The 50,177-nt window shown below is 61.8% G+C and carries 40 protein-coding genes and 3 tRNA genes; 23 read left to right on the top strand and 20 right to left on the bottom strand.

Annotation, left to right across the window (positions count from 1 at the left end; genetic code table 11):
- A partial coding sequence (locus tag ACQ4WN_RS24335) for an IS1/IS1595 family N-terminal zinc-binding domain-containing protein (RefSeq protein ID WP_436553833.1) occupies positions 1 to 227 on the bottom strand: 227 nt, incomplete at its 3' end.
- Here ACQ4WN_RS24335 and ACQ4WN_RS24330 point away from each other — a divergent pair.
- Positions 218 to 607: a DUF6386 family protein gene (locus tag ACQ4WN_RS24330; protein ID WP_436553835.1), complete on the top strand. Its 390-nt coding sequence runs from the start codon at positions 218 to 220 to the stop codon at positions 605 to 607. The genes ACQ4WN_RS24335 and ACQ4WN_RS24330 overlap by 10 nt on opposite strands.
- A 31-nt stretch (positions 608 to 638) precedes the next feature.
- Here ACQ4WN_RS24330 and ACQ4WN_RS24325 read toward each other — a convergent pair whose 3' ends face one another.
- The gene (locus tag ACQ4WN_RS24325) at positions 639 to 2,426 is read right to left on the bottom strand and encodes a GGDEF domain-containing protein (RefSeq protein ID WP_436553832.1); all 1,788 of its coding nucleotides are present in this window, start codon (positions 2,424 to 2,426) and stop codon (positions 639 to 641) included.
- Between the two features lie 416 nt (positions 2,427 to 2,842).
- Between ACQ4WN_RS24325 and ACQ4WN_RS24320 the strand changes: the two genes are divergently transcribed.
- Positions 2,843 to 5,035: a prolyl oligopeptidase family serine peptidase gene (locus tag ACQ4WN_RS24320; protein ID WP_436553831.1), complete on the top strand. Its 2,193-nt coding sequence runs from the start codon at positions 2,843 to 2,845 to the stop codon at positions 5,033 to 5,035.
- Between the two features lie 15 nt (positions 5,036 to 5,050).
- On the opposite strand, the gene ACQ4WN_RS24315 is transcribed toward ACQ4WN_RS24320, so the two are convergent.
- From ACQ4WN_RS24315 to ACQ4WN_RS24290, 6 genes are all read right to left on the bottom strand, one after another.
- Positions 5,051 to 5,971, bottom strand: coding sequence for an STM4011 family radical SAM protein (locus tag ACQ4WN_RS24315; RefSeq protein ID WP_436553830.1), 921 nt, complete (start codon positions 5,969 to 5,971; stop codon positions 5,051 to 5,053).
- Complete coding sequence (locus tag ACQ4WN_RS24310) at positions 5,965 to 7,344, bottom strand: STM4012 family radical SAM protein (protein WP_436553829.1); 1,380 nt, start codon at positions 7,342 to 7,344, stop codon at positions 5,965 to 5,967. The genes ACQ4WN_RS24315 and ACQ4WN_RS24310 overlap by 7 nt, the downstream gene beginning before the upstream one ends.
- Positions 7,341 to 8,189, bottom strand: coding sequence for an STM4013/SEN3800 family hydrolase (locus ACQ4WN_RS24305; RefSeq protein ID WP_436553828.1), 849 nt, complete (start codon positions 8,187 to 8,189; stop codon positions 7,341 to 7,343). The genes ACQ4WN_RS24310 and ACQ4WN_RS24305 overlap by 4 nt, the downstream gene beginning before the upstream one ends.
- The gene (locus ACQ4WN_RS24300) at positions 8,182 to 9,270 is read right to left on the bottom strand and encodes an STM4014 family protein (protein ID WP_436553827.1); all 1,089 of its coding nucleotides are present in this window, start codon (positions 9,268 to 9,270) and stop codon (positions 8,182 to 8,184) included. Before ACQ4WN_RS24300 ends, ACQ4WN_RS24305 begins: the two co-directional genes overlap by 8 nt.
- A gap of 15 nt (positions 9,271 to 9,285) precedes the next feature.
- The gene (locus tag ACQ4WN_RS24295) at positions 9,286 to 10,212 is read right to left on the bottom strand and encodes an STM4015 family protein (protein ID WP_436553826.1); all 927 of its coding nucleotides are present in this window, start codon (positions 10,210 to 10,212) and stop codon (positions 9,286 to 9,288) included.
- A gap of 243 nt (positions 10,213 to 10,455) precedes the next feature.
- A complete protein-coding gene (locus ACQ4WN_RS24290; protein WP_230538158.1) occupies positions 10,456 to 11,031 on the bottom strand; it encodes a helix-turn-helix domain-containing protein in 576 nt (191 codons plus the stop codon).
- Positions 11,032 to 11,236: 205 nt separating this feature from the next.
- Here ACQ4WN_RS24290 and kbl point away from each other — a divergent pair, with 205 nt between their 5' ends.
- Genes kbl through ACQ4WN_RS24275 form a run of 3 tightly spaced genes read left to right on the top strand, consistent with a single transcriptional unit; the run spans position 11,237 to position 14,908 of the window.
- The gene (kbl, locus tag ACQ4WN_RS24285; protein ID WP_436553825.1) at positions 11,237 to 12,463 is read left to right on the top strand and encodes a glycine C-acetyltransferase; all 1,227 of its coding nucleotides are present in this window, start codon (positions 11,237 to 11,239) and stop codon (positions 12,461 to 12,463) included.
- A 20-nt stretch (positions 12,464 to 12,483) separates the two neighbouring features.
- Positions 12,484 to 13,449, top strand: a complete 966-nt coding sequence (locus tag ACQ4WN_RS24280) for an NAD-dependent epimerase/dehydratase family protein (RefSeq protein WP_436553824.1) — start codon at positions 12,484 to 12,486, stop codon at positions 13,447 to 13,449.
- Positions 13,450 to 13,495: 46 nt separating this feature from the next.
- Positions 13,496 to 14,908, top strand: a complete 1,413-nt coding sequence (locus tag ACQ4WN_RS24275) for an L-serine ammonia-lyase (RefSeq protein WP_436553823.1) — start codon at positions 13,496 to 13,498, stop codon at positions 14,906 to 14,908.
- 73 nt (positions 14,909 to 14,981) lie between these two features.
- Here ACQ4WN_RS24275 and ACQ4WN_RS24270 read toward each other — a convergent pair whose 3' ends face one another.
- Positions 14,982 to 15,722 (bottom strand): AAA family ATPase, encoded by a 741-nt coding sequence (locus ACQ4WN_RS24270; protein WP_436553822.1) that lies wholly within the window; start codon positions 15,720 to 15,722, stop codon positions 14,982 to 14,984.
- A gap of 287 nt (positions 15,723 to 16,009) precedes the next feature.
- Between ACQ4WN_RS24270 and thrC the strand changes: the two genes are divergently transcribed.
- Genes thrC through moaD form a run of 3 tightly spaced genes read left to right on the top strand, consistent with a single transcriptional unit; the run spans position 16,010 to position 18,997 of the window.
- The gene (gene thrC, locus ACQ4WN_RS24265; RefSeq protein ID WP_436553821.1) at positions 16,010 to 17,491 is read left to right on the top strand and encodes a threonine synthase; all 1,482 of its coding nucleotides are present in this window, start codon (positions 16,010 to 16,012) and stop codon (positions 17,489 to 17,491) included.
- Positions 17,492 to 17,505: 14 nt separating this feature from the next.
- Positions 17,506 to 18,732, top strand: a complete 1,227-nt coding sequence (locus ACQ4WN_RS24260; RefSeq protein WP_436553820.1) for a molybdopterin molybdotransferase MoeA — start codon at positions 17,506 to 17,508, stop codon at positions 18,730 to 18,732.
- A gap of 10 nt (positions 18,733 to 18,742) precedes the next feature.
- Positions 18,743 to 18,997, top strand: coding sequence for a molybdopterin converting factor subunit 1 (gene moaD / locus ACQ4WN_RS24255; RefSeq protein ID WP_436553819.1), 255 nt, complete (start codon positions 18,743 to 18,745; stop codon positions 18,995 to 18,997).
- Between the two features lie 48 nt (positions 18,998 to 19,045).
- Here the strand turns inward: moaD and ACQ4WN_RS24250 are convergent, their stop codons facing one another.
- On the bottom strand, positions 19,046 to 19,288 hold the full coding sequence (locus ACQ4WN_RS24250; protein WP_436553818.1) for a hypothetical protein: 243 nt from the start codon (positions 19,286 to 19,288) through the stop codon (positions 19,046 to 19,048).
- Positions 19,289 to 19,443: 155 nt separating this feature from the next.
- Here ACQ4WN_RS24250 and ACQ4WN_RS24245 point away from each other — a divergent pair, with 155 nt between their 5' ends.
- Entirely contained in the window at positions 19,444 to 20,703 is a 1,260-nt protein-coding gene (locus ACQ4WN_RS24245) for a TIGR03862 family flavoprotein (protein WP_436553817.1), read from the top strand.
- On the opposite strand, the gene ACQ4WN_RS24240 is transcribed toward ACQ4WN_RS24245, so the two are convergent.
- The 6 genes from ACQ4WN_RS24240 to hpnC form a co-directional block, all read right to left on the bottom strand.
- Positions 20,680 to 21,486, bottom strand: coding sequence for a head GIN domain-containing protein (locus tag ACQ4WN_RS24240; protein ID WP_436553816.1), 807 nt, complete (start codon positions 21,484 to 21,486; stop codon positions 20,680 to 20,682). The two genes, ACQ4WN_RS24245 and ACQ4WN_RS24240, sit on opposite strands and share 24 nt — an antisense overlap.
- A gap of 10 nt (positions 21,487 to 21,496) precedes the next feature.
- On the bottom strand, positions 21,497 to 22,288 hold the full coding sequence (locus ACQ4WN_RS24235) for a DUF1700 domain-containing protein (protein WP_436553815.1): 792 nt from the start codon (positions 22,286 to 22,288) through the stop codon (positions 21,497 to 21,499).
- 24 nt (positions 22,289 to 22,312) lie between these two features.
- The gene (locus tag ACQ4WN_RS24230) at positions 22,313 to 22,468 is read right to left on the bottom strand and encodes a hypothetical protein (RefSeq protein WP_436553814.1); all 156 of its coding nucleotides are present in this window, start codon (positions 22,466 to 22,468) and stop codon (positions 22,313 to 22,315) included.
- A 130-nt stretch (positions 22,469 to 22,598) separates the two neighbouring features.
- Positions 22,599 to 23,978, bottom strand: a complete 1,380-nt coding sequence (gene hpnE, locus ACQ4WN_RS24225; protein WP_436553813.1) for a hydroxysqualene dehydroxylase HpnE — start codon at positions 23,976 to 23,978, stop codon at positions 22,599 to 22,601.
- The gene (gene hpnD / locus ACQ4WN_RS24220; RefSeq protein WP_436553834.1) at positions 23,971 to 24,804 is read right to left on the bottom strand and encodes a presqualene diphosphate synthase HpnD; all 834 of its coding nucleotides are present in this window, start codon (positions 24,802 to 24,804) and stop codon (positions 23,971 to 23,973) included. Before hpnD ends, hpnE begins: the two co-directional genes overlap by 8 nt.
- 46 nt (positions 24,805 to 24,850) lie before the next feature.
- Positions 24,851 to 25,732, bottom strand: coding sequence for a squalene synthase HpnC (hpnC, locus tag ACQ4WN_RS24215; RefSeq protein ID WP_436553812.1), 882 nt, complete (start codon positions 25,730 to 25,732; stop codon positions 24,851 to 24,853).
- 293 nt (positions 25,733 to 26,025) lie between these two features.
- Between hpnC and ACQ4WN_RS24210 the strand changes: the two genes are divergently transcribed.
- From ACQ4WN_RS24210 to ACQ4WN_RS24200, 3 genes are all read left to right on the top strand, one after another.
- Positions 26,026 to 27,180: an efflux RND transporter periplasmic adaptor subunit gene (locus ACQ4WN_RS24210; protein WP_436553811.1), complete on the top strand. Its 1,155-nt coding sequence runs from the start codon at positions 26,026 to 26,028 to the stop codon at positions 27,178 to 27,180.
- Entirely contained in the window at positions 27,177 to 30,275 is a 3,099-nt protein-coding gene (locus ACQ4WN_RS24205) for an efflux RND transporter permease subunit (RefSeq protein WP_436553810.1), read from the top strand. Before ACQ4WN_RS24210 ends, ACQ4WN_RS24205 begins: the two co-directional genes overlap by 4 nt.
- Positions 30,276 to 30,631: 356 nt before the next feature.
- A tRNA-Leu gene (locus tag ACQ4WN_RS24200) sits at positions 30,632 to 30,714 on the top strand.
- Between the two features lie 46 nt (positions 30,715 to 30,760).
- On the opposite strand, the gene ACQ4WN_RS24195 is transcribed toward ACQ4WN_RS24200, so the two are convergent.
- Positions 30,761 to 31,192, bottom strand: coding sequence for a hypothetical protein (locus ACQ4WN_RS24195; protein WP_436553809.1), 432 nt, complete (start codon positions 31,190 to 31,192; stop codon positions 30,761 to 30,763).
- Positions 31,193 to 31,439: 247 nt separating this feature from the next.
- Here ACQ4WN_RS24195 and tig point away from each other — a divergent pair, with 247 nt between their 5' ends.
- The 8 genes from tig (at position 31,440) to ACQ4WN_RS24155 (ending at position 40,876) form a co-directional block, all read left to right on the top strand.
- Entirely contained in the window at positions 31,440 to 32,780 is a 1,341-nt protein-coding gene (tig, locus tag ACQ4WN_RS24190) for a trigger factor (protein ID WP_436553808.1), read from the top strand.
- A gap of 208 nt (positions 32,781 to 32,988) precedes the next feature.
- Complete coding sequence (gene clpP / locus ACQ4WN_RS24185) at positions 32,989 to 33,606, top strand: ATP-dependent Clp endopeptidase proteolytic subunit ClpP (RefSeq protein ID WP_374106865.1); 618 nt, start codon at positions 32,989 to 32,991, stop codon at positions 33,604 to 33,606.
- A 200-nt stretch (positions 33,607 to 33,806) separates the two neighbouring features.
- The gene (gene clpX / locus ACQ4WN_RS24180) at positions 33,807 to 35,075 is read left to right on the top strand and encodes an ATP-dependent Clp protease ATP-binding subunit ClpX (RefSeq protein ID WP_010398446.1); all 1,269 of its coding nucleotides are present in this window, start codon (positions 33,807 to 33,809) and stop codon (positions 35,073 to 35,075) included.
- 273 nt (positions 35,076 to 35,348) lie between these two features.
- Positions 35,349 to 37,760, top strand: coding sequence for an endopeptidase La (gene lon / locus ACQ4WN_RS24175; protein ID WP_101481169.1), 2,412 nt, complete (start codon positions 35,349 to 35,351; stop codon positions 37,758 to 37,760).
- Between the two features lie 204 nt (positions 37,761 to 37,964).
- Positions 37,965 to 38,237, top strand: a complete 273-nt coding sequence (locus ACQ4WN_RS24170; RefSeq protein WP_010398442.1) for an HU family DNA-binding protein — start codon at positions 37,965 to 37,967, stop codon at positions 38,235 to 38,237.
- 125 nt (positions 38,238 to 38,362) lie between these two features.
- Positions 38,363 to 38,439: transfer RNA gene (locus tag ACQ4WN_RS24165), tRNA-Asp, on the top strand.
- Between the two features lie 17 nt (positions 38,440 to 38,456).
- Positions 38,457 to 38,533 (top strand) — tRNA-Asp (locus ACQ4WN_RS24160).
- Positions 38,534 to 38,953: 420 nt separating this feature from the next.
- The gene (locus ACQ4WN_RS24155) at positions 38,954 to 40,876 is read left to right on the top strand and encodes a SurA N-terminal domain-containing protein (RefSeq protein ID WP_436553807.1); all 1,923 of its coding nucleotides are present in this window, start codon (positions 38,954 to 38,956) and stop codon (positions 40,874 to 40,876) included.
- A gap of 80 nt (positions 40,877 to 40,956) precedes the next feature.
- Here ACQ4WN_RS24155 and ACQ4WN_RS24150 read toward each other — a convergent pair whose 3' ends face one another.
- A complete protein-coding gene (locus ACQ4WN_RS24150) occupies positions 40,957 to 41,532 on the bottom strand; it encodes an arylesterase (RefSeq protein ID WP_436553806.1) in 576 nt (191 codons plus the stop codon).
- Between the two features lie 112 nt (positions 41,533 to 41,644).
- Here ACQ4WN_RS24150 and ACQ4WN_RS24145 point away from each other — a divergent pair, with 112 nt between their 5' ends.
- Positions 41,645 to 42,397, top strand: a complete 753-nt coding sequence (locus ACQ4WN_RS24145) for an ABC transporter ATP-binding protein (protein ID WP_436553805.1) — start codon at positions 41,645 to 41,647, stop codon at positions 42,395 to 42,397.
- 8 nt (positions 42,398 to 42,405) lie between these two features.
- On the opposite strand, the gene ACQ4WN_RS24140 is transcribed toward ACQ4WN_RS24145, so the two are convergent.
- Positions 42,406 to 43,950, bottom strand: coding sequence for an NAD(P)H-hydrate dehydratase (locus ACQ4WN_RS24140; RefSeq protein WP_436553804.1), 1,545 nt, complete (start codon positions 43,948 to 43,950; stop codon positions 42,406 to 42,408).
- Positions 43,951 to 44,082: 132 nt separating this feature from the next.
- On the opposite strand from ACQ4WN_RS24140, the gene ACQ4WN_RS24135 reads away from it, so the two are divergent.
- Entirely contained in the window at positions 44,083 to 47,655 is a 3,573-nt protein-coding gene (locus ACQ4WN_RS24135) for a hydantoinase B/oxoprolinase family protein (protein ID WP_436553803.1), read from the top strand.
- Here the strand turns inward: ACQ4WN_RS24135 and ACQ4WN_RS24130 are convergent.
- Positions 47,637 to 48,590: an AraC family transcriptional regulator gene (locus tag ACQ4WN_RS24130; RefSeq protein ID WP_436553802.1), complete on the bottom strand. Its 954-nt coding sequence runs from the start codon at positions 48,588 to 48,590 to the stop codon at positions 47,637 to 47,639. The two genes, ACQ4WN_RS24135 and ACQ4WN_RS24130, sit on opposite strands and share 19 nt — an antisense overlap.
- A 172-nt stretch (positions 48,591 to 48,762) precedes the next feature.
- On the opposite strand from ACQ4WN_RS24130, the gene ACQ4WN_RS24125 reads away from it, so the two are divergent.
- Positions 48,763 to 49,809 carry an NAD(P)-dependent alcohol dehydrogenase gene (locus ACQ4WN_RS24125; protein WP_436553801.1) on the top strand — a complete coding sequence of 349 codons (1,047 nt, stop codon included), beginning with the start codon at positions 48,763 to 48,765 and terminating at the stop codon, positions 49,807 to 49,809.
- Positions 49,810 to 50,177: the final 368 nt, after the last annotated feature.

Raw genomic sequence — 50,177 nt, 5'->3', positions numbered from 1 at the left:
CAGGCCACACAGCGATAGCGCTGCAGTCCGTGCGCGTGGCCATGCCGGTGAGCATGGCTGCTGTTGCAGGCAGGACAGTGCAAGCGCTGCCGGGCCACGCTTTCGACGAGTGCCACGACGGCGTCCTGCGGCGCTGCCCCGCGCAGCAGGGTGATGCTCGCCAGGCGTTGACGCTGGCTCAGTGCGGTGAACTGGGCGATGAAGGTTTTCCACTGGGCTGGCTGCATGGAAGGCTCCCGTTTGTCTAATATGTACCGTCAGACAGCAGGGCCCCAGGAAAATTCTCGGAATTCCCCTACTTATCGGGGACAGAGCCTTTTTCAACGTGGGTGGCGACGGTGCGTATGACCTGGTCGTGCACGATGAACTTTCCGAGCCGCACGTGAGCGTGCATCTGGCCGTGGTCTCGGGCCGCGTCTTCATCGGTGCCGGGGAAGACGTCACGGGCGGCGGCCTGGAACCGGACACGGCATACGGCGGCCTGTTCGTGGATGTGCCCTTGGGCGGTTGCCGCGTGCAGGCGCGCCGCGATGGCGACCTGATCAGCCTGGCATTCTTGCCCGCTGCGCGCAGCAGCAATGCATTTGGCGACCTCGTGCGTATCTGATCCCCATGCATTTTCTTGCTATTGCCCCTGGCTAGGCATCCATGCGCGCCACGCCCGTGCCTTGCCGCCGGTCCAGGAACAGGCTGTTGCCGTGGATTTTCTTCGCCTGCTTCTTCGCTTCCGCCGCCTGCGTGGCGATCTGATGGTGGGTGTAGTACTGGTGCGCCTCGACCTTGATGACGCCCAGGGATAGGCTGATCAATGAATAAAACACTTTCTTGCCCTGCCGGTCTTCGCTGATGTAGCCGCCCCGTTCGCAGTCGCTTGTGCTGTAATAGGCGAGGATGGCGGCGGCAAACCGCTCCAGCATGGCCTGGCAGCGCGTTTCCCAGTCTTCGCTCTGGAACAGAATCATGAAATCGTCGCCGCCGATGTGGCCGATGAAGTCGCGGTTCGGGTCACAATGGCTGCTGAGGATTTCTCCCGTCAGCTGGATCACGTCGTCACCCTTGCGGTAGCCATACACATCGTTGAAGGGCTTGAAGTGGTCGAGATCGCAGTAGCAGACCCAGAAGCGGCTACCGCTGTGCAGCAGGCGGTCGATATGTTCGTTGATGGGCACGTTGCCCGGCAGTTGCGTCAGCGGATTGGCGTAACGGGCCGCATTGATCTGCATCTGCGTGATTTCGCGCATCAGGTCGTGTCCCGTGCCCATGCCCAGGTAGCGGCCGTGTTCGGTAATGATGAAGCCGTTGAACAGATGGTGGGCATCCGATTGCACCATGGTGTAGCTGAGTTCCTGCAAGCTCGTCTCGTGGTCGGCAACGAGAGGCGTGGCATCCATGAACAGGCTGCACGATTTCTTGCCATACAGTTCGCGCTGGTAGGGGCGGGCGAAGTGGTCGATCATTTCAAAGCGGCTGATCAGGCCCAGCGGCACGCCGTCATCGACGACGGGGATGATCATCAGCTTCGGTTCCTTCAGGAAAATGTCGTACACCTCGTTATTGTTTTTCTCGGGCGAAACGGCCGCCACCTTGTGCAGCAGCTTGCGGATGCTGGCGCCGTTCTTTTCCAGGCTGCTGCGTTGCGGATACACGGCCACGCCGTTGCGCCCCAGCGCCTGCACCACTTCGGCCGGCAGGGCGCGCGCCGGCACCGCGTTGGGACGGCCCAGGTGATAGCCTTGGCCGAAGGCCACGCCCAGGTCGCGCAAGACCAGCAATTCCGTCTGCGCCTCGATGCCTTCGGCAATCACCAGCGTGCCCGATTTTTCCGCGATTTCCTGGATCGAGCGCACGAATTGCAGTTTCACAGGGTCATGATTGATACCCTGGATGAAATGCATGTCGATTTTCACGTATTCAGGGCGCAGTTCCGACCACAGACGCAGGCTGGAAAAGCCTTCGCCCAGGTCGTCGATGGCGATCTGGAAACCCATATTGCGGTAATGCATTACCGCTTCGCGCATCAGCTCGTAATCGTAGGTGGGCTGGTTTTCCGTCAGCTCGATGATGACACGGTCCGGATTGATGCCGATGTGCTCGATGTATTCCAGCGTTTCCCCATGGCGGGCATTGCGCAGCAGCAGGCATTCGGGGCTGACATTGAGAAATAGCTTGCCGGGCAGCTGCAGTTCGGCAAAGCGTTCCAGCACCACTTGCCGGCACAGGTGTTCCACTTCCAGGGTCAGGTCATGCGCGCGCGCCACCTTGAACAGATTCATCGGCGCGTGCAGGGGGCTGTCGGACGGGCCCCGTATCAAGCCTTCGTAGCCGATGATGTCGCCGCTGTGCATGTGGATGATGGGCTGGAACAGCGCGCTGAGCTTGCGGCCCGCCAGGATATCGTGCAAGGCATCCGTACCTTCGATGGACATGGGGGCTGATGGTGGCTTCAGGTAAGCTACATTCGATGGCATCGCGCCAGGCGGCGCGGCGGTGGTGGAAGGGAGGGCGAGAGTGTGCATAGGCGGATGTGGCGGCACGGCCTCTGGGCGGGCCATGAACATCTTGCCTATAGTAAAGAAGATTTATGACAGCTTGATGAAACGTATTAGCTTTTGACAATGTTTCTTTCCTGCCCCTCAGTTTGCCGATTCTCCCCAAAAACGTGATTTACCACGGCGTTTCCTGTGAAAATGGCAAACAAAAAACGGCAAATCGCTCAGATAACTGTGCTTTAAAAGTGGCAATCCGCGCTATGATTTCTCTTGGCGAAAGTCAACATGGGCAGCCGCCACGCGTGTTTGAGCGGCCTGCTTTCCTCGACATCCAACAATGAGACAAACAACCCATGCAATTACGTAGTGCAACCCTCATATTCAGCTTGCTGGCCGCTTTCGGTGGCAATGCCATGGCACAGTCCGCACCAGCATGCCCGGCAGGCGACGGCGCTCCCGTGACGTATCCGCTCAGCAAAAAAGTCGACCAGCAAGACAGCTATTTCGGCACCACCATCGCCGATCCGTACCGCTGGCTGGAAGACGCCAACAGTGCGGAAACGGGCGAATGGGTGGCGGCGCAAAACAAGCTGACGCAGTCTTACCTGGGCACCATCCCCGAGCGCGCCGCGATCAAGCAGCGCCTGACCAAGCTGTGGAACTATGAGCGTTTCTCTACGCCAACGAAGCAGGGCGGCCGCTACTTCTACAGCCGCAACGATGGTTTGCAGAACCAGGCCGTGCTGTACACGGTAAAAAAACTGACGGACGAGCCACGCCTGCTGCTGGACCCGAATACCCTGTCCACCGATGGCACGGTGGCGCTGGCCGGCACCTCGATCAGCCCGAACGGCAAATACCTGGCCTATGCCACGTCCGCTTCCGGTTCCGACTGGAACGAGTGGAAAGTGCGCGATATCGAATCGGGCAAGGATTTGACGGACCACATCAAGTGGGCCAAGTTCTCGGGCGCCTCGTGGACCAAGGACAACAAGGGTTTTTTCTATAGCCGCTATGACGCGCCGAATGAAGCGACCAAGCTGGCTGACATCAATTACTTCCAGAAGTTGTATTTCCACAAAATCGGCACGCCGCAAAGCGACGACGTGCTGGTCTTCGACCGTCCCGACCAGAAGGAATGGGCATTCGGCGGCAGCACCGTCAGCGATGACGGCAATTATTTGATCATCACGGCTACGCAGGGCACGGAACGCAAGAACCGCGTCTTTTACAAGGACTTGCGCCAGAAGAACGCCAAGGTGGTGGGCTTGCTGGAAGCGTTCGACGCATCGTATTCCTTCATCGACAATGACGGCCCCGTGTTCTTCTTCAAGACGGACAACAATGCGCCGAAATCGCGCGTGATCGCCATCGATACGCGCAAAGCTGCGCCGGCCGACTGGAAGGAAATCGTGCCGCAAACCGCGGAAACCCTGGTCGCCGTCAACCTGATCAATAACCAGCTGGTGCTCGATTACCTGAAAGATGCGCAAACGCAAATCAAGATCGTCGACCTGAACGGCAAGCTGGTGCGTGAAGTGGAGCTGCCGGGCATCGGTTCGGCCGGTGGTTTTGCCGGCAAGCGTGGCGACACGGAAACGTTCTACTCGTTTACCAGCTTCACCACGCCAGCGACCATCTACCGCTACGACATGAAATCGGGCAAGAGCAGCGTGTATCGCCAGCCGAAGGTCGATTTCGATCCGAACGCCTTTGAAACGCGCCAGCAATTCTTTACCAGCCGCGACGGCACCAAGGTGCCGATGTTCATCGTCTCGAAAAAAGGCATGAAGCTCGACGGTACGAATCCGACCTATCTGTATGGCTATGGCGGCTTCAACGTATCGCTGACGCCTAGCTTCTCCGTGGCCAATCTTGCCTGGGTGGAAATGGGCGGCGTCTACGTGATGGCCAACCTGCGCGGCGGCGGCGAATACGGCGAAGCCTGGCACCAGGCCGGCACCAAGTTGAACAAGCAAAACGTGTTCGACGATTTTATCGGCGCGGCACAGTGGCTGGTGGACAACAAGGTCACCTCGCCATCGAAACTGGCGATCGGCGGCGGCAGCAATGGCGGCCTGCTGGTGGGCGCGGCCATGACGCAGCGTCCCGACCTGTTTGCCGCGGCCATCCCGCAAGTGGGTGTGCTCGACATGTTGCGTTTCCACAAGTTCACCGTGGGCTGGGGCTGGGTACCTGACTACGGCTCGTCGGACGACGCCGAGCAGTTCAAGGCGCTGGTGAAATACTCGCCGCTGCACAACCTGAAGGCGGGCGGTTGCTATCCGGCCACCATGATCACCACGGCCGACCATGACGACCGCGTCGTGCCTGCCCACAGCTTCAAGTTCGCTGCTGCTGCCCAGGCAGCGCAAGGCGGCCCGGCACCCGTGTTGATCCGCATCGACAGCAAGGCGGGCCATGGCGCCGGCAAGCCGACGACCAAGCAAATCGAAGAAGTGGCAGACCGCTGGGGCTTCCTCAGCCGGTCGTTGAAGATGACGCCGGCAGCACCGGCGGAGCCGGCCAAGGTGGCGGCGCAGTAATCTCGCTGTAACCTTTTAATCCGAAGCAGAAGCCGGGGTCGTACCCTCAGGGTACGACCCCGGTATTTGTATTGGGGTTATCCTCGCCAGCACCCCCTCCCCAAACACCGCCTGAAACGGCAAATCCTTGCGCTGCGCATAGCCGATATAGCAATCGCACTTGAAGCGCGGGCAGGGCTTTTCCTGCAGCATGTCCGCCAGTTCATCCAGATACAGATTCCCCAGCCGCTCGGACACGAAATGGCAGCGCGCCAGTTCGCCGTCGCCATCGACGGACAGCGACGCTTCGCCCGCCAGGCACGGTTTATTGCGCGAGGGGGACGGGCGGCGGTTTTGCGCGAACCACGGGTCGATGGCGTCCAGCCAGGCCAGATCGTCGGGAGCGTAGTAACCGGGGCCACGGCGGTCGTACGCATTCAGCCACAGATAGACGTGCGCGGGCAGGGCTGCGCGCAAGGCGCGGATGGCGTCCAGGTGCTCGGTCATGGCGACGACGCCCACGGAATAGCGCACGCCCATGGCATCCAGGCGCGCGCAGCGTGCGAGAAAGCGGGCAAGTGTCGTCTGGTCCGGGTGGTAGGTGCACCACAGGCCGATCTTTTCCAGCCCGTGCATGTTCTCCAGCCAGCTCAATGGGCCGGACAGGTTCGTCTGTAGCGCTACCTGGCGCACGTGCGGAAAGGCTGCCAGGGTTTGCATGGCCGTGCGATAGTGGCGCCGCACCAGCGCTTCGCCCCAGGGTGTAAACAGCACGCTGATGGCCCGGTCTTGCGCCGCCACCCAGCCGGTAAAACGCGCCACTTCGCGCGCGTCGCGGGCCAGCACGGCGCGGCTGTCGCGCTTTTTGGCAAACGGGCAGTAACCGCAGGCGTAGTTGCAGCTCGATAGCGTGCCGCGGTACAGCAGGGACAGCGTGTCTGTCGGCGTTGTCAGCACGCCTGGCCGCCTTCGGCCATCAGCGCGCGTACCGTGTCGGAGGCCAGCCACGGGCCGATGGTGTCGGCGTAGGCATAGCCACGGTCGTTCAGGCGCAGCAGCGGGCCATCCTCTTGCACCAATTCCAGCGCATGCAGCTCGGCCAGCTGCGGCAAGTCTTCTTCGCAGCGCGTGCCGAAGCGTGCCGTGTAGGCGTCGCGGTCCAGGCCAGGTTCAGTCAGCAGCGACTGGATCACGTAGCGGCGGCGCTGTTCTGCATCGTCGAGCACATAGCCATGTTCGGCCTGCGCGAAGCGTGCTTCATCCAGTGCAAGGTAGTTGTCGATGATGCCGATGGTCTCAGTTCTCGCCACCGCATACTCGCTCGAATAGTGCAGGCGCGAGGTGTAGGATCGGGCGCCCGCGCCCAAGCCCACCATGCCATCGTTCTGGCAGCAGTACGAGGGACCGTTCTGTTCCGGCGCATGGGGTGCGCGGAACATGCGCATCGAGACCTGCTCGTAGCCTTGCGCGCGCAAATGGTCGCGCGCGGCCGCGTACAGGGTCAAACGGCTGTCGCCATCGCGCGCCAGCATGATGGGGTTGAGCGACTCCGCGCCCTGGCGGCGCGCCACCTTGCCGAGACCCGTCTGTTCGCGCACGTAGAGCGGATACAGATAGATTTCCTCGGGCCGGAAAGCCAGCGCGCTGTCGATGGAGGCCAGCAGGCTGGCGACGGTTTGCCCGGCGATGCCGTAGATCAGGTCCAGGTTCAGGGTGGGAAAGCCGGCAGCGCGTATCAGACCGATGGCGTGATGCACGGTGGCGTTTTGCTGGGGACGCGCCAGCGCGCGCATTTCGCCGGCGGCAAAGCTCTGGATGCCCAGACTGACCCGGTCGATGCCGTGCGCGCGGCACACGGCAAGCCGTTCCGCCGTGATGGTTTCGGGCGACGCTTCGATGCCGGCCGGCGTATGTTGCAGGTCGATGCCGAGGATGTCGCGTGCGCCGCACAGCAAGGTGTCCAGCTGCGCCGGCGACAGATAGGTGGGCGTGCCGCCGCCCAGAGCGAAGCGGGCAAAGCGCCGTTCGCCCAGCGCGCCGGCCAGGGCGCGCATCTGTACCAGCACTTGCTGTACATAGCGCTCGACCATCTCGGCGCTGGGCCGGGCCATGGCGAACAGGTTGCAAAAGCCGCAGCGCATCTCGCAAAACGGGATGTGAATGTAGGCGAACAGGGCGGAGCGGTCTTGCCGCGCCCACAGGGGGGCGAGCGGCACCGCTTGCGGCAAGGCGCGGTACGCCGCCTTGTGCGGATACGAATAGGAATACGCCTGGTAGGGCGTGTGGCGCATGCGCTGCGCCAGGGTGCCAGGTTGTTCGGCTGGGTTCACGGTGGGGATTCCTTGGCAGGTGTATCGGTATCGGGGGCGATGAAAAAGTGCGCATACGGCACGTTCCACACGCTGTCGTGGGCCACCCTGTGGCCCCGGTAGCCATCCTCGCCATACGCGCTGCCGTGATCCGAGCAGACGATGGCAAAGGTGGGCGCGCGCGCGGCGCAGGCGGCAAACAGGGGCGTCAGCGCGCTATCCACGTAACGCAGGGCCGCCGCATGGCTTTCAAGGCAGTCGGCGCGGCAGCCGGGCAGGTAGGCGCGGTTCGGCGTATGCAGGGCGGCCACGTTGATGAACAAAAAGGTGCGCTGGTCGCCGTCTGCCAGGCGGGCTATGGCCAGCGCCACCTGTTTTTGCGTCGAGTGGCGGCTGGCCACGCCCATGCCCGCGCTCCAGTGGCTTTCCTGGAACAGCGACGGCAGCACGGTGCCCAGCGCGGTCTGTTTATTAAAGAAACCCACGCCGCCGATGCAGATGGTGCGGTAGCCGCGTGCGGCCAGCGCGGCGGGAAGGTCCGCTTCCTCGAACGCAAACGTGTGCGGCGATGTCGTTTCGCTGCCCGCAAAAGCGCTGGCGAACAGGCGCGGGTGGCGGCCCGGCGCGGCCGGCGTGGGCAAAAAGCCGGCGAAGAAGGCCTGGTGCGCCGCGTAGGTGAACGTGGCGGGCGAGTGGCGCCGTTCCCAGCCACCTGGCGGCAGTAAGCGCCCCAGCACGGGCAGTTCGCCCGCCTCGTACAGCGCTTGCGCCACGTCATAGCGCAGGGTGTCGAGCGTGATGAAGACGATGTCGTGGCTGCCCACGATGGCGTGCATGTCGGGGATGCTCGGTGTGTCTTTAAACATGGGTCAGTTGTGCTGCGTAAGTGTCTGCGCCTTGCCACAGCAGTCCTGGCAACAGGTCGCCGAAGGCATTCGCTTCCAGCACATGGGCCTGGCCCTGGCGCACCACGAGGTCGTAGCCCGTCACGTGGCTGTGGGGGAAGGCGCGCGCGGCCAGGGCGGCGGTTTCCTCCAGTGCCTGCATGTCGGCAGTATTCAGGAGGCCGGCCGCGTCGCCGCGCCGGTTGTCGAGGTGAAGATTGGTCATCATCTGGTCGCCGATGCGCGCCACCCGGTGCGCGGGCTGGCCCGCCACGCTCACGACGCGCAGATCGTAATGGCTGTCGCCGCAGCGCGGCTTGTCCAGCCACGCTTCCGCGTACAGCTGTTGCGCGGCCAGCGCATCGACGAGAGCCGCGATGTCGTGTTCCGCTGCGTAGCGCGCCATGCGCTTGACGTTGAACAAACGTGTCTTGCCGTCCGCCTGCGACACGTTGGCCGAGGTGGTGGCTTGCTGGCGGCCCGTCCTGTTGCGCCGGTAGGCGACGACGCCGGACGCGGATGAGCCGTAGCACGGTTTTAAATACACGCGGTCGAGCTTATGCTCGCGCAGCAGCGCTTGCAAATGCTCGTAGCCATGCACGGGTCCAAGCAAGGCCGGTATGGGAACGCCGTGCGTGGCCAGATGGCGCTGGCAAGCCAGTTTGTCCGTCATGAGGCTGATCTCGGCCGGCGCATTGACCACGCGCGTTTGCGGCAGCTCGGCCAGCTGCGTCGCCAGGCCGGCCATGGCAGCGCTAAAACCGGCAAACCAGGCGTCCATGGCTAGCAGTTCGCCATGTGCGGGCGCGGCGACCAGTGGACGGTCCAGCAGCCGGCAGCCCGCCTGCAGCAACAGCAGGTGGGCGGCGGGATCGTCGCCGGGGGGCTCGATCTTCAACAGGCCGGGATGGCGCAAGGATGCGGGCAGCAGATCCGGCTGCGCCAGCCAGTCGCGCCATTCCAGCACCTGCGCGGGCGGCAGGCGCAGTTGCGCGCGCGCCGCCTGCATCAGGCGCACGCGCTTGCTGCCGGCGGTGGCCAGCAGGGTGAGAGGCGTGGGCAAAGGAGGCAACTCCGCTTATTCGCCCACGGCCACGTAGCGGTAGCTTTCGCCGTCGTCTTCGTCCTCTTCCTGCGGGTCGTCCAGTACCACCTCGAAGGGCAGCTCCTTCAGCTTGGCCTGGTTTTCCGCGGAAATGTAATGGTGCGACAGGTCCAGGCGCTTCAACATGCCCAGCTGCGTGTGATTGAGCACGGCCACGGCCCCCAGTTCGCCGATGGTGCCCAGCGACAGGTCGAGGGTGTCGAGCTGCGCCACCAGCGGTTCTTCCGCCAGCCACACGGCCAGGTCGTCGGCGATTTCCGCGTCGCGCAAGCCCAGGTAGCGCAGGGTCGGCACAGTCAGCTGCGCCAGCACCTTGCGGTACAGCGCCACGTCGCCGGAAAAGCCATAGTCGTCCGTGCCCAGCCACAGTTCCAGGTGTTCCAGCTGCGGCATGCTCGATTGCGCCAGCGCCTCGGCGATCTTTTGATCGAGGCCGCCCGCTTCGATGGTGAACCGACGCAGGTTCTGGTGTGCGAACGGTTCGATGACGAGTTCATTGCCGCCGCGGATGCGCAATTCCAGCAACTGCGGGAAGGCGTCCAGCAGGGGCTTGTAGCTGCCTTGCACGATCCACGAGATTTCGCATTCCTCGTACGTCATGTCGCCAATGAACAGGGCGCGCAAATTGGGCAGCTGCGGCGCGTGGGCGATCAGCGCGGCGATCACTTCGTCGGCGCCCGATTCGTACGGGTCGCCCCACATGCCGAGGATCAGCGCTTCAAGTGTGTTCCTGTCGGCCTTGGCGAGGAAGCCGCCAATCAGCTCCTCCATCTTGCGCTCGTCATCGTATTCGAGCGACAAACGGTAGACGATGTCGGGCGCGGCGTCGAACGGCAGGTCCGGATCGTACTGGACGACTTTCTTGTTGTGGAAGGTGGTGGTGCTGTCGGAAATGGTCATCGCGGGGCTCCGTAAAAACAGTGGATGCCTGGATGCCGCGCGCGGTGTGGCGGAGCTGGGACGAGCCAGGAGGTGCCGCGACGCTCTGCGAAGACATCCAGGCCTGGAAATCTTGTCTATTCTAAAATCTTAGCATGATGGAAGGGGCTTATTGCGCACTGGAGAATGCAGTGCCTGACTTGAACCCCACTGCCGCTGGGGTCGTACCCTGAGGGTACGACCCCAGTTCTTGCCCTTGGGCTATTACCTGTGGATGACCACGAGTAAAGCCTTGCCTTCGGTCTTGCCCAGGTTGCGGATGATATGTGGCTGGTCCGCCGGATAGCGCGCCGTGCCACCATTCTTGACCTTTTTCTTTGCCGTACCTACTTCCAGCTCCAGGTTGCCGTGGATGACAGTCAAATGCTCGGTGGTGCCGGGATCGTGCGGCTGCGACGCCAGTTCGCCGCCCGGCGCCAGGGTCACTTCATACCATTCGTATTTGCCCGCCAGTTCCATCGGCCCCAGGATGCGCAGCACGTAGCCCGCATGGTCGCCGGGCAGGGTGGGGGTTTCGTGGGCATCCGTGATGCGGATGGTTTCCACGGCCTTTTCTGCGCTGGAGAGCAACTCACCGATCTGCACGCCCAGGGCGTTGGCAAGGCGCCACGTGATGGCGATGGTGGGATTGGCTTTTTCGCGCTCGATTTGCGACAGCATGGACTTCGAAACGCCTGCGATGCGCGATAAATCCTCCAGTGTCAGGCCGCGCGCCAGGCGCAGCCGTTGCAGGGTGGCACCCACTTCAGGGGGAGAATTGGTCGAAACGCTGGTTTTCATCGGCAGGTGGCTTGCAAAGTTCAAAAGGCTTGGGTAATATCCACTATATTGAATTTCAGTTCGAAATAGTGGATTTTGAGGAAAAACACGGAAACGTGTAGACTTCAAACAGCGCTTCACGGTACAGCATACTGCGCGCACCGGTCAAGCGGCTGCTTTTCACCTATGGCGGCAGAGACCACCCATACGACACACAAGGATCATCATGAGCGAGCAAGCGAAGAACACCTTTTTCAGCGGTCTGCAACAGAATCTCGATCAACTGCGCCAGCAGGGCTTGTACAAGCCCGAGCGCGTGATCGCCTCGCGCCAGGGCGCTGAAGTGGTGTGCGACGATGGCCGTACCCTGATCAATATGTGTGCGAATAACTACCTGGGCCTGTCCGGCGACCTGCAGACGCAGGAAGCGTCGATTGCCGCCACGCAAAAATACGGCTACGGCCTGTCGTCCGTGCGCTTCATTTGCGGCACGCAAACCGTGCACAAGGAACTGGAACAGGCGATTTCCGCTTTTCTGGGGACCGAGGACACGATTTTGTACGCGGCCGCATTCGACGCCAACGGCGGCGTGTTCGAGCCACTGTTCGATGAAAACGACGCCATCATCTCGGACGCGCTGAACCACGCCTCCATCATCGATGGCATCCGCCTGTGCAAGGCTGGCCGCTACCGCTATGCGCACAATGACATGGCGGACCTGGAAGTGCAGCTGCAAGCGGCGATTGCCGCCGGCAAGCGCCATAAAGTCATCGTCACGGACGGCGTATTCTCGATGGATGGCACGATTGCGCAGCTCGACAAGATCTGCGACCTGGCCGACAAGTATGGCGCGCTGGTGATGATCGACGAATGCCACGCCTCCGGTTTCATGGGCGCGACGGGCCGCGGCACGCACGAACATCACAATGTGATGGGCCGCATCGACATCATCACGGGCACCCTGGGCAAGGCCCTGGGCGGCGCCATGGGCGGCTTTACCTCGGCGCGCAAGGAAGTCATCGACACGCTGCGCCAGAAATCGCGCCCGTACCTGTTCTCGAATACCCTGGCGCCATCGATCGCCGGCGCTTCGCTGTCGGTGCTCGAACGCCTGGCCAAGTCGACGGAACTGCGCGACCGCCTGCATGAAAACACGGCGTTCTTCCGCAGCGAAATCGAACGCATCGGCTTTACCATCAAGCCAGGCACGCATCCGGTGGTTCCCGTGATGCTGTTCGACGCTCCCGTGGCGCAACAATTCGCCGCCCGCCTGTATGAACTGGGCGTGCTGGTGACGGGCTTCTTCTACCCTGTCGTGCCGATGGGCCAGGCGCGCGTGCGCGTGCAGCTGTCGGCCGCCCACACGCGTGAACAGCTGGTGCAAGTGCTGGCCGCCTTCGAGCAGGCCGGCAAGGAACTCGGTCTGCTGACCACTACCACTACTACTAACTAATAAGAATTCAGGAAAATAGCATGGAACGCATCTTAGTCATTGGCGCAAACGGCCAAATCGGTAGTGAGTTGGTGGGCGCGCTGGCGCAGCAGCACGGCGCGGACAACGTCATCGCCAGCGACATCGGCACGAACAACCTGTACCAGGCCAAGCGCTACGCGCAGCTGAACGTGCTGGACAAGGACGGCCTGGCGAAAATCATCGCCGACGAAGGCATCACCCAGGTGTACCAGCTGGCGGCCATGCTGTCGGCCACGGGCGAGGCGGCGCCATTGAAGGCGTGGAGCCTGAACATGGACGGCTTGCTCAATACCCTGGAACTGGCGCGCGAACGGGGCGAGGCAGGCAAGCCATTGCGCATCTTCTGGCCATCGTCGATCGCCGCCTTCGGCCCGAACACGCCGCAAGTGAACACGCCGCAAATGACGGTGATGGACCCGACGTCGATGTACGGCATCAGCAAGCTGGCCGGCGAGCGCCTGTGCGAGTACTACTTCAACAAGTATGGCGTGGACGTGCGCAGCATTCGCTACCCGGGCATCATCAGCTACAAATCGCCTCCGGGCGGCGGCACCACCGATTACGCCATCGCCATCTTCCATGCGGCCTTGCGCGGCGAGCGCTATGACTGCTTCCTCGATGCGACGACCACCTTGCCGATGATTTACATGCCCGATGCGATCCGCGCCACCATCGAACTGATGGACGCTCCCGCTACATCGATCAAGATCCGTTCTTCGTACAACGTGGCCGGCGTGTCGTTCAACCCGGAGCAGCTGGCCAAAGCCATCGTACACATGGTGCCGGACTTCAAGATCAGCTACAAGCCGGACAGCCGCCAGGCCATCGCCGACAGCTGGCCGCAAAGCCTGGACGACAGCAAGGCCAGCGCCGACTGGGGCTGGAAAGCGCAGATCGGCGTCGAGCAGATGGTCACCGACATGCTGGCCAATGTCGACGTGGGCCATGCCGCCAAGGCAGCCTGAAGCACGCCCGCGCATTTAAAAACATACTAAGATAAAGAGACACTACATGGATATGAGCGTATTTGACCTGTTCAAGATCGGCATCGGGCCGTCGAGTTCCCATACGGTGGGGCCGATGGCGGCGGCGCGGCGTTTTCTGGTCGAATACGGTCCGCTGGACCAGGTAGTGGGCGTCGAGGCGGCCCTGTATGGCTCGCTGGCGCTGACGGGCGTGGGCCATGCCACGGACAAGGCCGTCATTCTGGGCTTGATGGGTGAAACGCCGCAAGACGTGGCGCCCGATGCCGTCGACAGCAAGCTGGCCGCCATCGAGGAGGCTGGTGAAATCGCGCTGCTGGGCACGCATGTCGTGCCGTTTACGGCGGCCACGGGCTTGATCTGGCACAAGAGCGAATCCCTGCCCGAGCACCCGAACGGCATGCGCTTTACCTTGAAACTGGCGGACGGCAGCCGGGTCGACAAGGTGTATTACTCGATCGGCGGCGGGTTTATCCGCGAAGCCGGAGAAGCTCAAACCTCGGCGCAGGCCGAGGCGGCGGTGGAGTCGGCCGCCAGCGCGCGGGTCGTCTTCCCCTTCGACACCATGGAGCAGTTGCTGGCGCATGGTGTGGAAAGCGGCCTGTCGATCCCGGAAATGCTGCGCGCCAACGAATGCGTCAAGCGCAGCGACGCCGAATTGAACGAAGGCCTGGACCGCATCTGGCATGTCATGCGCGACTGCATCGCGCACGGCCTGGAAACGACGGGCAACCTGCCGGGCGGCTTGAACGTGAAGCGCCGCGCCGCGAAATTATGGCGTCTGGCGCAGGAGGCGAAGGCGTCGGACAACCGCGCCAACGACTTGCCGCACGACGCCGTGCACCTGGTGAGCCTGTACGCGATGGCCGTCAACGAAGAAAACGCGGCCGGCGGGCGCGTGGTGACGGCGCCGACCAACGGCGCCGCCGGCATCATCCCGGCCGTGCTGCGCTACTACGCGCAGGATTGCCGCCCCAGCGACCCCGTGGGCGGCGTGCGCCGCTTCATGCTGACGGCAGCCGCCATCGGCATGCTGTGCAAGCGCAATGCGTCGATCTCGGGCGCCGAAGTGGGTTGCCAGGGCGAAGTGGGCGTGGCTTGCGCCATGGCGGCGGCCGGCCTGGTGGCGGCCCTGGGCGGCACAAATGAACAGATCGAGAACGCCGCCGAAATCGGCATCGAGCACCACCTGGGCATGACCTGCGATCCTATCGGCGGCCTGGTGCAGATCCCGTGCATCGAGCGCAATGGCATGGGCGCCGTGAAAGCGATTACGGCCGCCTCGCTGGCGCTGAAGGGCGACGGCACGCATTTCGTCAGCCTCGACGAAGTCATCGAAACCATGCGCCAGACGGGCGCGGACATGCAGGACAAGTACAAGGAAACGTCCTTGGGCGGGTTGGCCGTGCACGTGATCACCGTCAACCACGCCGCTTGCTAAGTGCCGGGGTCAGACCCGCCGGGACTCGGCGTCCCCGTCTGACTCCAGATTTCCGCTGCGTCTTATTGCACCCTCACTCCTCCTCAAACAACTGTTCCAGCCTTCTCGGGTAGTTATTCAGGAAATCGCGCGTCACGGCGTAGTGTTCCGTGTCTTCATATGCCACTTCGTGGATGCCGCCGCCCGTAAAGCTGAGGATTTTCGCGTTTGGGTAGGCCAGCAGGATGGGTGAGTGGGTGGCGATGATCAGCTGCGAGTCGTCCTGCACCAGCTGGTGGATTACCGACAGGGCCGCCATCTGCCGGCTGGGCGACAGGGCTGCCTCGGGTTCATCCAGCAGATACAGTCCCTTGCCCCGCAGCTTGTTGATCAGGGTCGCCATGAACGCTTCGCCGTGCGATTGCGCGTGCAGCGACTTGCCGCCGTAGCTACCCAGGTATTCGGGCATGTCGTCCATGTAGGTGGCGACGTTGAAAAAGCTCTCGGCGCGCAAAAAATAACTGTCGTCGGGCTTCTTGTAGCTCTTGCTCAGACGCAAATATGCGTGCAAGCCCGATTCCTCGTCCGATGGCAGGGCGATGCGCACATTGCGCGTGCCGCCATCCTTGCCGAAACCCAATCCCACGGCCAGCGCTTCGAGCATGGTCGACTTGCCGCTGCCATTCTCGCCCACGAAAAACGTCACGTCGCGGTGGAAGTCCATGTGCACGAAGTCGCGGATGGCGGGGATGCTGAACGGATAGTGATCCAGGTCGACGACGGCGTCGGTGCGCAGCGTGGCGCTTTGCAGATACGGTTTTTTACTCAGCGACATGGCCTGTTCCATGAATGGCCGCAATTCGGCCGACAAACATCAGTGTGGCGCAAATCAGGCGCGCACGCCAGTATGGGGACGCATCTTTACGAGGGGCGTTGATCTCGTCATAGAAAATTTCCAAAGTGCAATGGTTTTAGCTTTGCCGGACGCTGCTGTTTGACAACAGGCGCGACGACCAGGACGGTGGCGTACGCATGCGATTCGCCTTGGGGAGCGGCTGGCACTATAATATCCGCTGCCATTCATGATTAACCGCACTCAGCTCAACTGGACTCTTCAAATCTATGCATTACGTGTCTACCCGCGCTGATAAAGCGCCATTGAATCTGCAGCAATTCTCCGACATCCTTCTGGGCGGCCTGGCCCCCGATGGCGGACTGTATCTCCCTGAACACTACCCGCAAGTCACTGGTGCCGAGCTCAACGCCTGGCGCACATTGTCGTATGCCGACCTGGCATTCGAAATCCTGAAGAAGTTCGCCACCGATATCCCGGCCGCGGACCTGAAGGCATTGACGGCGAAAACCTATACCAAGGCAGTCTACAAGAACGCCCGCGCCGGCGAAAACGCGGCCGACATCACGCCGCTGCGCGTGCTCGAAGAAAACGTCGTCAAGGGCGGCCAGACCACCCTGATGCTGCAGGCACTGTCGAACGGCCCGACCCTGGCCTTCAAGGACATGGCGATGCAGCTATTGGGCAACCTGTTCGAATTCACCCTGGCCAAGACGGGCGCCGAACTCAATATCTTCGGTGCCACGTCGGGCGACACGGGCAGCGCGGCCGAATACGCGATGCGCGGCAAGAAGGGCATCCGCGTCTTCATGTTGTCGCCACACAAAAAAATGAGCGCCTTCCAGACGGCGCAGATGTTCAGCCTGCAAGACCCGAACATTGTTAACATCGCCGTACAAGGCGTGTTCGACGATTGCCAGGATATGGTGAAGGCCGTGTCGAACGATTTGCCGTTCAAGGCGCAACAGAAAATCGGCACCGTCAATTCCATCAATTGGGCGCGCGTCGTGGCGCAAGTCGTGTACTACTTCCGCGGCTACCTGGCGGCCACCACCAGCAATGAGCAAAAAGTGTCGTTCACGGTGCCGTCGGGCAACTTCGGCAATATCTGCGCCGGCCATATCGCCCGCATGATGGGGCTGCCGATCTCGAAACTGGTGGCGGCGACGAATGAAAACGACGTGCTCGACGAATTCTTCCGCACGGGCGTGTACCGTGTGCGCAAGTCGGCCGAAACCTACCATACCAGCAGCCCATCGATGGATATCTCGAAAGCGTCGAATTTCGAGCGCTTCGTCTACGACCTGGTGGGCCGCGACAGCGAGCGCGTGCGCGCGCTGTTTACCAAAGTGGAAACGCACGGCGGTTTTGACTTGTCCGGCAAGCCTGGCAGCGATGGCGATGAGTTCAAGCTGGTGGCAAAATATGGCTTCAAGTCGGGCAAGTCCACGCACCAGGACCGCCTCGACACCATCCGCGACGTGGCCGACGACTACGGCATCACCATCGACACGCACACGGCCGACGGCATCAAGGTGGCGCGCGAGCACCTGGAGCCGAACGTGCCGATGATCGTGCTGGAAACGGCGCTGGCGGCCAAGTTCAACGAAACCATCCTCGAAGCGCTGGGCGTGGACGCTGAGCGCCCGGCCGGTTTCGAAAACATCGAAGACTTGCCGCAAAAGTTCGTCGTGATGGATGCCGACGTGGCAAAGATGAAAGCGTACATCGCCACAAATACGGGCTTGTGATGAGCGGGCCTGTGATGAGCGATCCGACTGCGCCACGCAAACCCATGCTGTCGGTGGCCGAGGCGCAAGCGTTCATGCTGGGCGCGGCGCGCCCCGTGACCGAAGTGGAGCTGGTCGACACCATGCGCGCCAATGGCCGCGTGCTGGCGGCCGCCCAGACGTCGACCCTGAACGTGCCCGAGCGCGACAACACGCAGATGGATGGCTATTGCGTGCGCGCGCGCGATTGCGCCAGCGGCGCGGCCAGCTTGCCCGTGTCGCAGCGCATCGCGGCCGGCCACTTGGGCCAGCCCCTGCAGCCGGGGACGGCGGCGCGCATCTTTACCGGTGCGTTGCTGCCGGATGGCGCCGATTGCGTGGTGATGCAGGAGCAGTGCACGGCGGCCGACGGCATGGTAACGGTCAATCACGTGCCGCATGCGGGCGAGTGGGTGCGCCGCCAGGGCGAGGATATCCGCGCCGGTGGCGAGATCCTTGGCGCTGGCCGGCGCCTGCGCAGCCAGGAAATGGGCCTGGCCGCCTCGGTGGGCCTGGCGCAATTACCCGTGCTGCGCAAGCTGCGCGTCGCCGTCTTCTTTACGGGCGACGAACTGGCCATGCCCGGTGAACCTTTGGCGCCGGGCGCCGTCTACAACTCGAACCGTTTTACCCTGCGCGGTCTGTTGGAAAACCTCGGCTGCGACATCACGGACCTGGGCATCGTGCCCGACAGCCTGGTGGCCACGCGCGCCGTGCTGCGTCAGGCGGCCCAGGGCAATGATTTGATCATCACCTCGGGCGGCGTGTCCGTGGGAGAGGAAGACCATATCAAGCCTGCCGTGGAAGCGGAAGGGCGGCTCAATATGTGGCAGATCGCCGTCAAACCGGGCAAACCGCTGGCGTTTGGCGAAGTGCAGGATGCGTTCTTTGTCGGCTTGCCCGGCAATCCCGTGTCGAGTTTTGTCACGTTCCTGCTGTTCGTGCGCCCCTTCATCCTGCGCCTGCAAGGCGTGGCGGGCAATCTGGCGCCGCGCAGCTACAGGCTGCCGGCCGCGTTTGAACGCCAGAAGGCGGACAAGCGCAACGAGTTTTTGCGCGCCAAGGTCAATGACGACGGCGAGCTGGAACTGTTCGCTAACCAGAGTTCGGGCGTGCTGACGTCCACCGTGTGGGGTGACGGCTTGATCGATTGCCCGCCGGGGCTGTCGATTGCGCGCGGCGACATGCTGCGTTTTATCCCGTTTAACGAATTGCTGTACTAAGGAAGTATCGATGAAGATCAATCTGCGTTTTTTTGCCAGCGTGCGTGAGTTGGTGGGCACGGGCCAGGAAGTACTGGAAGTGGCCGCGCCGCTGACGGTGGGCGAGGTGAGAAATCTCCTGATCGCCCGCGGCGGCAACTGGGAATACGCGCTGGCGCAGGGCCGCGCGCTGCGCATGGCGCATAATCAGGTGATGTGCGATGCTGGCACCGTGATTGCGGACGGCGATGAAGTGGCATTCTTCCCGCCCGTGACGGGCGGCTGATCGGGCTTGCCCAAATGAAACGGCCACTTCATCGAAGTGGCCGTTTTTTCATGAAGACTTGGTTTTAGGCTTGCTGGCCGTGGTATCGCTGCAGGTGGCGCAGTCGATGGCTTTCTTGCGTCGCCAGTATTTCGAGCCGATGAAGATGGCCGAGGCCACCAGTGCCCAGGCCAGGGCGCCCAGCAAGCTGGCCTTGCTCACGTTGCCTTTGCTGTAATCGACCACCGTCAGGATCATGAATAAAATCGAACTGGCCAGCAAATAGCGGGAAATCCAGAATCCTGCACCCATGTGTTTCTCCTCTTGTCGTCTCATTGTCTCATGAAGTCAAAGTACTGATCGCTACAGCATGTCCGCGCAGTATGCATCATTTTTCGGCATTATTGCCATCCCCAGGCCTTATCTCGACTAAAATGCCGGGGTTTTCAGCGTCTTCCCAGCTTGCCATGACCAATTCCAGCTCCCCTCCGTTTCACATCGCCGTCATCGGCGGCGGCCCCGCCGGCCTGATGGCCGCCCAGGCGGCCGCCGACCAGGGGGCGCAGGTGGAATTGTTCGACGCCATGCCCTCCGTCGGCCGCAAATTCCTGCTGGCCGGACGCGGCGGCATGAATATCACGCACGCGGAAGGCTACCAGGCCTTTGTCTCGCGCTACGCCAGGCAGGCCAACCGCCTGAAACCGGCGCTGGACCAGTTCGGCCCGCAGAAGGTGCGCGACTGGGTGCACGGCCTGGGCGTGGACACCTTCGTTGGTTCCTCGAACCGCGTCTTTCCGACCGATATGAAGGCCGCGCCTTTGCTGCGCGCCTGGCTGCACCGCTTGCGCGAAGCGGGCGTGCAATTTCACATGCGCCACCGCTGGACGGGCTGGCAAGACGGCCAGCTGGCCTTTGCCACGCCGGACGGCGAACGCCTGCGCTCCTTCGACGCCGTCATCCTGGCGCTGGGCGGCGGCAGCTGGGCGCGCCTCGGTTCCGATGGCGCCTGGGTGCCGTTGCTGCAAGGGCAGGGCGTCGCCGTGGCAGCACTGGCGCCGGCCAATTGCGGCTTCGACGTGGACTGGAGCGCGCATTTCAGCAGCCGTTACGCGGGCGAACACCTGGCCACGGTGGCCATCACGGCGCATGACATCGATGGCTTGACGGTCAAGCGCCAGGGGCAGTGCGTGATCACGGCGGGCGGTGTGGAAGGCGGCCTGATTTATGCGCTGTCGGCGGCACTGCGCGAGCAGATCGCGCTGGAGGGCCACACCACCATCTGGCTGGACCTGGCGCCCGACTACAGTCATGAACGGGTATTCGAGGAAGTCACGCGCCCGCGCGGTGCACGTTCCATGTCCAGCCATTTGCAAAGCCGGCTGGGTATCAAGGGCGTGAAATCGGGCTTGCTGCGCGAATGCCTGAGCGCGGCCGACTTTGCCGATGAAGCCAGGCTGGCGGCCGCCATCAAGCTGCTGCCCGTCCGACTTGTGCGTCCGCGCCCCATCGATGAAGCCATCAGCAGCGCCGGCGGCGTGGCTTTCGACGGCATCGACGGCTGCATGCTGCGCGCCATGCCGGGCGTGTTCGTGGCCGGTGAAATGCTGGACTGGGAAGCGCCCACGGGCGGCTACCTGCTGACGGCCTGCCTGGCGCAAGGCAAGGCGGCCGGCGAGCAGGCGGTCAGTTGGCTGGAAGGGACGTTAATGCCAGATAATATCGCCTGATCCGCTTTTCTGCGCATCGCGCTGGCGCGGGTTGCCGTGGACGTTGATGTCGCCACTGCCGCGCAAGGTGAGGTTGGCGGCGTCGCGCACGAAAACGGTACTCTGGCCCGAGCCTTGCAGGCTGACGCTGGCCTTGTCGGCCGCCAGGTGCTCGGCATCGATATCGCCTGAGCCGCTCAGGTCGGCGCGCAGGAATTTCGTGTTGCCGCTGGCGGCAATGCGCCCCGAACCCACCATTTCGAGCACCACGCTGTCGCTGTTGCCGCCGTTGATGTCGAGGTCGCCACTGCCGTTGACGGTGGCCGACACCTGCTTGTAGCGTCCCGTGAAGCTGACGTCGCCCGAACCCGTCAATTCCAGGATGAAACTGTCGCCGGAAAATCCCGTGATCTTGCTGTCGCCATTGCCGTGCACTTCCACGCGCACGAGCGATGGCAGCACCAGTTCCACCTGTAGCGGCTGGCGATGGTGGAAGAGCATGCCTTTCGGGCCGATATGCAGGGTCGTGCCATCGGCGGTGGTCGCGACGTTTGACAGCAAACGCTGCTCGCCGCTCACCTTCATCGATGGCGTGGCGCCGCGGCGCAGCACCAGGTCGATGGGGCCGGCCAGGTCGATGCTGTTGATATCGGCGGAAATCGCGCGCGTTTCGCTGCGCACGGCGCGGCCGGCAGCGCTGCTGGGATTGCTGATTCCCTTGGCGCGCAGCGCCGCATACGACATGGCGATCAGGACCAGTGCCAGCAGGAGCATGGACAGGCCAACTTTGAGCAAGCGTTTCATGGCAGCCTTTCTAGTGACCTTTGAGCAGGGAGACATTCATGGCGATGTAGCGCTTGATGCCGATCAAGGTATAGCGCGTGACCACCAGACTGAGCAGGAATATGGCGATGCCGCCGAGCAGCATGCCCACGCCGAAGACGGTTTGCGTGGTGCGCGCATCGCGGTCCATGTCGGTGGAGATGCGGATGCCGCCACCGGCCAGCGCTTCGGCCCGCTCCATCATGCGCGATGAAACGCCCGGCCCCTGGGGTTCGGCCGGTTCACGCTGCGAGGGACCTGGCAGGTGATCGACTTCGATGCCCGTGTCGCCGATGGTAATGCGCGTCTCGCGCCGCTCGCCGCCTTCGCCGCCGTCATCGTCATGGATGAAGGCATGGCGCAGCGGACCATCGAGCACCAGTTCGTTGGCACCGGACAGGCCGCTGGCCGTGATGGCGATGCCGGCCAGGTAAAAGCTCAGGCCGACGGCATACAGGGTGGCCAGCAGGGCCGCGTAGACGGCGGCAGGCACGACCATGAACAGGTTAAAGATGGCCAGGCCCAGTAGCGAGACGAGCAGGCGCAGCAGGTTGACGGGGGTTTTCTTGTGTTCAAAAGCCTGGCGGTGGGTACTGCTGCGCAAGGTCAGGGCGATTTTTTTTGGGTCGCCCAGGTCGTCGGCGATCTCATGCTCGCTGCGGCCGGCCGCCGCCCCTTCGATGAAGGTTTGTTCGTAATAATCGAGGGTCTTGGCCACCAGGTCCGGTGGCAAGCCTGCCAGCGCGTGCCGCAGCGCATCGAGATAATCTTGCTTGTTCATCATATTCTTCCTGTTCCTGCGCGCCGCTTAGCCCACTGCCGGCAGCAGCATGCTTGCCTGGCTCAGCAGCAATGGCGATTGTGGCGCTTGCTGACCGTGCATGACGATCAGGGTGGCCAGCGCCACACAAGCCAGTAGCGCCACGGCTTTCAAGCTGTTTTTCAAGTGCAAGGTGGTGTGCATGGTATTCCCCGTGGCATGGCCGTTGTCGATGATCAGACTGTACCCAGGCGCATGCAGGCGCACCAGTGCGGTGCGACAGAATGCAATTTCGCGGGGGCGAGCGACACCAGGGCAGGATGCACCGTCAAGTCTACTTTGCCATCTTGCCCGCGGTGACGGCCCTTGCCGCCGCCACGCCGCTGCGCACGGCCGCCTCGATGGTGGCCGGATAGTCTTGCGTCCGGTCCTCATTGGCCGTGTAGTCGCCGGCCAACAGCAAGCCCGGCACGCCGCTGGCGTTGCCGGGGCGCGCCAGGTCCGGCGTGCAGGCAAAGGTGGCGCGCTTTTCCGTGATCAGCTGGGTCCACACGGGCTGCGCCAGGTCCGGGCGTTGCAACACCTGTGCCAACTGGGCGGCAATGGCTTGCGCCAGCGGCGCGTGGCCTTGCTCGGCGGCAGGGCCGGACGCGCTGATGACGACGGCCAGCAAGCCCGCCTGGCTGGCGTCGAGCTGGCCCCGGTCGAAGACGAACTGGCCCCAGTGCTGCTGCTGTGGTGCATCGGCGAGCGCGTACAACGGCAAGTCCAGGCGCACCGAGGCGTCGTATTGCAGGTAGCAGGTGCTGATGGCTTCCGGCGTGAAAGCTTGCACTCGATCAATAGCATCGTCCAGACGTGCGTCGTGCAAACCTTGCAACAGGTTGGCGGCCTGCACGGACGAGGTGGCGACGATCACGCCATCAAAGCTTTCCCCGTCATCGACGCCGTCATCGAGTCTCCAGCGGCCATCGGGCATGGCCCGCAAGGCGGCGACCTTGGCGCCCGTGCGCACTGCGCCGCCATGCTGGACCAGGTAGCGGGCGGCCGCCTCGGGAAACAGGGCACTCAGATTCGCTTTCGGAATCAGCATGTCGGAGGCGCGGCGGCGCGATGCCCCCAGGCTGTCCCGCAGCACGTTGATGAAGACGCGGGCAGAGGCCCGCTCGGGCGGGGTATTCAGTGCGGCCAGGCACAGCGGGTGCCACATCAGCCGGTTCAGGCGGTCCGTCTGGTCGAAGCGCTGCAGCAATTCGCTGACCGTGCAATCGTTGTACAACTGCCAGCCCATCGTCCGCATGGCGGTGGAAAAGCGCATCAGGGCCAGCTTGTCGGCGCGCTGCAAACCTTTGGCGCGCAGCAGGGCCCATGCCAGGTGCAGCGGCGCGGGCAGGCGCGGCGCGATGAAATCCATGCCATCGGAACCGACCGGATAGCGCATTTGCAGGGGCAGGGTGAGGATCAGTTCTGCAGGGTCTTGCCCCGACAGCTTGATCAGGCGCAAGGTTTCCGTGTACGCGCCCAGCAAGATGTGCTGGCCGTTGTCGAGCACGGTGTTTTCTCTCTCGACCCGGCGCGCGCGGCCGCCCAGGGTACGCGCCGCTTCGTAGACGGTAACGGCATGGCCGGCGCGCGCCAGTTCCATGGCCGCCGCGCAGCCAGCCCAGCCAGCGCCGATGACGGCGTAGCGCTGCTTCACGCTACGCTCAGCCACGAACCCAGGTCTTCCAGGCCAGCCACAGTTTGCGGATCGGCGTGAGCGAAATGCGCTGTTTCAGCACGTGGTAGCCGTCGCGCTCGACTTCATTGAGCAAGGTGCGGTAGATGGCGGCCATGATCAGGCCCGGACGCTGGGCGCGGCGGTCCTCGGCTGGCAGGAGCGCAAACGCTTCGTCATACGCCTGTTGTGCGCGCGCCACCTGGAAGCGCATGAGGTTTTCAAAGTTTTCGCTGTGACGCGCGTTCAGCAGGTCGGCCGCCGTCACATTGAATTGCTGCAACTCGCTGATCGGCAGGTAGATGCGCCCCTTGCGCGCATCTTCGCCCACATCGCGGATGATGTTGGTCAGCTGGAAGGCGTGGCCCAGTTTTTCCGCGTACAGCAGGGTTTCCGGGCGGGTCGCGCCAAAGATGCTGGCCGACAAGATACCCACGACGCTGGCCACATGCCAGCAATACCGGCTCATGGCCTGGTAATCGAGGTAGCGGGTCTGGTTCAAGTCCATTTCCATGCCGTCGATGATGGCCTGCAAATGCTTTTCTTCCAGTTGATAGATGGCCAGGTGCGGCTGCAGCGCGCGCATCACGGGATGCGTGGGGTTGCCCTCGTACATGGCCTTGACTTCCTTGCGCCACCAGACCAGCTTGGTGCGTGCCACGGCTTCGTCCGTGCATTCGTCGACCGTGTCATCGACTTCGCGGCAGAAAGCGTACAGGGCCGTGATGGCCTTGCGCCGTTCGGCAGGCAGGAACAGGAAGCTGTAGTAGAAGCTGGAGCCGCTCTGGGCGGCCTTTTGTTGGCAGTATTCGTCGGGAGACATAGTCAAAAGAGCAAGGGTTGCAGATCGAAGCCGCTATTCTATCGTCTTACAGAGTGGGCGACGGGGGAAAAGCCGTTTTTACTTGTGTCTCTTGATGCAGGCTTTTGCGCGACATGCGCAGGGCGCGCCAGAAAATGATCAGCCAGTCGCGTTTCTCCAGCTTGGGTCGGCGCCGGAACACGTCGTAATTGACGGCTTCGATGGCTTCGAGGATGCGCAAGCCCCCTTGCACCACCAGACGCAGTTCCCAGCCGATGCGCCCGCGCAAACGCAGGGCCAGCGGCGCGCCGGACAGCATCAGGGCGCGCGCGCGGGCCACTTCAAAGCGCATCAGGGCGCTCCACTTGCCGTGCCCCTCGGGCCGCTCGAAGGCGGCGGCGGAGACGGCAAAGCGGCTCAAGTCTTCCATCGGCAGGTAGATGCGCTCTTTTTGCTGGTCGATGGCAACGTCTTGCAAAAAATTAATTAGTTGCAATGCTGAACATATCGCATCGGAATCGCGTACATTCTGTTCATCGGCCGCACCGTACAGGTGCAGCATCAGCAGTCCCACGGGGTTGGCGGAACGGGCGCAGTAATCGAGCAGGTCGTCGTAGGTGGCGTAGCGCGTCGTTCGCACATCCTGCTTGAAGGCCGACAACAAATCGTAAAACGGTTTCAGCGGCAACTGGAATCTGGCGATGACGGCGGCCAGGCGTTCGAACATGGCGGCATTCTCGCCGGCATGGCCTTCGTGGCGGGCTATGCGGCCCAGCGCCTCTTCATAGGCGCGCAGGGCGGCCAGGCGTTCGGCCGGCGTGGCGTCACCTTCGTCGGCCAGGTCGTCGGCGCTGCGGGCGAAGGCATAGATGGCTTCGACGGCTGGCACCAGGCGGCGCGGCAGCAGGAAGGATGCAACAGGAAAATTTTCGTAATGGTCTACAGGCATTGAACACGCTTCTTTAGTCTTGCAGTTTTTGTCCGGCACCCTGCCAGCGCAGGAGGATTGCTGAACGTTGTATGTCTCAAGATTAATGACGCAAAAGTCACTAAAAGCTTTTACGCACGATTATAATTAATAACCAGAAAGTCATTAGGGGAAGACACTCCCTGTCATGATCAAGCTGATATTGTCACAAATTTAAGGATATCGCGTGCGAAAAAGTTTGGCTAGCATCGCATAGCAAGCGAAAAGTTTCTTCACGTAAAAATCTAACAGCCCGCATAGTAAAGGAAAATACCTTGTTTGCCCTGAAAACCCTGCGCCGCGAGACCGGCGCACCCGCACTGCCCGCCCTGCGCCTGATCGCCGGCGCCGCCCTGGCGCTGACCCTGGCGGCCTGTTCCAAGCCTGCCGTCAAAGTGGACGACGTGCGCCCCGTGCGCGCGATGGTGCTCTCTAGCAGTAATGTTGACGTGAGTGCCGAGCTGGCGGGCGAGGTCGTGCCCCGCGTGGTATCGCAGCTGGGTTTCCGCGTGGGCGGCAAGATTGTCGCGCGCAAGGTCGAGGTGGGCGCCAGCGTGAAGAAAGGGCAAGTGCTGATGCAGCTCGATCCGGTCGACTTGCAACTGTCGCAGGCGCAGGCCAAGGCCTCGCTGGTCAGCGCGGAAACGAACCGCGACCTGGCGCGCGCCGAACTGAAGCGCTATCAGGATTTGCGCGAGAAAAATTTCGTCAGCCAGGCTGTGCTTGATGGCAAGGATGCCACTTACAAGGCGGCGCAGGCGAATGTGGAAGCGGCCCAGGCCTTGTACCGGGGCCAGGCGAACCAGTCCGGTTATGCCAGCTTGCTGGCCGACGTCGATGGCGTCGTCACGCGCATCGAGACCGAAGTGGGGCAGGTGGTGGTGCCTGGCACGCCCGTGGTGCAAGTGGCCAGGAGCGGCGAGAAGGAAGTCGTGATCGGCATTCCCGAAGACAAGGTGGACACCTTGCGCGGCGTCAAGGATGTGATGGTGCGCCTGTGGGCCGACCCGAAGCAGGGCTTGCCGGGCAAGATACGTGTCGTGTCTCCCGTGGCCGATGCCGCCACCCGCACCTACCTGGCCAGGGTCAGCATCCCGGACGCGCCGCAAGCGCGCCTGGGCATGACGGCCGTGGTGCAGTTTGCCTCGCAGACGGCCACGCCGCAGATCAAGGTGCCGTTGACGGCCCTGTTCAATGAAAAATCGCAAAGCTCCGTGTGGGTGGTGGAAAACGGTGCCGTGAAGCTGGTGCCGGTGACGGTGGGTGGCGTGGCGGGCAATGAGTTGCTGCTGACCTCGGGCGTGAAAGCGGGCCAGACGGTGGTCACGGCTGGCGTCAACCTGCTCAAGCCTGGCCAGAAAGTGTCTATCCTTGGCGCCGAACTGGCCAGCAAGCCTGCCGCCGCAGCCAGCATGGGGGCCGTCAAATGAAGGGCGGCTTCAATCTGTCGCGCTGGGCCCTCGAACACATCCCGCTGACGCGCTACCTGATGGCCGTGCTGCTGATCGGCGGCATGCTCAGCTATGCCAGCCTGGGCCAGGATGAAGATCCCCCGTTTACCTTCCGCGCCATGGTCTTGCAAGCGTACTGGCCCGGCGCCACAGCGCTGCAGATGGCCGAGCAGGTGACGGACAAGCTGGAAAAGAAGCTGCAGGAAACGCCCTACATCAATGAAATCACCAGTTATTCGAAGCCTGGTGAGACATTGATCTTGCTGGAATTGCGCGAATCGGCGCCACCCAAGGAAACGGCCGCCGCCTGGTACCAGGTGCGCAAGAAGATCGGCGACATCAAGGGCACCTTGCCGGCCGGCGTGGTGGGCCCGTTCTTCAATGACGAGTTCGGCGACACCTATGGCTCCATCTTCGCCCTGTCCGGCGACGGTTTCACCTACGCGGAAATGAAGGATTACGCGGACAAGGTGCGCCAGGAGCTGCTGGCCGTGGGGCAGGTGTCGAAGGTGGAGCTGTTCGGCGTGCAAGACGAAAAGATTAATATCATCTTTTCGCACAAGAAATTTGCCCAACTGGGCATTCCTTTTGACGCCATCGTGCAGCAATTGTCCGAACAAAACAGCATCAACGCCACCGGCGTGCTGGTGACGCCGACGGACAATCTGCAAGTGCGCGTGACGGGCGCCATGGTGACCGTCAAGGACCTGGAAAACCTGGAGCTGCGCGCCAACGGCACGACCTTCCGGCTCGGCGACTTTGCCACCGTGAAACGCGAATTCGTCGATCCGCCCAAGGACAAGATGCGTTTCAATGGCAAGGAAGTGATTGGCCTGGGCGTGTCGATGGAAAAGGGCGGCAACATCATCGACATGGGCAAGGCCTTGCAAACGACGGTGACGCGCATGAAGAGCGAATTGCCGGTCGGCATAGAGTTGCAGCGCGTGTCGAACCAGCCGGAAGCCGTCTCCGCTTCCGTGGGTGAATTCGTGCATACCCTGGTCGAAGCCATTTTGATCGTGCTGGCCGTCAGCTTTGTTGCGCTGGGCTTGCACACGAAACCGCTGCGCATCGACGTGCGGCCCGGCCTGGTGGTGGCGCTGACCATCCCCCTGGTGCTGGCCGTCACCTTCCTCTTCATGCGCCTGCTCGACATCGACTTGCACAAGATTTCCCTGGGCGCTCTGATCATCGCGCTGGGCTTGCTGGTCGATGACGCCATCATTGCCGTCGAGATGATGGTGCGCAAGATGGAAGAGGGCATGTCCCGCTTCGACGCGGCCACGTTCGCCTACACGTCGACGGCCATGCCCATGCTGACGGGCACGCTGATCACGGTGGCGGGTTTCTTGCCCATCGGCCTGGCCAAGTCGGCCGCCGGCGAATACACGTTCTCCTTGTTCTCCGTCAATGCGCTGGCCCTGATTATTTCCTGGGTGGTGGCTGTCGTCTTTACGCCCTACATCGGCTACGTCTTGCTGAAAGTGAAACCGCACGCGCATAACGACCATGAATTGTTCGATACGCCGAACTTCCGCCGCTTCCGCCGCGCCGTCACCTGGTGCGTGGAATGGCGCAAGACGACGATCGTCGCCACGCTGGCCATCTTTGCGCTGGGCATTTATGGCTTTAACTTTATCGAGAAGCAATTCTTCCCCGATTCCAGCCGTCCGGAACTGATGGTGGAGCTGTGGTCGCCCGAGGGCACGACCTTTGCCGCGAATGAAAAGCAGGTGAAGAAATTCGAGGCGTTCGTCAGCAAGCTCGACGGCGTGGATAGCGTGACCAGCTACGTGGGCACGGGCAGTCCCCGTTTCTACCTGCCGCTGGACCAGATCTTCCCGCAGACCAATGTGTCGCAAGTAGTGGTCTTGCCGAAGAGCCTCGCGGACCGCGAACGCTTGCGCCAGCAAATCGTCGATGTCTTCAAGAAGGATTTCCCGGAAGTGCGGGGCAGGGTAAAACTGTTGCCGAACGGACCACCGGTGCCGTATCCCGTGCAATTTCGCGTCACGGGGCCGGAAGTGGCGGGCGTGCGCGCCATCGCCGACCAGGTCAAGGACATCCTGCGCGCCAATCCGAACACCCTGGGCGTCAATGACAACTGGAATGAATCGGTGAAAGTGCTGCGCCTGGACCTGGACCAGGACAAGATGCGCGCGCTGGGCGTCACTTCGAAGACGGTGATGCAGGCGGCCAATACGATTCTGTCTGGCACCGTCATCGGCCAGTTCCGTGAAGACAATAAGCTGATCGATATCCAGGTGCGCCAGCCTTTGGTCGAGCGGGCAACGATTTCCGTGCTGAATGACACGAATATTCCGACGGCAACGGGCAAGTCCGTGCCTATCTCGCAGCTGGCCCGCGCGCATTTCGTGTGGGAGCCGGGCGTGGTCTGGCGCGACAAGCGCGAATGGGCCATTACCGTGCAATCGGACGTGGTCGACGGCATCCAGGGTGCCACCGTGTCGACGCAGCTGGCGCCGCAGCTCGATGCCTTGCGGGCCAGGATGCCGAACGGCTACCGCATCACGGTGAAGGGCGTGGCGGCCAACAGCGGCGAGGCGGAAGCGTCGATCGCGGCCAACTTGCCGCTGGCCATCTTCATCATCTTCACCTTGCTGATGCTGCAGTTGCACAGTTTCTCGCGCTCCCTGCTGGTGTTCCTGACGGGGCCCTTGGGCGTGGCGGGCGCCGCGTTTGCCTTGCTGCTGCTGCATCGTCCGCTGGGTTTCGTGGCCAACCTGGGCGTGATCGCACTGTTCGGCATGATCATTCGCAACTCGGTGATCCTCGTCGACCAGATCGAGCAAGACATCAAGGATGGCTCGGCACCTTGGGATGCCATCATCGACTCGGCCGTGCGCCGCTGCCGTCCCATCGTGCTGACGGCCGCGGCTGCCGCGCTGGCCATGATTCCTTTGTCGCGTTCCGTGTTCTGGGGGCCGATGGCGGTCGCCATCATGGGCGGCCTGATCCTTGCGACGGCTTTGACCCTGCTGTTCCTGCCGGCCCTGTATGCGGCCTGGTTCCGGGTCAAGAAGCCGGAGCCGCTGGACAAGATTGGGAGCTAGGGAAGTAAACGCTCCACTCTGGCGATGATCCCGCTGTCGCGCTCCATGTTCTGGGGCGGATCACCCAGGGCGGTCGCCATCATGGGCGGCCTGATCCTGGCGACGGCTTTGACCCTGCTGTTCCTGCCGGCCCTGTATGCGGCCTGGTTCCGGGTCAAGAAGCCGGAGCCGGTGACCGCAAAAGAAGGCTAGGAGCCAGCGCCAAGGTGCAGTCATAAAAAAGGCGGCATTCCTCTGGGAAATCCAGTAAAATGCCGCCTTTGCTTTACCGAGGGCTCGCTGAATAAGTCCACGGTAGCCAGATCGTTCCCGAGTTGTTAAAATCAGGGAGCAAGTAGTACAAAGTAGTACAAAATGCGGATGTGGTGGAATTGGTAGACACGCTGGTCTTAGAAGCCAGTGCTTCGGCTTGGGAGTTCGAGTCTCCCCATCCGCACCAATCCGGGTTGTTCCAGCCCGGAAGTGCAGTACCATCAAGTTGTTCTTCAGCCTCGTTGCAGGCGTCTTTCCTGTTTTTCTGTTGCCTTTCCTGTCTTTCCATCATTCGGCATGCCTTTGTTTGTGCAATTTTTTTGCCTGAGATGGTGCGGCAGGGCGGGGCGCGGACGGAGATTTGCCTGAAAAATGGCCAAATTGAGGTAAATCGAAGGTTTTTTGGCTGAAATCTTCGCCAAGAGCGCATTTCTTTGTTTCGGACGGAGCGACAGTTCGCATATACTAATGAATGAAGCAGGCTGGAAAGCCTGTCTCTGGCGAAATAAAGAATGCCGGGGCAAGAGTAAAGACAGGGCAACCCAGGCTGTAGCGATTCGTTCGCCGCCGCTGGCATCCTCTGTGGCCGGGCTGCAAAGCCAGCCACTTTCCCGAAGTCCTTTGTTATAATGCCACGCTTTACCGAATGATGGCTGGCCTTGCATTTACTTGAAAGCAAGGCTGGACGCTCGGAGCCCTGTCGCAGTACTGGAAGCGGCGGATTGTTTGGTGCCTGGTGCGGGTTTTCCCTCAGCCGGGTAGACCAGGTCCATCGTCCTGTTTTCCAGTGCTTTTACAGATGAATATGCGAGCGAGTGAAGCTGGACCCATGTCTTGCCGCCAGCGATGGCGCAAGGGGTCGGGTCTTCTTTTCTCGCACCAACAGTGTTTATTTTTTGGACGATTTTTTACATGGCAACTGCAGTCGAAACCTTGGGCAAACTCGAACGTCGTATCACGATCTCCTTCCCGCTGACGGACGTCCGCACGGAAGTTGAGAAGCGCCTGAAAGTGCAAGCCCGTACGGCTAAGGCACCGGGCTTCCGTCCGGGCAAAGTGCCGTTGAAAATGGTCGCAGCACAATACGGCTACCAAATTGAATCGGAAGTGCTGAATGACAAAGTTGGCCGCGCGTTCAACGACGCCGCCAACGAAAACAATCTGCGCGTCGCCGGTTTCCCGAACATCGTGCCGAAAGAAGAAGCAGCCGAAGGCCAGCTGGCTTTCGACGCAACCTTCGAAGTGTATCCGGAAGTCGCGATCGGCGACCTGACGGCCGTTGAAATCGAAACCGTGCAAGCCGACGTGTCGGAAGCCGAAATCGACAAGACCATCGACATCCTGCGCAAGCAGCGCGTGCACTTCCACGCCAAGGGCGAAGCTGGCGAACACGGCGACGGCGGTGAGCCGATTGCTGCCAATGGCGACCGCGTGACGGTCGACTTCGTCGGCTCGATCGACGGCGTTGAATTCCCAGGCGGCAAAGCTGAAGGCTACGCTTTCGTGCTGGGCGAAGGCCGCATGCTGCCAGAATTCGAAGCAGCGACCCTGGGCCTGAAAGTGGGCGAATCGAAGACTTTCCCATTGTCGTTCCCTGAGGACTACCATGGCAAGGACGTTGCCGGTAAAACCGCTTCGTTCACCATCACCCTGCAAAAGCTGGAATGGGCGCACCTGCCAGAAGTCGATGCTGAATTCGCCAAGTCCTTGGGCGTTGCCGATGGCGACCTGGCCAAAATGCGCGAAGACATCAAAGTCAACCTGCAACGTGAAGTCGCTGGCCGCGTGAAAGCACGCAACAAGGAAGCCGTCATGGACGCGCTGATCAAAGTTGCTGAGCTGGACGTGCCAAAAACGCTGATCGCTCAGGATTCCGAGCGCCTGGCCGAAATGACCCGCCAGGACATGGCGCAGCGCGGCATGAACGTCAAGGACGTGCCTTTCCCAGCAGAACTGTTCGCAGAAAAAGCCGAGCGTCGCGTACGCCTGGGCCTGATCCTGTCGCAACTGGTGGGCGACAACAACCTGCAGGCAACGCCTGAGCAAGTCAAAGCGCAAATCGAAGATTTCGCCCAAAGCTACGAAGATCCACGCGAAGTGCTGAAGTACTACTACAGCGACCGTCGTCGTCTGGGTGAGATCGAAGCCCTTGTATTGGAAGAAAACGTCGTCACTTACGTGTTGGGCCTGTCGAAAGTCACGACGAAAGCAGTTGCTTTCGACGAACTGATGGGAAGCAACGCACAAGCGTAAACCAGTTGGTATTGGGATGCCATTATTGCCTTTGACACCAAACAAAAACCGTAGCGAGCGGATGGGAGTTGTGGCTGAGAAGCGGAGCTGTGCGAATGCACAGTGAGCATCGGAGGCCGCAAATCGCGACGCGCAGTAGGTTTTGTTTGGTGTTTCAAGGTGTTGGTAGCATCCCCTAACTGCTTCACAAGGAAATGAAATGACAGGTATGAACCGTAACCCAGCGCTGGACACAGAGATGCTCGGCCTGGTGCCGATGGTGGTGGAACAAAGCGGTCGCGGCGAGCGCTCGTATGATATTTACTCGCGCCTGCTGAAGGAACGCTTGATTTTCATGGTCGGCCCGGTCAATGACCAGATGGCCAACCTGGTTGTCGCCCAGCTACTGTTCCTGGAAAGCGAAAATCCGGAAAAGGAAATCTCGCTCTACATCAACTCGCCAGGTGGTTCGGTCTCGGCCGGCATGGCCATCTACGACACCATGCAGTTCATCAAGCCGGACGTCTCGACCCTGTGCACGGGCATGGCTGCCTCGATGGGCGCTTTCCTGCTGGCCGCTGGTGCCAAGGGCAAGCGTTTCTCGCTGCCGAACTCGCGCATCATGATTCACCAGCCGTCCGGTGGTTCGCAAGGCATGGCGTCCGACATCGAGATCCAGGCAAAGGAAATCCTTTACCTGCGTACCCGCTTGAACGGCATCATGGCCGAGCGCACGGGCCAGTCGATCGAACAGATCGCCAAGGACACCGACCGCGACCGTTTCATGTCCGCCGACGAGGCCGTTGAGTATGGTTTGATCGACAAAGTGTTGACCAGCCGCGCTTGATGAGCCCCTACCGGTATTGCTAAGTACGTAAGTAAACGCCCGGGCGATCAAACGTTCGGGCGTTTCGCTTTTATTTCGGGTAGCATGGAGCTTGTGCAGGTTGTTGACTTGCGCCATGGGTGGCTGCCTTTGCGGGCAACTACCGCACTCCGGCTTGCGATTTTGCAATATTGTTAATGCAGTTCCAACCAAAATGCCTTATGTCAGACAAAAAATCCTCTAGCGGCGAAAAATTACTGTATTGCTCGTTCTGCGGCAAAAGCCAGCACGAGGTGAAGAAACTCATCGCCGGCCCGTCCGTGTTCATTTGCGACGAGTGCATCGACCTGTGCAACGACATCATCCGTGATGAAACGTCGAGCATCGAGACGGTGACCGGTACCAAATCCGACCTGCCGACGCCGCAAGAAATTGCCGCCTTGCTCGATCAGTACGTGATCGGCCAGCAGACTGCCAAGCGCATCCTGTCGGTGGCGGTGTACAACCATTACAAGCGCCTCAAGCACCTGGGCAAGAAAGACGACATCGAACTGGCCAAGAGCAACATCTTGCTGGTCGGTCCTACCGGCTCGGGCAAGACCCTGCTGGCACAGACCCTGGCGCGCATGCTCAACGTGCCGTTCGTGATCGCCGACGCCACCACCCTGACCGAAGCCGGTTACGTGGGTGAAGACGTGGAAAACATCATCCAGAAGCTGCTGCAAAGCTGCAACTATGACGTCGAGAAAGCCCAGCGCGGCATCGTCTACATCGATGAAATCGACAAGATTTCGCGCAAGTCCGACAATCCGTCCATCACGCGCGACGTGTCGGGCGAGGGCGTGCAGCAAGCCTTGCTGAAACTTATCGAAGGCACGATGGCTTCCGTGCCGCCACAAGGCGGCCGCAAGCATCCGAACCAGGATTTCGTGCAAATCGACACGACCAATATCATGTTCATTTGCGGCGGCGCTTTTGACGGCCTGTCGAAAGTGATCGCCAACCGTTCCGAAAAGAGTGGCATCGGCTTCTCGGCCACGGTGCGCAGCAAGTCGCAAAGCTCGGCCAGCGAACTGATGTTGCAAGCGGAACCGGAAGATCTGGTCAAGTTTGGCCTGATCCCGGAACTGGTGGGTCGTCTGCCCGTCATCGCCACCCTGGCGGAATTGACGGAAGAGGCGCTGATCCAGATTCTGGTCGAGCCAAAGAATGCGCTGATCAAGCAGTATTCGAAGCTGCTGGAAATGGAAGGCGCGGAACTGGAAATTCGTCCGGCCGCCTTGCATGCGATCGCCAAGAAGGCGCTGGCGCGCAAGACCGGTGCCCGTGGCCTGCGTTCCATCCTGGAACATGCTTTGCTGGACGTCATGTACGAACTGCCGAGCGAACAAAATGTGGTGAAAGTCGTCATCGACGAAAATACCATCACCAGTGGCGCCAAACCTTTGTTGATTTATCAAGAGACTGCCAAGGCCTCCGGAGAAAATTGAAAACTGCCGAGACAAATGCATAAAAAGGGTTTTGATTCCTTAATGCATGGCAGTACAATTTAAATCAATGAGTGCAGGCTTCAATCGTAAAGCCACTCGCGGCGCTTAGCTGCGCGTGGCTTTTTTACTGTTAAAACTGCATTTGTTACAGTCATGCGGGTGTGTTTTGCGAAATAGACTCTATGTTTGTTTCACAGAATTATTTATTCTCGCCGGTCTTGTGTTTTGGCAGCGAGCGCCAACATCGTAAACACGCTTTCTATAAGGTACGCCATGACAACTTCCAAATTAACTGAGCAAACTCAACTGCCGTTATTGCCGCTGCGGGATGTCGTCGTTTTCCCGCATATGGTGATACCGCTGTTCGTTGGCCGTCCAAAGTCGATCAAGGCGCTGGAAGCTGCGATGGAGCAGGGCAAGAGCATCATGCTTGCCGCTCAAAAAGCAGCCGCGAAGGACGAGCCGTCCCCTTCGGATATCTATGAAATTGGCTGCGTCGCCAATATTCTGCAAATGCTGAAGCTGCCCGATGGCACCGTCAAGGTGCTGGTCGAAGGCGCGCAGCGTGCCCGTATCAACCACATCAGCGATTCGCCGACGCACTTCATCGCCGACCTGACGCCGCTCGAGTCCGAGCCGGGCGACGAGTCGGAAGTCGAAGCCATGCGCCGCGCGATCGTGCAACAGTTCGACCAGTACGTCAAACTGAACAAAAAGATTCCACCGGAAATCCTTGCGTCCCTGTCGGGCATCGACGATGCCGGCCGCCTGGCCGACACGGTGGCTGCGCATCTGCCCCTGAAACTTGAGCAAAAACAAGTCATCCTGGAAATTTTCAGCGTGGCCAAGCGCCTCGAACATCTGCTGGGCCAGCTCGAAGGCGAGCTCGACATCCTGCAAGTGGAAAAGCGCATCCGTGGTCGCGTCAAGCGCCAGATGGAAAAGTCGCAGCGCGAGTACTACCTGAACGAGCAAGTCAAGGCGATTCAGAAAGAACTGGGCGAGGGCGAAGATGGCGCCGACCTCGACGAGCTGGAGAAAAAAGTCGCTTCGGCCAAGATGCCGAAGGAAGCGCTCGACAAGGCTACCAACGAGTTGAAGAAGCTCAAGCTGATGTCGCCGATGTCGGCCGAAGCCACCGTGGTGCGCAATTACATCGACACCCTGGTCAATTTGCCTTGGAAAAAGAAATCCAAGGTCAATAACGACCTGGCGAATGCGGAAAAAGTGCTCGAGGGCGACCACTACGGCCTCGACAAGGTCAAGGAACGCATCCTGGAATACCTCGCGGTGCAACAGCGCGTCGACAAGCTGAAAGCGCCTATCCTGTGCTTCGTCGGCCCTCCGGGCGTGGGTAAAACCTCGCTGGGCCAGTCCATCGCCCGCGCCACGAACCGCAAGTTCGTGCGCATGGCCCTGGGCGGCGTGCGCGACGAAGCCGAGATCCGCGGCCATCGCCGCACCTACATCGGCTCGATGCCGGGCAAGATTTTGCAATCGCTGTCGAAAGTCGGCGTACGCAATCCATTGTTCCTGCTCGATGAAGTCGACAAGATGGGCGCCGATTTCCGTGGCGATCCGTCGTCGGCCCTGCTGGAGGTGCTTGATCCGGAACAGAACCACACGTTCTCCGACCATTACATCGAAGTCGATTTCGACCTTTCCGACGTGATGTTCGTGGCCACGTCGAACTCGTACAACATTCCGCCAGCCTTGCTTGACCGCATGGAAGTGATCCGTCTGTCCGGTTACACGGAAGATGAAAAGACCAGCATCGCGCAGCGTTACCTGCTGCCGAAGCAGATCAAGAACAATGGCTTGAAGGAAGAGGAAATCTCGGTGGCCGAGTCGGCCTTGCGCGACATCATCCGCTACTACACGCGGGAAGCCGGTGTGCGTTCGCTCGAGCGTGAAGTGTCGAAGATCTGCCGCAAGGTGGTGAAGATGCTGCTGCTGAAGAAATCCGACAAGAAAGTCATCGTCAACTCGAAGAACCTGGATAAATTCCTCGGTGTGCGCCGCTATGATTTCGGTGTCGCAGAGAAAGAAAACCAGGTGGGCCAGGTGGTCGGTCTGGCATGGACGGAAGTGGGCGGCGATCTGCTGACCATCGAAGCCGTGTCGATGCCGGGCAAGGGCGGCATCATCCGCACGGGTACCCTGGGCGACGTCATGAAAGAGTCGATCGAGGCAGCCCGCACGGTGGTGCGCAGCCGGGCACAGCGCCTGGGCATCAAGGCGGACGTGTTCGAGAAGAGCGATATCCACATCCACGTGCCGGAAGGCGCGACACCGAAGGACGGTCCTTCGGCTGGCGCGGCCATGACGGTGGCGATGGTATCGGTCTTCACGGGCATTCCCGTGCGTGCCGATGTGGCGATGACGGGCGAGATCACCTTGCGCGGCGAAGTGTTGCCGATTGGCGGCCTGAAAGAGAAGCTGCTGGCGGCCCATCGCGGCGGCATCAAGACGGTCCTGATTCCAGAGCAAAATGTGAAAGACCTGGCCGAAATTCCGGACAACGTCAAGAACAAACTGGAGATCGTGCCGGTGCGCTGGATCGATAAAGTGCTGGAAATCGCCCTTGAACGCATGCCTGAACCGTTGGTGGAAGTCGCTGCTGTGGAGGCTGTCACGGCCGCCGCGGCCAAGCCCGACGCAGCTGGTGAGGTGGTAAAACACTAACGTTTTACCCCTGTTTTCCCCAAACAAGCGCTTTTAGAGCGCTTGTTTTATATTGAAACGTGAATTGCGCCCCCAAAGCGCTTGACACATATACAGTGTGGCTTGTTTAATACGCCTGCACATTTTTTTCGCCGGACAGCTGTGGTGCCAAAAGTGCCGCAACGATACGGTAAACGTTTTATACCTTTGTAATTGGGGATGCTAGTGAACAAGACTGAATTGATCGACCACATTGCTGAAAAAGCTGACATTTCCAAAGCCGCCGCTGCGCGCGCACTCGACGCTGTTATCGGCGGCGTGACGGAAACTTTGAAAAACAACGACAGCGTGACGCTGGTTGGTTTTGGCACTTTCTCGGTCAGCGAACGCGCTGAGCGTACCGGCCGCAATCCGCGTACCAAAGAAGCGATCACGATCGAAGCTGCAAAAGTTCCAAAATTTAAAGCTGGTAAAGCTTTGAAGGATGCTGTAAACTAACGGACTTCGGTGAGGTGACAATCACCGGAAACATTTGGCGGCGCCCCCGGGTGCCGCGATTTCAGGGTTGAAGTTCTTCGAATCGCAACCTTGGATGCAAATGCAAGTAGTACTGTGTATTTTTCGGAGTGGTAGTTCAGTTGGTTAGAATGCCGGCCTGTCACGTCGGAGGTCGCGGGTTCGAGTCCCGTCCGCTCCGCCAAAAAAATACGCTCTTAAGGAGTGGTAGTTCAGTTGGTTAGAATACCGGCCTGTCACGTCGGGGGTCGCGGGTTCGAGTCCCGTCCGCTCCGCCAGAATATAGAAGCCCGCGCTGCTGAATAAGTAGCGCGGGTTTTTCTTTTATGCGTCCGATTATCTCTACGCGCCTCCATTTTGAAAATCCCGCATGCCGTTTTGAATCAAACGCATGGCCATTTAAATCCGCTTTAAGCTTCACCGGGTTTAATGCCGAGGCTGGCGCCTTGCCGGCATCGCGGCGCGGCGCGCGGCACCGGCGCAGGGCGCGCCCTGATTTACTCTTGCTATAGCGCTATGGGCATTGTAGAATCAGGAGATAATGGCTTGGGCGTCAGAATCCTGCTTTAGTTCCAGCGCCAAGTTGTTGAATCTAAAGGGGAAGTGGACATCTGTCCCGTCCATTCCGCCGAAGAAATCAAGGCGAACGCATGTTCGCCTTTTTTTATAGTGATCCACTCATCCCGAATTGGCTGACCATGTTTGAATTTATTCGTACCCATCGACGCTTGATGCAGTTTCTCTTGATGCTGGTCATCGTCCCGTCTTTTGCACTGGTCGGTATCAGCGGCTACCAAAGCTTCGGCGACGGCGCGAACACCATCGCCAAGGTCGGCGACCAGGTCGTTACGCAGCAGCAATATGAAGAAGCGCAACGCCAGCAGATCGACCGCTACCGCCAGATGATGGGCGAGCAGTTCGACCAGAAAATGTTTGACACGCCGGAAGCGCGCCAGAGCATCCTCGACAACCTGATCGCCGAGCGCGCCGTGGCCGCCGAAGTGGGCCGTAGCCACCTCGTCATCAGCGATGCCGTACTGCAAAAAGAAGTGCTGGAAATCCCAGGCTTGACCTTGCCGGACGGTAAATTCGATCTGGAACGCTACAAGGCCATGCTGGCCGCGCAAGGCATGTCGCCACAGCAATACGATGCGCGCCGCCGCAGCGATATGGCCCTGCAGCAACTTGCCGGCGCCGTGCAAGGCACCGCCTTCGCACCAAGCACCGTTTCCAAGCGCCTGTCGGACATCACCTCGGAAGAGCGTGAAGTGCAGGAACTGCTGTTGCCGATCGCCCAGTACGTGCCGGAAGTCAAAGTGACGGACGCCATGATCAAGGCTTTCTATGACAAGAACAGCAAGTTCTTCGAGATCCCGGAACAAGCCAAGATCGAATACGTCGTGCTCGACGACAGCGCTGCCGGCGAGCAAGTCGACGTCACCGATGCCGACGTGACCGGTTACTACGCGAAGAACCAGAAAGCCTACACGACGCCAGAAGCGCGCCAGGCCAGCCACATCCTCGTAGCCGTCAAGAAAGATGCATCGGCCGCCGACAAGGCAGCCGCCAAGGCCAAGGCTGAAGCGATCCTGGCTGACGTGCGCAAAACGCCTGCCAGCTTTGCCGCCGTGGCCAAGGCCAAGTCGGAAGACCCTGCCTCCGCCGAACAGGGCGGCGACCTGGGCGTGATTGGCAAGGATGGCTTGCCGGCACCACTGCTGAGCGCGGTAAGCAAACTCAAGCAAGGTGAAATCAGCGATGTCGTCGCTTCCGATTTCGGCTACCACATCCTGACCGTCACCTCGCTCAAGCCACAGCACGTCAAGGCACTCGATGAAGTGCGCGGCGAAATCACGGCCGACCTGCGCAAGCAATTTGCTGCCAAGAAATACTCGGAAATGGCCGAAACGTTCACCAACACGGTCTACGAGCAATCGGACAGCCTGAAACCGGTGGCCGACAAGCTGAAGCTGAAAGTGGAAAGCGTCGCCAACCTGTCGCGCACGCCGTCGCCAGCACTGGGCAAGGCGCCGTTCAACAACGCCAAGTTCCTGACTGCCATCTTCTCGAACGATTCCTTGAAAGACAAGCGCAACACGGAAGCCGTGACCGTTGCACCGAACGTGCTGATCGCTGGCCGCGTAGTGGAATTCAAGCCTGCATCGAAGCGTCCGCTGGCCGAAGTTGAAGCGATGATCCGTCAGCGCGTGACGATGGAAGAAGCGGAAAAGCTGGCCAAGAAAGCGGGCGAAACCAAGCTGGCCGCCTTGAAGGCTTCCGGTGATGCGACTGGTTTCGGCGCCGCACAATGGGTGTCGCGCAGCAAGCTCGACGGCATCAACCGCGCCGCCATCGCGCAAGTCATGAAAGCGGACACGAGCAAGCTGCCAGCGTACGTGGGCGTGGACCTGCCAGCCCTTGGTTATGGCATCTACCGTATCGCCAAGGTGCAGCAGCCGGCGCAAGTGGACGCAGCGCGCCGCCAGCAAGAGAAAGACCAGATCAGCGGCATCCTGGCGCAACAGGAAATGTTCGATTACGTCGAATACCTGAAAGCCAAGGCCAAGGTGAAGATCGTCAAGCCGGTCACCACCCCGGCCGCCGCAGCGCCAGCACCGTAAGATTTAGTTTCCACGCATAAAAATAGCCGCTCTCAAGCGGCTATTTTTTTGTCTGCAGCATGTGCGGGCTTGGCGCAGGCTTACTTGGCTTTCAGCAACGGCGCCAATTGTGGCCAGATATTTTTCAAAATTGTCGGATGCGCCTGTGCATTCGGGTGCATGCGGTCAGCCTGGAACAGTTGTGGCTGGTCGGCGATGCCTTCGAACATGAAGGGCACCAGCGGCGCCTTCCATTCCTTGGCCAGCTTGCCGTACACGCCATAAAACTGCTCGCCATAGGCGCGGCCGTAATTGGGCGGCATGCGCATGCCCACCAGTACCACCTGCGCGCCCGTTTTTCTGGCCGCGTCACCCATAGCGCGCAGATTCGCTTCGGCGGCCGCCACGGGCAAGCCGCGCAAGCCGTCGTTGGCGCCCAGTTCGATCAGCACGACATCGGGCTGGTGCTTCGCCAGCAGGGCCGGCAGGCGGGCGCGGCCGCCGCTAGTGGTCTCGCCGCTGATGCTGGCGTTGACGATGCGCGTATCGTTCTTTTGCGCTTGCAGCCGCTGTTCCAGCAGCGCCACCCAGCCCGTGCCACGCGCCAGGCCATACTCGGCCGAGAGGCTGTCGCCGAGCACCAGCAGCGTTTTTGGTGCAGAATAGGCGTTCGTCATGCAGGGTACCAGCAGTAGGGCTGCGGCAGGCAGCAAGGACAGCGTGCGCCGCCGCAATGGATTGCTGCCCTTGACACTTATTTGTTCACGAAATTTTTTAAGATAGATCAGCATGCCCGAATTCCCTAAAGCGACTTCCACCAGTTTTCTCCCGTCAGAAGCAGCGGCCCAGCGGCCCGCCGCACCCAACAGCCAAAATGCCCGGCCGGCCATCGAAGTGGTCCAGCTGGCCAAGCGCGTACCCGATGCTGATGGTGAGCTGACCATCTTGCATCAAGTCGATTTTACCGTGCAAACGGCGGAGACGCTGGCTATCGTCGGCGCCTCCGGTTCCGGCAAGTCGACTTTGTTAGGCCTGCTGGCCGGCCTGGACACGCCCAGCGAGGGCAAGGTCATCCTCGACGGCACCGATATCTTCGCCCTCGACGAAGACGGCCGTGCCGGTTTTCGCAAGGAAAAGCTGGGTTTCGTGTTCCAGTCTTTCCAGTTGCTGGCGCACCTGACGGCGCTGGAAAACGTCATGCTGCCGCTGGAATTACGCGGCGACCCGGACGCGAAAGAAAAGGCGCAAGCCATGCTGGGCAGGGTGAACCTGGGCAGCCGTCTGAAGCATTATCCTAAATACCTGTCCGGCGGCGAGCAGCAGCGCGTGGCCCTGGCCCGTGCGTTTGTCACGCAACCGCCGCTGCTGTTCGCCGACGAGCCGACGGGTAGCCTGGACGCCGCCACCGGGGAGGCCGTGATCCAGCTGATGTTCGAGCTGAACCGCGAACGGGGCTCGACCCTGGTGCTGGTGACGCATGACAGTTCGATTGCGGCCCGTTGCGGGCGCACGATCACCATTGCGGCAGGGCGACTGGTATAGCTTCTTAGCTATGCCGACAAGGCATTGATCAGCTTGCGGATGGCCGGGATCAGTTCCCCTGCCGTCAGACCGATGGGGCCGCTACCTGCGGCCACCAGCGCATCGGCTGCCGCGCCATGCAGCCAGACGGCGCCAATCGCCGCTTCCCATTCAGGCCAGCCCTGCGCCAGCAGGCTGCCGCACAGGCCGGACAGCACGTCGCCCGTGCCGGCAGTCGCCAGCGCGGGGCCGCCCGTGTTGTTGATGACGACCTGGCCATCTGGCGCGGCGATCACCGTGCCCGAACCTTTTAATACCACGATGACGCCCAGCTGGCTGGCCAGCTGGCGCGCCGCGCCCAGGCGGTCGGCTTGCACCTCGGCCACCGTCATGTCGAGCAGGCGCGCCGCTTCCAGCGGATGGGGCGTCAATATCGTCGCCCCCGCGCCCGTGCGCACGGCCAGCGCCGATTGCAGTTCCGGCTCGGCCGCCATCAGGTTCAGTGCGTCCGCGTCCAGCAGCAGCGGGCTGTCGCTCTCGAACGTCCGCTGCAGCAGCTCCAGCGTATCGACGTCGTCGCCGAGGCCCGGTCCCGCCACCAGCGCAGCAAAGTGCAGGCCCGAGAAATCCACGTCCTGCGCGCGGCGGCACATCAGTTCCGGCTGGCCGCTGTCAAAGGCGGGCGGCGCATCGTGAAACGCGATATACACTCTGCCCGCGCCCGCATGCAGGGCCGTGCGCGCCGCCAGGATAGGGGCGCCCGCCATGCCTTGCGCACCGCCGATGATGGCCACGCTGCCGTAGCTGCCCTTGTGCGTGTTCTGGCGTCGTGGTTGCAGCTGGCGGGCGAAAAGGTGCAGGCCGCCCAGCTGGGCTTTGGCGGGCGGCAACAGGGATGGATCGATGGCCAGCGCCGCCACTTCCACCTCGCCCGCATAGTCACGGCCGTTTGCCGTGTGCAGGCCCGGCTTGTCGCCGATGAAGGTGAGCGTATGCGTGGCGCGGATGGCGATGCCGTCGATGGCACCCGTGTCCGCATGCAGGCCGCTGGGCACATCGAGCGCCAGCACGGGGCATGCCAGATTGTTCACCAGCTGCGCCACTTCGCGGCATTCGCCGTCCAGCGGGCGCGACGCGCCGATGCCGAACAGACCATCGATGACGAGGTGCCATGGCGCGGCGCCCACTGCGGCCGAGGCCATGGAAGTTGCCGCTTCCATCAAGCGCGCGGCGCTGTTGCGCGCGCGGCTCAGGGCCTGTTCGCGTTCGGGTGACGTGGCTTGCGCCCCGGGTGCCAGCCATACCAGCACCTCGGTGCCGCTGCCGGCCAGGTGCGCGGCCGCTTCCAGCGCATCGCCGCCATTGTCGCCTGGGCCGGCCAGCACCAGTACGCGCCGGTGGCCCGCACTGGCGCCGTCATCCTGGGCGTGCAGCAGCTTCAGGGCGGCACTGGCGGCGGCCTGGCCCGCGCGCTGCATCAGCGACCCTTGCGGCAGGTCGCGCATGGCGGCTTGTTCGATGGCGCGCAGTTCGGCGATGGCGTACAGCGGTGATGCAGAGTCGATCAGGGGCATGGAGCGTGTTCCGTTAGTCAGCATGCCTTCAACATAAGGCCGAACCGGGTGAAAGGCAAGGCGCACACGCCTGAAACGCGCCCCTGTTTGGCAGCTACAATAGCCATCTCACATAAGCGCGGGGGCAAGGCGATGGACTGGCAATTCTGGATCGACCGGGGCGGCACCTTTACCGACATCGTGGCGCGCCGTCCTGACGGCAGCCTGGCCACCTGCAAGCTGCTGTCGGAAAGCCCGGGCCAGTACCGCGACGCGGCGCTGGCCGGCATGCGCCGGCTGATGGGGCTTGCGCCCGAAGCGGCGCTGCCCGTGGAGCAGGTGGGCGCCATCAAGATGGGCACGACGGTGGCGACCAATGCGCTGCTTGAGCGCAAGGGCGAACCGACCGTGCTGGCCATCACGCGCGGTTTTCGCGACGCCTTGCGCATCGCCTACCAGAACCGCCCGCAGCTGTTCGCACGCCAGATCGTCTTGCCGGAACTGCTGTATGGCGACGTGATCGAAATCGATGAACGCCTGGGCGCCCATGGCGAAGTGGTGCAGGAGCTCGACGAGGCGGCCGCGCGGGTGGCGTTGGAACACGCGCATGCGCGCGGCGTGCGCGCCATCGCCATCGTGCTGATGCACGGCTATCGCTACCACGCGCACGAGGCGCGGGTGGCGCAGCTGGCGCGCGAGGCCGGTTTTACGCAGGTCTCCGTATCGCATGAGGTCAGCCCCATGATGAAACTGGTGGCGCGCGGCGACACCACGGTGGTCGACGCCTATCTGTCGCCGATTTTGCGCCGCTACGTTGACCAGCTGGCGGCCGAACTGCCCGGCGTGCACCTGCAATTCATGCAGTCGAACGGCGGTTTGACGGATGCGCGGGCCTTCCAGGGCAAGGACAGCATTTTGTCCGGCCCCGCGGGCGGCATCGTCGGCATGGTGCGCGCCAGCGCGCTGGCCGGTTTCGATAAAGTCATCGGCTTCGACATGGGCGGTACCTCGACGGACGTGTCGCATTACGCGGGCGAATTCGAGCGCGTATTCGAGACGCAGATCGCCGGCGTGCGCATGCGCGCGCCCATGATGAGCATCCACACGGTGGCGGCTGGCGGCGGCTCCATTCTGCATTTCGACGGCGCCCGCTACAAGGTGGGCCCGGACAGCGCGGGCGCCAATCCCGGCCCCGCCAGCTACCGGCGCGGCGGCCCGCTGGCTGTCACCGACTGCAACGTCATGCTGGGCAAGCTGCAGCCCACATTCTTCCCGCGCGTTTTTGGCCCGGACGCCAATGAAGCGCTGGACGTGGCCACGGTGCGCGCCCAGTTCGAGGCGCTGGCGCGCACGGTGAACTCGACGCCGGAACAGGTGGCCGAAGGCTATATCGCCATCGCGGTGGGCAATATGGCCAACGCCATCAAGCAGATTTCCGTACAGCGCGGTCATGACGTCACGGAGTACACCCTGACCAGCTTTGGCGGCGCGGGTGGCCAGCACGCCTGCCTGGTGGCCGACGCGCTGGGCATGCGTACGGTCTTCATCCACAGCCTGGCGGGTGTGATGTCGGCCTACGGCATGGGCCTGGCCGACCAGAGCGCCATGCGCGAACAGGCCATCGAGGCGGCACTGGGCGTGGACCTGGCAGGCGATATTATGCAACTGGGCGAACTGGCGCGGAGCGACTTGCTGCGCCAGGGCGTGGCAGAGGAGCGCATCGCGCTGCTGCGGCGCGTGCACCTGCGCTACGAGGGCACGGATTCGGCCCTCGTCGTGCTGTTCGATACGGTGGCCGGCATGCAGGCGCAGTTCGAAACCGCGTATAAAAAGCGTTTTTCCTTTTTGATGCCAACGCGTGCCTTGATCGTCGAAGCCATTTCCGTGGAAGCCATCGGCGCTTCCGATGCGCCGCAAGTGGCGACGCCGGCCCATGTGCCACGCCTGGGTGAGCTTGCGCCAGTGGCGACGGTGCCCATGTACTGCGGCGTAGCGTGGCGCGACAGCGGCCTGTATGGGGCAGACAGTCTGCGTCCCGGCGATACAATCGATGGTCCTGCCATCGTCAGCGACGCCAATGCCACCACCGTCATCGAACCGGGCTGGCGCGCCGATGTCACGGCGCATGGGCATCTGATCTTGCGCAGGGTTGCCGCCTTGTCCGAGCGGCGCGCCATCGGCACCAATGCCGATCCCGTGATGCTGGAAATTTTTAATAACCTCTTCATGTCGATCGCCGAGCAGATGGGCCTGCGCCTGCAAAACACGGCCCATTCCGTCAACATCAAGGAGCGGCTCGATTTCAGCTGCGCCATCTTCGACGCGCAAGGCCAGTTGATCGCCAATGCGCCGCACATGCCCGTGCACCTGGGTTCCATGGGTGAGAGCATCCGCACCGTCATGACGCGCAATGCTGGCGCCATGCGGTCGGGCGACGTCTTCATGCTCAACGACCCGTATCACGGCGGCACGCACTTGCCCGATGTGACGGTGATCTCGCCTGTGTTTGACGAAGCGGGCGAAGCCATCCTGTTCTATGTCGGTTCGCGCGGCCACCATGCGGACATCGGCGGCACCACGCCCGGCTCCATGCCGCCCGACTCCACGCGCATCGAGCAAGAGGGCGTGTTGATCGACAATTTCAAGCTGGTCGACGGCGCCACGGGACGGTTAGCAGAAGACGAGACCATGGCCCTGCTGGCGGGGGCCAGCTGGCCGGCCCGCAATCCACGGCAAAACCTGGCCGATTTGCGCGCCCAGGTGGCGGCCAACCAGAAAGGGGCCGAGGAGTTGCATAACATGGTCGCGCATTTCGGTTTGCCGGTCGTGCAAGCGTACATGGGCCACGTGCAGGACAATGCCGAGGAAGCCGTGCGCAGGATCATCACCACCCTGAAGGATGGCAGCTACGCGCTGGACCTGGACAACGGCGCGCGCATCGAGGTGGCGATCAAGGTCGACGCGGCAGCACGCAGCGCCACCATCGACTTTACGGGGACTTCAAGCCAGCTGCCGAACAACTTCAATGCGCCGTCCGCCGTTTGCATGGCGGCCGTGCTGTACGTGTTCCGCACCCTGGTCGATGACGACATTCCCCTGAACGCGGGCTGCCTGAAGCCTTTGACCGTGATCATCCCGTCCGGCTCCATGCTCAACCCACAGTATCCGGCCGCCGTCGTCTCGGGCAATGTGGAAACCTCGACCTGCATCACCAACGCCCTGTATGGCGCGCTGGGGGCGATGGCTGCCTCGCAGGGGACGATGAATAATTTCACGTTTGGCAGCGCCAAATACCAGTATTACGAGACGATTTCGGGCGGCTCGGGCGCCGGCCCAGGCTTCGACGGCACGGACGTGGTGCAGACGAACATGACCAATTCGCGCCTGACGGACCCGGAAATTCTCGAGTGGCGCTTTCCCGTGCGGCTGGACAGTTACAGCATCCGCGCAGGATCGGGCGGCGCGGGGCGCTGGCACGGCGGCAATGGCGGCGTGCGCCGGGTGCGCTTTTTGGAGCCGATGACGGCGGCGATCCTGTCGAACAACCGGATTGTTGCGCCGTTCGGCATGGACGGCGGCGCACCGGGTGCGCTGGGACGCAATGATGTGGAGCGCGTGGACGGCACGGTGGAGCACCTGGCGCATATCGGCAAGACCGACATGCAGCCAGGTGACGTGTTCGTGATCGAGACGCCCGGTGGTGGTGGCTACGGCAAGTTGGAGTAGGCCATGTCAGCAATGGCACTGGCACCGCTGAGCTGCGCGCGTACCTGGCCCACGTCGCGCATGGGCGCGCGGCCGAACTGGCGGCTGTATTCGCGGCTGAACTGCGATTCGCTGGCGTAGCCGACGCGGTAGCCGGCCGTGCCCGCGTCGATTTGCTCGACCAGCATCAAGCGCCGCGCTTCCTGCAGCCGCAGCAGCTTCTGGTACTGCATCGGCGTCATGGCGGTAATCGCCTTGAAGTGGTGGTGCAGCGAGGACATGCTCATGTTTGCCATGCCAGCCAGGTGCTCGATGCGCAGCGGCTGCGCGTAATGGTGCTTGATCCAGTCAATCGCTTGCCCCACCTGGTGCGACTGGCTGCTGGCCAGCGCCATGTGGCGCAGGCGCGCGCCGACGGGGCCGTTCAGCAGGCGATAGGTCAGCTCGCGGCGGATCAGGGGCGCCAGCGCGGCGATTTCCCCCGGTTTGTCCAGCAGGCGCACGAGGCGCAGCATGGCGTCGAGCAGCTCGGGCGAGACGTCGCTGACGGAAATGCCGCGCGTGGCGGGCAGGATTTTTTGCGCCGCATTGTCACTGTCGCTATCGAGCAGCGCCGCCACGTCGGCGATGTCGATGCCCAGCACCACGCACAGGTGCGGCTGCTGCTCGCTCGCTTGCGCCACGCGCACCTGCACCGGCAAGTCGACGGACGTCAGCAGATACTGCATGCGGCTGTAATGGAAGGTTTCGCTGCCCAATGTGACGTCCTTCGCCCCTTGCGCGATGATGGCCACGCTGGGACGCGCCGCATGGAACAGCGACTCGGTGACCGACGACTGGCGGTGGAACGTGAGGTTGCCGATGGCCGTCGCATAGTCGCCATTGCGCGGCGCGTGGCGGCTGATCAGGGCGGCGATTTCATCTTGCGCAGCGAGTGGTGTGGGCAGGGTGGGCATGTGGGTCAGTTTGCATCAGGCGAGGAAGGGCAGGGCTTGATCTTACGCAGATTTGGAGGATCGTGCAAAGGTCTTGCAGGATCGCGGTAACGGCGGGCCGGCATCTCGGGCACACTTGTGCAATCGCATGCACAGCACGCGCTTCTCTCGCAACACTACTCAAGGAGTTTTCATGACCACCATCGCCAAAGGCTACGCCGCACTGGGCCCCACCTCCGCACTGCAACCGTTCACGTTCGAGCGCCGCGCCCCGCGCGAAGACGATGTGGCTATCTCGATCAAATACTGTGGCGTATGCCATTCCGACATCCACCAGGCGCGCGACGAATGGGGTGGCGCAGCCTTCCCAATGGTGCCCGGCCATGAAATCGCCGGCGTCGTCACGGCCGTTGGCGCCAACGTCAGCAAGTTCAAGGTGGGCGACCATGTGGGCGTGGGCTGCTTCGTCGATTCCTGCACCACCTGCAAGACGCGCAACGTGGACCTGGAACAGTACATGCCAGGCCTGATCCAGACCTACAACGGCCTGGAAGCGGATGGCAAGACGGCCACGCAGGGCGGCTACTCGGACAGCATCGTCGTCAAGGAAGGCTATGTGCTGTCGATTCCCGACAACCTGCCGCTGGACGCAGCCGCGCCGCTGCTGTGTGCCGGCATCACCCTGTATTCGCCGCTGAACCACTGGAAAGCCGGCCCTGGCAAGCAAGTCGCCATCCTGGGAATGGGGGGGCTGGGCCACATGGGCGTCAAGATTGCCCATGCCATGGGCGCCGAAGTGACGGTGCTGAGCCAGACCCTGTCGAAGCGCGAAGACGGCCTGCGCCTGGGCGCTGACCATTACTACGCCACCAACGACGCGGAAACCTTCAGCAAGCTGGCTGGCACGTTTGACCTGATCATCTGCACGGTGGGCGCGTCCATCGACTGGAACCAGTATATCAACTTGCTGAAAGTCGATGGCAGCATGGTCATCGTCGGCATCCCGGACGGCGCCGTGCCGCCGATCAGCGCCTTCGGCCTGGTGGGCGCGCGCCGCAGCCTGTCCGGCTCCATGATCGGCTCGATCAAGGAAACCCAGGAAATGCTGGATTTCTGCGGCAAGCACAATATCGTGTCCGATATCGAGGTCATCCGCATCCAGGATATCAATGAGGCGTTTGAGCGCGTAGTCAAGAGCGATGTGCGCTATCGCTTCGTCATCGACATGGCCTCTCTGTAGCACCCGAGAGTAGCCCAGGGCGTTGTTGCCGCGTCTCGCCGTACATTCAACCCGCACGAAAGCGTTGGAGCGTCAGGCCGGCACGTCTGCAAGACGCCGTCGTCAACGGCGTTTGCGCGCGCCGTGCCCACACTGAGCCGGGGCATTGAGCTCTGCGATGACCTGGGCGTGTCCCTCGTGAATGTGGCGAAGAATATTTCCATGTTTTCCCGATTAATTTAAGGCTCTGTCCCCGATAAGTAGGGGAATTGCGAGAATTTTCCTGGGGCCCTGCTGTCTGACGGTACATAGCAGACAAACGGGAGTCTTCCATGCAGCCAGCCCAGTGGAAAACCTTCATCGCCCAGTTCACCGCACTGAGCCAGCGT

Origin of the sequence: Janthinobacterium pasteuri, from assembly GCF_051380775.1 — a bacterium.
GTDB lineage: Bacteria > Pseudomonadota > Gammaproteobacteria > Burkholderiales > Burkholderiaceae_D > Janthinobacterium.
The sequence above is the reverse complement of the archived record's forward strand: the minus strand, read 5'-3'. Positions and strand labels throughout refer to the sequence as shown.

Coding starts and splice junctions, on each gene's coding strand:
- ACQ4WN_RS24325 (WP_436553832.1), bottom strand. CDS start 2,426: ATGTCCATCGAAGGTACGGATGCCTTGCACGATATCCTGGCGGGCCGC.
- ACQ4WN_RS24320 (WP_436553831.1), top strand. CDS start 2,843: ATGCAATTACGTAGTGCAACCCTCATATTCAGCTTGCTGGCCGCTTTC.
- ACQ4WN_RS24305 (WP_436553828.1), bottom strand. CDS start 8,189: ATGTTTAAAGACACACCGAGCATCCCCGACATGCACGCCATCGTGGGC.
- ACQ4WN_RS24295 (WP_436553826.1), bottom strand. CDS start 10,212: ATGACCATTTCCGACAGCACCACCACCTTCCACAACAAGAAAGTCGTC.
- ACQ4WN_RS24290 (WP_230538158.1), bottom strand. CDS start 11,031: ATGAAAACCAGCGTTTCGACCAATTCTCCCCCTGAAGTGGGTGCCACC.
- kbl (WP_436553825.1), top strand. CDS start 11,237: ATGAGCGAGCAAGCGAAGAACACCTTTTTCAGCGGTCTGCAACAGAAT.
- ACQ4WN_RS24280 (WP_436553824.1), top strand. CDS start 12,484: ATGGAACGCATCTTAGTCATTGGCGCAAACGGCCAAATCGGTAGTGAG.
- ACQ4WN_RS24275 (WP_436553823.1), top strand. CDS start 13,496: ATGGATATGAGCGTATTTGACCTGTTCAAGATCGGCATCGGGCCGTCG.
- ACQ4WN_RS24270 (WP_436553822.1), bottom strand. CDS start 15,722: ATGTCGCTGAGTAAAAAACCGTATCTGCAAAGCGCCACGCTGCGCACC.
- thrC (WP_436553821.1), top strand. CDS start 16,010: ATGCATTACGTGTCTACCCGCGCTGATAAAGCGCCATTGAATCTGCAG.
- ACQ4WN_RS24260 (WP_436553820.1), top strand. CDS start 17,506: ATGAGCGATCCGACTGCGCCACGCAAACCCATGCTGTCGGTGGCCGAG.
- moaD (WP_436553819.1), top strand. CDS start 18,743: ATGAAGATCAATCTGCGTTTTTTTGCCAGCGTGCGTGAGTTGGTGGGC.
- ACQ4WN_RS24250 (WP_436553818.1), bottom strand. CDS start 19,288: ATGGGTGCAGGATTCTGGATTTCCCGCTATTTGCTGGCCAGTTCGATT.
- ACQ4WN_RS24245 (WP_436553817.1), top strand. CDS start 19,444: ATGACCAATTCCAGCTCCCCTCCGTTTCACATCGCCGTCATCGGCGGC.
- ACQ4WN_RS24240 (WP_436553816.1), bottom strand. CDS start 21,486: ATGAAACGCTTGCTCAAAGTTGGCCTGTCCATGCTCCTGCTGGCACTG.
- ACQ4WN_RS24235 (WP_436553815.1), bottom strand. CDS start 22,288: ATGATGAACAAGCAAGATTATCTCGATGCGCTGCGGCACGCGCTGGCA.
- ACQ4WN_RS24230 (WP_436553814.1), bottom strand. CDS start 22,468: ATGCACACCACCTTGCACTTGAAAAACAGCTTGAAAGCCGTGGCGCTA.
- hpnD (WP_436553834.1), bottom strand. CDS start 24,804: ATGTCTCCCGACGAATACTGCCAACAAAAGGCCGCCCAGAGCGGCTCC.
- hpnC (WP_436553812.1), bottom strand. CDS start 25,732: ATGCCTGTAGACCATTACGAAAATTTTCCTGTTGCATCCTTCCTGCTG.
- ACQ4WN_RS24205 (WP_436553810.1), top strand. CDS start 27,177: ATGAAGGGCGGCTTCAATCTGTCGCGCTGGGCCCTCGAACACATCCCG.
- ACQ4WN_RS24195 (WP_436553809.1), bottom strand. CDS start 31,192: ATGCAAGGCCAGCCATCATTCGGTAAAGCGTGGCATTATAACAAAGGA.
- tig (WP_436553808.1), top strand. CDS start 31,440: ATGGCAACTGCAGTCGAAACCTTGGGCAAACTCGAACGTCGTATCACG.
- clpP (WP_374106865.1), top strand. CDS start 32,989: ATGAACCGTAACCCAGCGCTGGACACAGAGATGCTCGGCCTGGTGCCG.
- clpX (WP_010398446.1), top strand. CDS start 33,807: ATGTCAGACAAAAAATCCTCTAGCGGCGAAAAATTACTGTATTGCTCG.
- lon (WP_101481169.1), top strand. CDS start 35,349: ATGACAACTTCCAAATTAACTGAGCAAACTCAACTGCCGTTATTGCCG.
- ACQ4WN_RS24155 (WP_436553807.1), top strand. CDS start 38,954: ATGTTTGAATTTATTCGTACCCATCGACGCTTGATGCAGTTTCTCTTG.
- ACQ4WN_RS24150 (WP_436553806.1), bottom strand. CDS start 41,532: ATGACGAACGCCTATTCTGCACCAAAAACGCTGCTGGTGCTCGGCGAC.
- ACQ4WN_RS24145 (WP_436553805.1), top strand. CDS start 41,645: ATGCCCGAATTCCCTAAAGCGACTTCCACCAGTTTTCTCCCGTCAGAA.
- ACQ4WN_RS24140 (WP_436553804.1), bottom strand. CDS start 43,950: ATGCCCCTGATCGACTCTGCATCACCGCTGTACGCCATCGCCGAACTG.
- ACQ4WN_RS24135 (WP_436553803.1), top strand. CDS start 44,083: ATGGACTGGCAATTCTGGATCGACCGGGGCGGCACCTTTACCGACATC.
- ACQ4WN_RS24130 (WP_436553802.1), bottom strand. CDS start 48,590: ATGCCCACCCTGCCCACACCACTCGCTGCGCAAGATGAAATCGCCGCC.
- ACQ4WN_RS24125 (WP_436553801.1), top strand. CDS start 48,763: ATGACCACCATCGCCAAAGGCTACGCCGCACTGGGCCCCACCTCCGCA.